Source organism: Streptomyces sp. NPDC092952 (genome assembly GCF_044754785.1).
Taxonomy (GTDB): domain Bacteria; phylum Actinomycetota; class Actinomycetes; order Streptomycetales; family Streptomycetaceae; genus Streptomyces.
In genome coordinates this window covers 113,948-160,542 of record NZ_JBIVPT010000016.1, presented here as the reverse complement: position 1 = coordinate 160,542, position 46,595 = coordinate 113,948, and the positions used below count along the sequence as shown (strand labels likewise).

The following is a 46,595-nucleotide window of genomic DNA, read 5'->3' as shown; positions in this document are numbered from 1 at the left end:
ATCCACACCGAACCGGAAGGCCCTCACCTGCTTCAAGATCCCTCAGCCGAGACCTCGCTCACCCGTCCACAACCTCCCGGGACAGAACACCTAGAAGTCGTCGTCGAAGGAGACCGAGCCCTCCACCGCCACCTGGTAGGCGGACGGGCGGCGCTCGAAGAAGTTCGTCAGTTCCTGCACGCCCTGCAGCTCCATGAACGAGAACGGGTTCTCGGAGCCGTAGACCGCCGGGAAGCCCAGCCGGGTCAGGCGCTGGTCGGCGACGCACTCCAGGTACTGCCGCATCGAGTCGGTGTTCATGCCCGGCAGCCCGTCGCCGCACAGGTCGCGGCCGAACTGGAGCTCCGCCGCCACGGCCTCCTTCAGCATGTCGGTGACCTGCTGCTGGAGCTCGTCGTCGAAGAGGTCGGGCTCCTCCTTGCGGACGGTGTCCACCACCTCGAACGCGAAGTTCATGTGCATCGTCTCGTCCCGGAACACCCAGTTGGTGCCGGTGGCCAGACCGTGCAGCAGACCCCGCGAGCGGAACCAGTAGACGTACGCGAACGCGCCGTAGAAGAACAGCCCCTCGATGCACGCCGCGAAGCAGATCAGGTTGAGCAGGAAGCGGCGGCGGTCGGCCTTCGTCTCCAGCCGGTCGATCTTCTCGACCGAGTCCATCCACTTGAAGCAGAACTGGGCCTTCTCGCGGATCGAGGGGATCTCCTCGACCGCGTCGAACGCCGCCGCCCGGTCCTCCGGATCGGGCAGATAGGTGTCCAGCAGCGTCAGATAGAACTGGACGTGCACGGCCTCCTCGAAGAGCTGCCGCGACAGGTACAGCCGCGCCTCGGGGGAGTTGATGTGCTTGTACAGCGTCAGCACGAGGTTGTTGGAGACGATCGAGTCACCGGTCGCGAAGAACGCGACGAGCCGCCCGATCATGTGCTGCTCGCCCGGCGACAGCTTGGCAAGGTCGGCCACGTCGGAGTGGAGGTCGACCTCCTCCACCGTCCAGGTGTTCTTGATCGCGTCCCGGTAGCGCTCGTAGAAGTCCGGGTAGCGCATGGGACGCAGGGTCAGCTCGAAACCCGGGTCCAGCAGGTTCTTCTCGGCGTGGGTGGAGCTCATTACTGGCAGGCCTCGCAGGACTCGGGGTTTTCGAGGGAGCAGGCGATCGCGTCCGCGTCGGGTGCCGACGCCTGCTGTACGGGAATGGGGGCGGCGGCCGCGGCCTGGCCGGAGGCCGCGCGGGCGATCCGGGTCGCCGGGCGCGAACGCAGGTAGTACGTCGTCTTCAGCCCCTGCTTCCAGGCGTACGCGTACATCGAGGAGAGCTTGCCGATCGTCGGCGTCTCCAGGAACAGGTTCAGCGACTGGCTCTGGTCCAGGAACGGGGTACGGGCCGCCGCCATGTCGATCAGGCCGCGCTGCGGGATCTCCCACGCGGTGCGGTACAGCGCCCGCACGTCCTCGGGGATCCAGGCGAAGCCCTGCACCGAGCCGCTCGCCTCGCGCAGCGCCTCACGGGTCCGCGCGTCCCACACGCCGAGCTGCTTCAACTCCTCCACCAGGTACGCGTTGACCTGGAGGAACTCACCGCTGAGCGTCTCGCGCTTGAAGAGGTTGGAGACCTGCGGCTCGATGCACTCGTACACCCCGGCGATCGAGGCGATGGTCGCGGTCGGCGCGATGGCCAGCAGCAGCGAGTTGCGCATGCCGGACTTCGCGACCCGGGCGCGCAGCGCCTCCCAGCGCTCCGGCCAGTTCAGCCCGGTGTCGTAGTGGTCGGGGTGCAGCACCCCGCGCGCCGCGCGCGTCCGCTCCCAGGCGGGCAGCGGGCCCGAGCGCTCGGCGAGCTCGCAGGACGCCTCGTAGGCGGCGAGCATGATCCGCTCGGAGATCCGGGTGGAGAGCGCGCGGGCCTCCGGCGAGTCGAACGGCAGCCGCAGCTGGAAGAAGACGTCCTGGAGCCCCATGGCGCCCAGGCCCACCGGGCGCCACTGGGCGTTGGAGCGGCCCGCCTGCTCGGTCGGGTAGAAGTTGATGTCGACGACCCGGTCCAGGAAGGTCACCGCGGTGCGGACGGTGGCGTCCAGCCGCTCCCAGTCGATGGAGCCGCCGGTGACGAACGCGCCGAGGTTGACCGAGCCCAGGTTGCAGACGGCGGTCTCGCCGTCGTCGGTGACCTCCAGGATCTCGGTGCACAGGTTCGAGGAGTGGACGACGCTGCCCGGCTCGGCGGTCTGGTTCGCGGTCCGGTTGGAGGCGTCCTTGAAGGTCATCCAGCCCTGGCCGGTCTGGGCGAGGGTGCGCATCATCCGGCCGTACAGCTCGCGGGCCGGGAGCGTCCGGCGGGCCAGGCCCTTCGCCTCGGCGGCCCGGTACGCGGCGTCGAACGCGTCGCCCCACAGGTCGACCAGGTCGGGCACGTCGGCCGGGGAGAACAGCGACCACTCGCCGTCCGCCTCGACCCGGCGCATGAACTCGTCCGGCACCCAGTGCGCCAGGTTCAGGTTGTGCGTGCGCCGCTGGTCCTCGCCCGTGTTGTCGCGGAGCTCCAGGAACTCCTCGATGTCCGCGTGCCAGGTCTCCAGGTAGACGGCGGCGGCGCCCTTGCGGCGGCCCCCCTGGTTGACGGCGGCGACCGAGGCGTCCAGCGTCTTGAGGAACGGCACGATGCCGTTGGAGTGCCCGTTGGTGCCGCGGATCAGCGAACCGCGCGAGCGGATGCGGGAGTACGAGAGGCCGATGCCGCCCGCGTGCTTCGAGAGCCGGGCCACCTGGTGGTAGCGGTCGTAGATCGAGTCCAGCTCGTCCAGCGGCGAGTCCAGCAGATAGCAGGAGGACATCTGCGGGTGCCGGGTACCGGAGTTGAACAGGGTGGGGGAGGAGGGCAGGTAGTCGAGCCGGCTCATCAGCCCGTACAGCGCCGCCACCTCGTCCAGGGCGCGCTGCGACTCGTCCTCGGCGAGCCCGGACGCCACCCGGAGCATGAAGTGCTGCGGGGTCTCGACGACCTGGCGGGTGTGCGGGTGGCGCAGCAGGTAGCGGCTGTGCAGGGTACGCAGCCCGAAGTAGCCGAAGCGGTCGTCCGCGCCGTCGGCGAGCGACTGCCCCACCAGCGCGTCCAGCGCCTCCGCGTGCCGGGCGACGAAGGCGGCGGTGCGGTCCGCGATCAGGCCCTCGCGGTGCCCCACGGCGACCGAGGCGGAGAAGGAGACCGCGCCCTGGCCCGCCGCCTCGTCCGCGATGGCGAGGGTCAGCAGCCGGGCGGCCAGCCGGGAGTACGCGGGGTCCTCGGAGATCAGGCCCGCGGCCGCCTCGGTGGCCAGCGAACGCAGCTCCGCCTCGTCCGCCCGCGCGCTGCGGCCGCGCAGGGCGGCGGCGGCGACCCGGCCGGGGTCGGTGTCGGGCAGATCGGCGGTGAGGGCGGTCAGGGTCCGCAGCAGCGCCGCTCCGGGACCGTCCTGTGCGGCTGCCTCGGACTCGACGGACGCGGCGACTGAAGCCGGATCGGCTGGCGCGATGGTCACGTGTTGCTCTCCCACGCTCGGCTCGGGGCCGGCGGGGGCACGGGGGAAGCCCGCGAAGGACGCACCCGGGCCGGGGCAGCACTCCGCGCGGCGTCCACCGGCCCAACCGCGAGGCCCGGACGTCTGGGCATCCGGTTCGGTCGAGCCGGATGCGCTGTCGGCAGGTCGTCGGACTGGCTCGGAGTGCGCAAAAGCGCACCGGATACACCGTTGCGGGACAGTTCCGGATTCGCACCGGATTCCCCTGCGACGACAGCGAGGACGAGCATACATGTGGGGGCCGCCCGATGAGGCAGCCCCCACATGTTGTGTCGTACGACGCAGGATCGGATCGCTCCCGGAACGGCGGACGGCCCGCCCCCACCCCTCGGGAAGGGGCGGGAGCGGGCCGTGGAAGCCCGGGAACGGGCCCTGCCGGAGGTGTTCCCGGGGCGCCGGGAAGCGGCCCGTCAGTGGCCGCCCGGAGCCCCCGCGGTGGCCGGCGGGAGCTTCGCCCGCACGCCCGGGTCGCCCGCGTCGGCCGTGTAGTCGGCCGGCGAGGTCTCGTCCGTACCGGCGGGCGCCTTCATGGCGTTCAGGACGAAGGTCAGCACCACCGTCACGACCACGTTCAGCACGAACGCGGTGAGGCCGATGTAGCCGATCTCGCCGATGCCGGGGATCTCCGCCGACGAACCGCCGAAGTGCTTCTGGGTCGGCGAGGCGACCCCGTACGCGGCGACCGTCCCGTACACCATGCCGACCGCCCAGCCCGCGAGCAGCGCCCAGCGGTGGAACCAGCGGGTGAACAGCCCGCCGACCAGGGCCGGCATCGTCTGGAGGATCCAGATCCCGCCGAGCAGCTGGAAGTTGATCGCGACGGTCTTGTCCATGGTGAGGACGAAGGCCAGCGCGCCGACCTTGACCAGCAGCGACACCAGCTTGGAGACCTTGGTCTCCTGCTCCGGGGTGGCGTCGGGTTTCAGGAAGTCCTTGTAGATGTTGCGGGTGAAGAGGTTCGCCGCGGCGATCGACATGATCGCGGCGGGCACCAGCGCGCCGATGCCGATCGCGGCGAAGGCCACCCCCGCGAACCAGTCCGGGAACATGTTCTCGAACAGCTGCGGGATGGCCAGCTGCCCGTTGTCCACCTTGATCCCGGCGGCGATCGCCATGAAGCCGAGCAGCGCCAGCAGGCCCAGCATCAGCGAGTACAGCGGCAGGATCGTGGTGTTGCGCCGGATCACGTTGCGGCTGCGGCTGGAGAGCGTCGCCGTGATGGAGTGCGGATACATGAACAGTGCCAGCGCCGAGCCCAGCGCCAGGGTCGCGTACCCCCACTGACCCGCCTCGCCCGGGGCGAGCGCGCCGCGCGGTTTGCCGGTGGCCGGATTGGTCTCGGAGAACGCCTCGCCGGCCTTGGCGAAGATGTCGTGGAAGCCGCCCAGCTTGATCGGGATGTAGATGATCGCCACGGCGATGACCAGGTAGATCAGCCCGTCCTTGACGAACGCGATCAGCGCGGGCGCGCGCAGCCCGGACGAGTAGGTGTACGCGGCGAGCACCGCGAACGCGAGCAGGAGCGGCAGGTCCTTGACGAACCAGTGCGTGTTCTCGCCGCCGCCGACGCCCATCACGTCCAGCACCGCCTGGATGCCGACGAGTTGGAGCGCGATGTACGGCATGGTGGCGAGGATGCCGGTGACGGCGACCGCCAGCGACAGCCCCTTCGAGCCGAACCGCCCGCGGACGAAGTCCGAGGTGGTGACATAGCCGTGCTTGTGCGAGACCGACCACAGCCGGGGCAGGAAGGTGAAGATCAGCGGGTACACCAGGATCGTGTACGGAACGGCGAAGAAGCCCGCCGCGCCCGCCGCGTAGATGGCCGCCGGCACGGCGACGAAGGTGTACGCCGTGTAGAGGTCGCCGCCGAGCAGGAACCAGGTCACCCAGGTGCCGAACGACCGTCCGCCCAGGCCCCATTCGTCGAGGCTGGCCTCGTTCTCGGCCCTGCGCCAGCGGGCGGCCAGGAAGCCCATGACCGTGACGGCCACGAAGAAGAAGATGAAGACGCCGAGCGCGACGCCGTTCACACCGTCCTTCATGCCTGCTCACCCCCCTTGCGGGCGCGCTGGTCGCGCTGCCACAGCTTGTACGCGATCATCGTGAGCGCGGTGGAGATCAGCACCCAGAGCATCTGGTACCAGTAGAAGAACGGGATCCCGATGAAGGTGGGGTCCACCTTCGCGTACGAACCCACCCAGAGCATCGCCACGAACGGCGCGACCAGGCAGAGCGCGACGACCACTCTGACCGGTGTGATGGTGGGCGGTTTTTCCTCTGGTTCCACGGACATGCGGCGACTCCGTCCCCTCGCTGATCACCCTGTAATGCGCAGGAAATCTAGGGGAGGTTCCGGTCACCGTCACCCCCTGTCCGCATTGCGGTCCGACAACGGTCCGACCGGTTGGTACGTATGTGCGAGATCGCGTCATACGTACGGGAGTTGGTCCGTACCAGGGCAGCGGAAAGGCCCCTGCGGAGTGGTGTGCTCCACAGGGGCCCCGGGGGTGGTGGCGGGGGAAGAGGTGGCCGGAAATGGCCTCCCGTCCGCCGGGCTCAGTCGATGGGCCGCTTGAGCCGCGCCACGAACTTGTACCGGTCGCCGCGGTAGACCGAGCGCACCCACTCCACCGGCTCGCCCTGCCCGTCCAGCGAGTGCCGGGAGAGCATCAGCATCGGCAGGCCCACGTCGGTGCCGAGCAGTCCGGCCTCGCGCGGGGTCGCCAGTGAGGTCTCGATGGTCTCCTCGGCCTCGGCCAGCCGTACGTCGTAGACCTCGGCCAGCGCGGTGTAGAGAGAGGTGTACTTCACCAGGGAGCGGCGGAGCGCCGGGAAGCGCTTGGCCGAAAGGTGCGTGGTCTCGATCGCCATCGGCTCGCCGCTGGCCAGTCGGAGCCGCTCGATCCGCAGCACCCGGCCGCCGGCGGTGATGTCGAGCAGCCCGGCGAGGGTGTCGTCGGCCGTCACATAGCCGATGTCCAGCAGCTGGGACGTCGGTTCCAGCCCCTGGGCGCGCATGTCCTCGGTGTACGAGGTGAGCTGGAGGGCCTGCGAGACCTTCGGCTTGGCGACGAAGGTGCCCTTGCCCTGGATGCGCTCCAGCCGGCCCTCGACGACCAGCTCCTGGAGCGCCTGGCGCACGGTGGTGCGCGAGGTGTCGAACTCGGCGGCCAGGGTCCGCTCCGGGGGCACGGGGGTGCCCGGCGGCATGGTGTCCGTCATGTCCAGCAGATGTCGCTTCAGCCGGTAGTACTTCGGGACGCGTGCCGTGCGTGTGGCCGCGCCCGTCTCGTTCTCCGTACTGCCCCCGTCGGCACCCATGGTCCGCCTTCCCGACGCTTGCGTTGCTGCCGTCACCGGCTCCTCCGTCTGTCGCGGCTCACATGGTGGCACGGTCCGGTCACGGCTGGTCGCCCTCCCTTAGGTGTCGGTCCTATAACGGACGCGAGTGCACTTCTTATACACCCTTGACACCCCAAAAGGTCTAGGCCAAGCTCCCGGTACTGGTCTAAACCATTAAAGACCAGGTCCAGCCCCAGCAGTACTCGTCGAATGTCTTCGCGGTGGGCGGGGTTGCAGTATCCCTGAGGAGGGTTTGGCGTGAAGCGCAAGCTCATCGCGGCGATCGGCGTCGCGGGCATGATGATCGGCCTCGCTGCGTGTGGGTCCGACGACGGCGGAGACAGCGGCAAGAAGGCCGGTCCCGACGCCTACAAGGGCCAGACCCTGACCGTCTGGACGATGTCCGGCTCGAACCCCGACGGATGGACCAAGAAGGTCACCGAGGAGTTCGAGAAGAAGACCAAGGCCAAGCTGAAGATCGAAGTCCAGGACTGGAACGGCATCCAGCAGAAGGTCACCACCGCCCTCTCGGAGTCCAACCCGCCGGACGTCCTGGAGATCGGCAACACCCAGACCCCGGCCTACGCCAAGACCGGCGGCCTCGCCGACCTCGGCGACCTCAAGAAGGAGATCGGCTCCGCCTGGGCCGACGGCGTCAACCAGCCCTCCATCTACGACGGCAAGCAGTACGCCCTGCCGTGGTACGTGGGCAACCGCGTCGTCATGTACAACAAGAAGGTCTTCAAGGACGCCGGCATCACCGAGACGCCGAAGACCCGCGCCGACCTCTTCAAGGCCTTCGAGGCCATCGAGAAGAAGGGCGACGCCGAGCCGATCTACCTGCCCGGCCAGAACTGGTACTTCTTCGACGGCCTGCTCGTCGGCAAGGACGTCTCCCCGGTCAAGAAGGAAGGCGACAAGTACGTCTCCAACCTGGCCGACCCCAAGGTCGCCGAGGCCATGGACGTGTACAAGAAGTACCAGTCCTACTCCAAGGCCCCCAAGGACAAGGACGAGGCCACCCCGCAGCAGGCCGAGGTCTTCGCCAAGGGCAAGACCGGCGCCATCATCGCCATGGGCTACGAGGCCGGCACCGCCATCAAGGCCAACCCGAAGCTCAAGGACGACATCGGCTTCTTCACCATCCCCGGTGAGACCGCCGACAAGCCCGAGGGCGTCTTCCTCGGCGGCTCCAACCTCGCCGTGGCCGCGGGCAGCAAGAAGCAGGACCTGGCCAAGGAGTTCCTGAAGATCGCGCTCTCCGAGGAGAACGACGGCGCGCTCATCAAGGAGGCCGGCTGGTCCCCCAAGAACGACGCCATGCAGAAGTACACCGTCGGCCAGCCCGCCGCCGAGGCCGCCGGCCCCGCCGCCGCCAAGTCCGGTGGCACCACGCCGCTGATCCCGGAGTGGGCGCCGGTCGAGAACCCGCCGAACCCGATCAAGACCTACATGACGCTGGTCCTGCAGGGTAAGTCGCCCGCCGACGCCGCCAAGCAGGTCGAGGGCGAGCTCAACAAGCGCCTCAGCCAGCAGCAGTAGTTCGCAGCTAGCGCGTCCCGCGCCGGGGGCGGCGGGTTCCGACCCGCCGCCCCCGGCCGTACGCATCGTTCCGTGTAGGGCTTTGTTGGAAGAGATGGCGAGCATGGCAGTGCAGACCGATCCCTCGGACGTGGCCAAGACGGCCGCGGGCCGCGGCCGGGACGAGATACCACCCGTAGGGCAGCACGGGGGGAAGAAGCGGAGAGTGGGTATCGGCGCCGCGCCGTACCTGCTGATGGTTCCCGCGCTCGCGGTGACGGCGGTCTTCCTCGGGTATCCCCTGGTGAAGAACGCCATGCTGTCGTTCCAGAACCTCAACATGGGACAGCTGATCCAGCATGTCACCGAGTGGAACGGCTTCAAGAACTACCAGGAGATCCTCACCGGTGGGGACTTCTGGACCGTCACCCTCCGCACGATCGTGTTCACCGTCGCCAACGTCGCGCTGATCATGATCCTCGGCACCCTGATCGGCCTGCTCCTCGCCCGTCTGGGCAAGAAGATGCGCCTGGCCCTGATGCTCGGGCTGGTGCTCGCCTGGGCCATGCCGATCGTCGCCTCGTCGACGGTGTACCAGTGGCTGTTCGCCTCGCGCTTCGGGGTCGTCAACTACGTCCTGGACAAGCTCGGCTGGCACGCGATGGCCGACTACAACTGGACCGGATCGCAGTTCTCCACGTTCTTCGTGGTCACCCTGATGATCGTCTGGGGCTCGATCCCGTTCGTGGCGATCAACCTCTACGCCGCGACCACGACCATCCCCAAGGAGCTGTACGAGGCGGCCTCCCTCGACGGCGCCGGCAGCTGGAAGAGCTTCACCTCGGTGACCATGCCGTTCCTGCGGCCCTTCCTCTACGCCACGACCTTCCTCGAGGTCATCTGGGTCTTCAAGGCGTTCCCGCAGATCTACATCATCAACGGCGGCGGCCCCAACCGCCTCACCGAGACCCTGCCGATCTACGCATTCGTCGAAGGTGTCGGCAACCAGCACTACGGCATGGGCGCGGCGATCTCGCTGCTCACCATCCTGATCATGCTGGCGCTGACCGCGTACTACCTCCGCATCGTTCTCAAGCAAGAGGAGGACGAGCTGTGAAGCGCTCACTGTTCGGCCGCATCTGGCCCAACGCCCTCGCCGTCGTCCTCTTCGTCGGGCTGGTCTTCCCCGTCTACTGGATGTTCAGCACGGCCTTCAAGCCGACCGGCGACATCATCACCGAGACCCCGGTCTGGTTCCCCACCGAGATCACCTTCGAGCACTTCAAGACGGCGGTCCAGGCCGACAACTTCCTGACGATGGTCAGGAACTCGCTGGTCGTCACCCTGTGCTCCGTGGGGCTCTCGCTGATCATCGCGCTCTTCGCCTCGTTCGCCCTGGCGCGCATGCGGTTCAAGGGACGCAAGGGCCTGATCGTGACCTTCATGCTGGCGCAGATGGCGCCCTGGGAGGTCATGGTCATCGCGATCTACATCCTGGTCCGCGACGCGGACATGCTCAACAGCCTGGTCCCGCTGACGCTCTTCTACATGGTGATGGTGCTCCCCTTCACGATCCTCACGCTCCGCGGCTACGTTGCCGCGGTGCCCAAGGAACTGGAGGAGTCCGCCATGGTCGACGGCTGTACCCGCCCGCAGGCCTTCGTCAAGGTCATCCTGCCGCTGCTCGCCCCCGGCCTGATGGCCACCTCGCTCTTCGGCTTCATCACCGCGTGGAACGAGTTCCCGCTGGTCCTCATCCTCAACAAGGACCCCGAGGCCAAGACCCTGTCGCTGTGGATCTCCCAGTTCCAGAGCCAGTTCGGCGACGACTGGGGCGCCACCATGGCGGCCGCCTCGATCTTCGCCATCCCGATCCTGATCCTCTTCGTCTTCCTGCAGCGCAAGGCCGTCAGCGGCCTCACCGACGGCGCCGTGAAGGGATAACGCAGCCATGACCACCTCGATATCCGCCACGGACACCGTCACCCGCGACGCGCTCGCCGTCCTCCAGCCCGGATTCACCGGCATCACCGCCCCCGAGTGGGTGCTGCGCCGGGTCGACGAGGGCCTCGCCTCCGTCGCGCTCTTCGGCCGCAACATCCGGACGGCCGAGCAGGTCACCGCGCTCACCGCCCAGCTCAGGGCCGGGCGCGAGGACCTCCTCGTCGCGATCGACGAGGAGGGCGGCGACGTCACCCGCCTGGAGGTCCGCACCGGCTCCTCCTTCCCCGGCAACCTCGCCCTCGGCCACGTCGACGACCTCGGCCTGACCCGCGAGGTCGCCCGGGAGCTCGGCCGCCGGCTTGCCGAGTGCGGCGTCAACCTCAACTGGGCGCCCTCCGCCGACGTCAACTCCAACCCGGGCAACCCGATCATCGGCGTACGCGCCTTCGGCGCCGACACCGAGCTGGTCGCCCGGCACACCGCCGCGTACATCGAGGGCCTCCAGTCCTCCGGCGTCGCCGCCTGCACCAAGCACTTCCCGGGGCACGGCGACACCGCGATCGACTCGCACCACGCGATGCCGCGCATCGACGTCGACCTGGAGACCCTGCACGCCCGCGAGCTGGTGCCGTTCCGGGCGGCCATCGCGGCCGGCTCCAAGTGCGTGATGAGCGCGCACATCCTGCTGCCGGCGCTCGACCCGGACCGCCCCGCCACCGTCAGCCCGCAGATCCTCACCGGACTGCTCCGCCAGGAGCTGGGCTACGACGGCCTGATCGTCACCGACGCCGTGGAGATGCAGGCCATCGCCGCGACCTACGGCATCGAGCAGGGCTCCGTCCTCGCCATCGCGGCGGGTGCCGACGCGCTCTGCGTCGGCGGCGGCCTGGAGGACGAGGGCACCGTGGTGCGGCTGCGCGACGCGCTGGTCCGCGCGGTGCACAGCGGCGAACTCGCCGAGGAGCGGCTCGCGGACGCGGCCGCCCGGGTCCGCGCCCTGGCGTCCTGGACGCGGCAGGCCCGGCGCACCGGTACGGAATCGGGCGCGGCAGCGCAGGAGGGGACCGCGCCCGGCTCCGACATCGGCCTGGTCGCCGCCCGCCGGGCGGTCCTGGTGACCGGCTCGGCCGCCCCGCTGACCGAGCCCGCGTACGTCGCCGCCTTCACCTCCGCGTCGAACATCGCGGTCGGCGACGAGACCCCCTGGGGCGTCGCCGCCGAGCTGGCCCGGCTGGTGCCCGGCACGGAGACCGGCACGTACGGCGGCGAGACCGAGGACCCGGCCGGGGCCGTGCTCCGGGCCGCGGGGGAGCGGCCGCTGGTCGTCGTGGTCCGCGACGTCCACCGCCACGCCTGGATGGCCGAGACGCTCGACGCCCTGGTCGCGCGGCGCCCCGGCACCGTCGTCGTCGAGATGGGCGTGCCGCAGGCGGCCCCCAGGGGCGCCCTGCACATCGCCACCCACGGCGCGGCCCGCGTCTGCGGCCTGGCGGCGGCCGAGGTCATCGCCCGCGGCACCGGGGGCGGCGCGGCCTGAACCCGGGGTGTGGCGCGGGCACGGGGGGCCGCGCCACGCCCCGTACGACATGCGAAGGCCCGGGGCCGCCCGCATTGGGCGGCCCCGGGCCTTCGTGGTCGTCCGGAGGGCTACAGCCCCTGCCACGACGGCTTCGCCGCGTACGTGGCACGGAAGTAGTCCGCCAGCTTCAGCTTCGACGCGGCGGCCTCGTCGACCACCACCGTCGCGTGCGGGTGCAGCTGGAGCGCCGAGGCGGGCACGATCGAGGCGACGGGCCCCTCCACCGTCTGCGCCACGGCGTCCGCCTTGCCCTCGCCGGTGGCGAGCAGGATCGGGTGGCGGGCCTCCAGGATGGTGCCGATGCCCTGGGTGATCACGTGGTGCGGCACCTGCGTGATGTCGTTGTCGAAGAAGCGCGCGTTGTCGATCCGGGTCTGCTCGGTGAGCGTCTTGATCCGGGTGCGGGAGGCGAGCGAGGAGCACGGCTCGTTGAAGCCGATGTGCCCGTCGGTGCCGATCCCGAGGAGCTGGAGGTCCACCCCGCCGGCCTCGGCGAGCGCCTTGTCGTACGCGAGACAGGCCGCCTGGACGTCCTCGGCCGCGCCGTCCGGACCCATGAAGGACTCCTGGGACAGGCCGAGCGGCTCGACGACCTCGCGCAGCACCACCGAGCGGTAGGACTCGGGGTGGCCGGCCGGCAGGCCCACGTACTCGTCGAGCTGGCAGATACGGGCGCGCGAGGCGTCCACGGCACCGGAGCGGACCTTGGCCGCCAGCGCCTGGTAGATGGGCAGCGGGGTAGAGCCGGTGGCAACGCCGAGAAGGGCGTCGGGCTTGCGGCTCAGCAGGGCACCGATGGCCTCCGCGATGAGTTCGCCGCCTGCCTGGGCGTCCGGGACGATGACAACTTCCACGCGGGGCCTGCCGATCTGAAGAGTTGAGTCAGGTGGTATAGACCAATCGGTTCCAACTTAGCAGACCACGGCAAGGCGGGCGCGGTGGATGTGCCCGTTCCCGCGGCGGATTTCACGGAGTGGGACGGCCGGGAACGGCTCGTCGGCGGGCGGGGGCCGGAGGGCCGAACGGCCTCGGAACGGTCCCGGGAACACCCGCGGGCCACGGCGCCGGGACAGGACCCTCAGCCTGTCCGGCACCGCAGCCCGGAGTAGGGCCGTCCGTCACGGACGGTCCGGTTCGGCCGGCGGTGTGCGGTGCCCCCGGCCGGGGAGAGGCACCGACGCGGTCAGGGCAGAGAGCGCGGTACCTCGATCCACTCTCCTGTGCGGGGAGAGTGGAAGATCTGTCTTCAGCATTGTGGACTAGACCATTAGCTGTGTCCATCCGTCCGGGCCCCGTAATTTCGGCCTCTTCCCCGGCACGTACGGTGGAGTCGTCCGGTTCGGAATGATCGCTCCCGCGCGGGTACGCTCGCACATGTGCCCTCCATGAACGATCTCGTCCGCCAGCACACAGCCCTCGGTGACACCGACCTGGAGTGGCTGCACCTGCTGGTCTCGGAGTGGCAGCTGCTCTCCGACCTGTCCTTCGCCGACCTCGTGCTCTGGGTGCCCACCCGGGACGGCACCCGCTATGTGTCCGTGGCCCAGATGCGTCCCAACACCGGCCCGACCTCCTACCAGGACGACATGGTCGGCCACCTGGTGCCGCGCGGCCGCCGCCCGATGCTGGACGCGGCACTGGACGAGGGCCGGATCGTCCGCGAGGGCGACCCGGAGTGGCGCGAGGAGGTGCCGGTACGGGTCGAGTCGATCCCGGTGCGCAGGGAGGGCCGGGTGCTCGGGGTGATCGCCCGCAACACCAACCTCCTCACCGTCCGGACCCCCTCCCGGCTGGAGCTCACCTATCTCCAGTCGGCCTCCGACCTGGCCCAGATGATCGCGGCCGGCGCCTTCCCCTTCCCGGGCCAGCAGGTCGACATGGACGCCTCGCCGCGCGTCGGCGACGGACTGATCCGGCTCGACGCCGACGGGGTCGTCCAGTACGCCAGCCCCAACGGCCTCTCCGCGTACCACCGCCTCGGCCTCGCCTCCGACCTGGTCGGCCACCACCTGGGCTCGATCACCGCCGAACTCGCCCCCTCCCGGGGCCCGGTGGACGAGGCCCTGGTCAAGATGGCCAGCGGCTACGCGCCCCGGGAGTTCGAGGTCGAGTGCGAGGGTGGGGTGATCCAGCTGAGGACGATCCCGCTCAAGCCCAAGGGTGCCCGCATCGGCTCCCTGGTCCTGCTCCGCGACGTCACCGAACTGCGTCGCCGCGAGCGCGAGTTGATCACCAAGGACGCCACCATCCGGGAGATCCACCACCGGGTGAAGAACAACCTCCAGACCGTGGCCGCCCTCCTGCGCCTCCAGGCCCGCCGGATGGACTCCGTGCGCGGTCGCGAGGCGCTCAACGAGGCGGTACGGCGCGTCGGTTCGATCGCCATCGTCCATGAGACGCTGTCCCAGAATCTGGACGAGCGGGTGGAGTTCGACGACATCGCCGACCGGGTCATCGCGATGGTCGCCGAGATCTCCCCGGGCAAGGTCACCTGCCGCCGCACCGGGCGCTTCGGCATCCTGGACGCCGAAGTGGCCACCCCGCTGGCGATGGTGCTCACGGAGATCCTGCAGAACGCCCTGGAGCACGCCTTCACGCTCGCCGAGTCCGGCACGGTGGAGGTCTCCGCGGTGCGCGGCGGCTCCTCGGCCACCGGGGCGCGGCTGCTGATCACCGTCCAGGACGACGGCTGCGGACTGCCCGAGGGCTTCGACCCGCAGCGGGCCGGAAACCTCGGGCTCCAGATCGTCCGGACGCTGGTGGAGGGCGAGTTGGGCGGCACCTTCGGCATGGTCCCCGCCCCCGAGCGCGGCACCCAGGTCGTACTCGACATCCCGGTCCGCTCCGCCAAGTAGCCCGTTCCGTCCCCCCGTTCGCCCTTCCCCACGGGTGGGCGGGCACCAACACAGCAGTGAGCCCGGACCGTTGTGACGGTCCGGGCTCACTGGTCAAGCGTGCGTTTCGGGGGGTACTGCGCGCTGCGACTCGGGGGGCGGGGTGGTGCGTACGCGCTGTACGCGCCGCCTGGCTGAGGCTCGAAGCGGTGGCGTCGGTCAGGCGCTGGCGTTACGCGCCCGGTTGCGAGCGGCGCGGCGCTTCATCGCGCGGCGCTCGTCCTCGCTGAGGCCACCCCAGACGCCGGAGTCCTGGCCGGACTCGAGCGCCCACTGCAGGCACTGCTCCATGACGGGGCAGCGACGGCAGACGGCCTTGGCTTCCTCGATCTGCAGCAGCGCAGGACCGGTGTTGCCGATGGGGAAGAACAGCTCGGGGTCTTCCTCACGACAAACGGCGTTGTGACGCCAGTCCATGGCTGCTACCTCTCCTTGGTATTGCATACTCTTGCTTGTGAATGTGAACGCTTTCACGAATCCCCCCGCAGGTGACGGGCCGACGCCCAGATGAACTGGTTGTGGTCCTGTGCAGTAGAGGAGGGGTTCTGGCTCTCAGTGGAGGCCGGTGTTGCGGGCCGTCCCGATCGCCATGTAGAGATTCGCAAACCTCAGCGGCGGATACAACCCCTTCTGGAAAGTTTTTTTTGATTCCTCGGTGTCGACTAGGTCACAGCCGTACTTCTATGGGGTGGATCCCAGTCCAAACGTTCGAGTTAAAGGACTTTGGTCCCTTCCACTCACACAATCACACGCAGTGCACGGCGTACGCCTGTGAACGTCACACTTGTACGCACTCCCAGATGGTCACCGTCCATCTGGAAGGGGAGCGGAACCTTTGAATGCAAGGTGAAGTCCGTGAGGTCGTGAAGTGAAACGGCGTGCTTTCCGGACGGGCCCTTTTCCGGGCTCGACGTGAGCAGCTGGGTGCCGTACCGGGCGACCGCGGGAGTGGAGAGCCGCTTCAGTCCGAGCACGTCCAGGCCGGTGTCGAACGTGGCCTTGGGGGAGGCGTACAGCGGGCGATTTCCCAGGTAGGTCCAGGGAGCGGTGTTCGAGATTATCGAGAGTGCGAGATCCGTCACCGGTTCGTGGCCCGGGGCTTCCAGCGTCATCACGCCCTGCCGGCGGTGCGGCTCGTCGAAGAACTGCCGGAGGACCTGGCGCACGTAGAGCGCGTGCGTGGAACGCTTGCCGCGTTCCCGCTGCTGTTCGACCCGGCCGACGACGCCCGCGTCGAATCCCATTCCGGCGCAGAAAGTGAACCAGCGTTCCGGTACGGATTCGTCCTCCGTGCCGGGAGTACCGGAGGCCAGCCCGAGGCCGACCGTGCGTTCGGTCCGGTTGGCGAGGGCGTCCAGAATCGCTCCGGTCGCCTCCACCGCGTCATTGGGCAGCCCCAGGGCGCGCGCGAAGACATTGGTGGAACCCCCGGGCACCACCGCGAGGCGCGGCAGCCGGTCCAGCTCCGGGCCGTTGTGGAGGAGCCCGTTGACCACCTCGTTGACCGTGCCGTCGCCGCCCAGCGCCACCACCAGGTCGATGTCGTCGGCCTCCGCGGCCTGCCGGCCCAGGTCCCGGGCGTGCCCCCGGTACTCCGTGGTCACGGCCTCCAGCTTCATCTCGCTGGCCAGCGCGTGGATGAGTACGTCGCGGGTCCGCGCACTGGTGGTGGTAGCTGCCGGATTGACCACGAGAAGTGCGCGCATGACCGCCAGACTACCTACCGCGCGGTATCGCTCTGAAGTCCTTCCCCATGACGTTTACGCTCCGTGACGGCGTGGGTGCCACCGGGCGAACCGTTCACCGGTTTCCGTGTCGATCCCGACCCCGGCTTCGCCTCCGCGCCGCCGGGATGCCAACCTGCAAGGGTGAGTACTGAGCAGAACACGCCCGCCTCGACGCCTCTGCCGAGGCTCGAACCGGCGAAGCCGAGCAGGATCACTCTCGTCGCCGCGCTCACCGCCCTGGAAGGGGCGGCCCTCGCCATCGGCGGGATCTACATGCTGGTCATGGGGCTGCTCGGCCGCCCCGAGAGCCCCCAGCAGGCGGAGACCGGCGGGCTGACGCTGATCGCGCTCGCCGTGATCCCGCTGGCCGCCGCCCGGGGGCTGCTGCGGCGGCGCAGCTGGAGCCGGGGCCCGGCGCTCATCACGCAGATCATCGCGCTGCCGGTGGTCTGGACGCTGCTGCGCTCGCACGGCGTGCTGATCCCGGCCGGGATCGTCCTGGCCGTGGTGAGCCTGACCGCCCTCTTCCAGCTGGTCAGGCCCGCCACCATCGAGGCCCTCGGCATCCGCCGCCCGGGCTCGGCCCCGACGGACTGAACGCGGCGCCGCCCCGCCCCTGGCGGGACGGGGCGGCGCCGGACGTCGCGGACGGGGTCGCTCCGTCACTCCTCGACGAGCAGCCGCTCGCGCAGCTGCGCCAGCGTGCGCGCCAGCAGCCGCGAGACGTGCATCTGCGAGATGCCGACCTCCTGCGCGATCTGCGACTGGGTCATGTTGCCGAAGAAGCGCAGGAGCAGGATCCGCTTCTCGCGCGGCGGCAGGTCCTCCAGCAGCGGCTTGAGCGACTCCCGGTACTCGACCCCCTCCAGGGCCTCGTCCTCGGAGCCCAGTGTGTCCGCGACCGCGGGGGACTCGTCGTCCGTGTCCGGCACGTCCAGCGAGAGCGTGCTGTACGCGTTGGCCGACTCCAGGCCTTCCAGCACCTCCTCCTCGGAGATGCCCAGCCGCTCCGCCAGCTCGTGGACCGTGGGCGAGCGGCCGTGCAGCTGGGAGAGCTCGGCGGTGGCCGTGGTCAGCGAGAGCCGCAGCTCCTGGAGGCGGCGCGGCACCCGCACCGCCCAGCCCTTGTCGCGGAAGTGGCGCTTGATCTCGCCGACGACCGTGGGGGTCGCGTACGTGGAGAACTCCACGCCGCGGTCCGGGTCGAACCGGTCCACCGACTTGATCAGGCCGATCGTGGCGACCTGGGTCAGATCGTCCAGCGGCTCGCCCCGGTTGCGGAAGCGGCGGGCCAGGTGCTCGACGAGCGGCAGGTGCATCCGCACCAGCCGGTTGCGCAGTTCCGCCTTCTCGGGCGAGCCGTCGGGCAGTGCCCGCAGCTCGACGAAGAGCGCCCGCGCCGCGCTGCGGTCGTGTGGATCGTGGTGCCCGTGCTCGCTCATCTGGCCTGCCCGCTCCGCCTGCGACTGCTCCACCGCGACCGTACGGCCCACCGGCCCGTCCGCCCCGTCCTCCGGGTGCGGCAGGGCCTGTTGCTCCGGGATGCCTGCTGCTCGCACCACCCCTGGTCGCGTCGATTCGTCCCGCACAGGACCGTCCCCGTTCCCGTTGCTCACGCCGGCCCGGGGCCCGCGCCGCGCTGCTTGTAGAGGCTGATGCTGACCGTACGGTCGTCGGCGACCGAGGAGTCGACCTTCCCGGCCAGTGCGGAGAGCACCGTCCAGGCGAAGGTGTCGCGCTCCGGCGCCCGTCCGTCCGTGGTGGGGGCCGACACCGTGACTTCGAGGGAATCCTCGACGAGCCGGAAGACGCAGCTGAGGACGGACCCCGGCACGGCCTGCTGAAGCAGGATCGCGCAGGCCTCGTCGACCGCGATGCGAAGATCCTCGATCTCGTCGAGCGTGAAGTCCAAGCGCGCTGCCAGACCGGCCGTGGCCGTCCGCAGCACCGACAGGTAGGCACCCGCAGCGGGCAGCCGGACCTCCACGAAGTCCTGGTTCCCGGGCTCGCCTGCGATCTGGGACACCCTCACCTCCAAGGTGGCACAAACTCTTTCGAGGATCCGGGAAGGGTGCCCCGGAGCCGTGTGGTACGCCGTCGGATCTGGCCCGCGACGCTGTCGCGACCCATGATGCCGTGTCGCCAGAGCCTCAGCCCATGGCTGTCACTCATGGTAAACCCATGGGTACGCACAGTGGCTAGAGGTTCGTGGCGCTCAATTGCGAACAACCGGCGCCGGTTTGACGTACCCAGACGTCAGACGATCGAACCGTCCTCGAAGCACCAGCGCCAGCTCTCGCCGGGCTCGAAGCTCCGCATCACCGGGTGGCCGGTCTCCCTGAAGTGCGCCGTGGCGTGCTGGAGGGGCGAGGAGTCGCAGCAGCCGACATGGCCGCAGACCAGGCAGAGCCGCAGCTGCACGGGGTGGGTGCCCGCCGCGAGGCAGCCCGGGCAGGTCCTGCTCAGCGGGGCCGGCTCGGGGCGCGGCAGTGCGGACAGGTGAGAGCAGTCACTCATGATGTTCAGGTTACGTCGGAGACGTGGAAGGCGAGGGCCCGGAATGGACGCACTGCCGCTGGTGGGGCTGGTCGCGGCCAGCGCGGCGGTCGCGGGCGCGGCCCGCCGCACCCCGGTGCCGGCCCCGCTGCTGCTCGTCGCGGCGGGCCTGGTCGCCGCCTACCTGCCGGGGGTGCCCACGTACACCCTGGACGCGCACATCGTGCTGCCGCTGCTGCTGCCGCCCCTGCTCTACACGGCGGCCGTCGACAGCTCGTACCTGGACCTGCGGGCCAACCTCCGGCCCGTCGCGCTGCTCTCGGTCGGCTACGTCCTGTTCGCGACCGTCGCGGTCGGCTGGCTGGCGTACCGGCTGGTGCCCGATCTGCCGCTCACCGCGGCGCTGGTGCTCGGCGCGGTCGTCGCCCCGCCGGACGCGGTCACGGCCGCCGCGATCGCCCGCCGGGTCGGGCTGCCCGGGCGGCTCACGACCGTTCTCCAGGGCGAGTCCCTGGTGAACGACGCCACCGCGATCACCGCCTACAAGGTGGCGGTGGCCGCGGCCGTGGGCGAGGGCATGAGCTGGGGCGCCGGGGCCGCGGAGTTCTTCCTCGCCGCGGTCGGCGGCGTCGTGGTGGGCCTGGCGCTGATGGTGCCGCTGCACTGGCTCCGTACCCACCTCAAGGAGGCGCTGCTCCAGAACACCCTGTCGCTGCTGATCCCCTTCGTCGCCTACGCGGCGGCCGAGCGGGTCCACGCCTCCGGGGTGCTCGCCGTGGTCGTGGTGGCGCTCTACCTGGGGCACCACTCCTGGCAGGTCGATTTCGCGACCCGGCTCCAGGAGGAGGCCGTCTGGAAGATGGTCGCGTTCGTCCTGGAGTCCACGGTCTTCGCGCTGATCGGCCTCCAGCTGCCCTTCGTACTGAAGGACCTCGGCGGGTACACCGCGGGCGAGGCCGTGTGGTACGCGGTCGCCGTCTTCCTCGCCGTGGTCCTGGTCCGCTTCGTCTGGGTCTATCCGGCGACCTATCTGCCCCGTCTGCTGTCCCGGCGGATCAGGGAACGCGAGCCGGACACCGACTGGACCGCGCCGCTCATCGTCGGCTGGGCGGGGATGCGCGGGGTCGTCTCGCTCGCCGTCGCCTTCTCCGTCCCGTTCGTCATGCACGACGGGGCCCCGTTTCCGGCCCGCAACCTGGTGATGTTCCTGACCTTCACCACCGTCATCGGCACCCTGGTGGTCCAGGGGCTCACCCTGCCCGTGCTGGTGCGGGTCCTGAAGCTGCCGGGGCGCGACGCGAAGGCCGAGACGCTGGCCGAGGCACAGGCCCAGAGCCAGGCCTCCGCGGCCGCCGAGGAACGACTGGACGAGCTGCTCGCCGACCCCGGCAACCGCCTGCCCGGCCCGCTCGCCGACCGGCTCCGCACCGTCCTGGAGCGCCGCCGCAACGCCGTGTGGGAGCGGCTGGGCGCGGCCAACCCGGTGACCGGGGAGTCGGCGGACGACACCTACCGGCGCCTGTCGAGGGAGGCGATCGACGCCGAGCGCGAGGTCTTCGTCCGGCTGCGGGACGAGCGGCACATCGACGACGAGATGCTGCGCACCCTGCTCAGACGGCTCGACCTGGAGGAGGCGGCGGCCTACCGGGAGGCCTCGGACGCCTCCTGAGGGCCGCCCGTGACGACCGCGGCGACCGTGGTCCCCGGCGGGAACGCGCCCTCCCCGGCCAGCTCGGTCAGCGCGTACAGCAGCTTGGCCACGTACAGCCGCTCCACCGGCAGCCCGTGGCGCCGCTCGAAGTCGTCGGCGAAGGCGTGCAGTTCCGGAGTGGTGCGGGCGTAGCCGCCGAAGTGGAAGCGCTCGTCCAGGGACCAGTCGCCGGCCGGGGCGCCGAAGGCCGCCGTCTGGAGCTCCCGCACCGCCTCCCCGAGAAAGCCGCCGCGCAGGACGGGGACGCCGAGGGCGCGCTGCGACGGGGCGAGTCCGGCGGCCAGCCCGGCCAGGGTGCCCCCGGTCCCGCAGGCCACCGCGGCCACGTCGGCCACGCCGCGCAACTCCCGCCCCAGCTCTGTACAGCCCTGTGCGGCCAGGGCGTTGCTGCCGCCCTCCGGGACGACACGGCACTCCCCGTAGGCGCTCAGCAGCCCCGCCAGGACCGCGGGATCGCCCTTCGCGCGGTACGTCGAGCGGTCCACGAAGCGCAGGGTCATCCCGTCGGCGGCGCAGGCGGCGAGCGAGGGGTTCAGCGGACGGTGGGCCAGCTCCTCGCCCCGCACGATCCCGATGGTCCGGAACCCCAGGAGCCGCCCGGCGGCGGCGGTGGCCCGCAGATGGTTGGAGTACGCCCCGCCGAAGGTCAGCACGGCGCGTCCCCCGGCCGCCCGCAGGTTGGGGGCGAGCTTGCGCCACTTGTTGCCCGGCAGATCGGGGTGGATCAGGTCGTCGCGCTTGAGCACCAGCCGTACGCCGTGACGCGCGAAGCGCTCGTCCTCCACCGGCTCCAGGGGCGAGGGGAGCACCGGCCGCAGCCGGGAGAGGTCGAGCGCTTCGGAGGTCATGCCGTCATTGTCGCCGTGCCCGGCCGGCGGCTCAGTCCTGGGCCAGCCACATGTCCGGGCCGAACACCTCGTAGTGGATGTCGCTCGCCGGGACGCCCTCGGCCAGCAGCTGGGTGCGGACGGAGCGCATGAAGGGCAGCGGGCCGCAGAGGTAGGCACGGGTGCCGGGCGCGATGCCGAGGCCGCTCAGGTCGACCCGGCCGGTGCGGTCGGCCGGGTGGCCGGGTTCGGGGGTCTCGTACCAGAAGTGGGCGGCGGCGTCGGGGAGCTTGGCGGTGAGCCGGTCGTGGTCGACGCGCAGGGCGTGGTCGGCGGGGGAGCGGTCGCCGTGCACGACGGTGACGGGGGCGGCGTGGCCGGTCGCGGCGAGGTGCTCCAGCATCGAGAGCATCGGGGTGCAGCCGATGCCCGCCGAGGCGAGCAGGACCGGTGCGTCGGACGCGTCCAGCGCCAGGTCGCCGTAGGGGGCGGAGACGCGCAGCGTGTCACCGGCGGCCACCTCGGCGTGCAGGTGGTTGGAGACCTCGCCGTCGGGCGCCCCGGCCCCGCGCACCCGCTTCACGGTGACGGAGCGGACCTCCGAACCGGGGGCGCTGGAGAGGCTGTACTGGCGTATCTGGTGGGCCCCGTCGGCCAGCTCCACCTGTACGGAGACGTACTGGCCGGGCCGGAAGTCGGGCGCGGGCGCCCCGTCGGCCGGGCGGATCCGGAAGGTGGCGACGTCGTCGGTCTCCTCGACCCGGGAGACGACCTCCCAGTCGCGCCACACGTCGCCCGCGACGACGCCCTGCTGCGCGTAGAGCCGCTCCTCGATCGCTATGAGGGCGTTCGCCATCAGCCAGTAGACCTCGTCCCAGGCGGCGGCGACCTCGGGGGTCACCGCGTCGCCGAGCACCTCGGCGATGGCGGCGAACAGATGGGTGTGCACGATCTCGTACTGGGCGGCGGTGACGCCGAGCGAGGCGTGCTTGTGGGCGATCCGGCCGAGCATCACGTCGGGGCGGGTGTCCGGGTGCTCGACCAGATGGGTCGCGAAGGCGGCTATGGAGCCCGCGAGCGCCTGCCGCTGGGCGCCGGACGCCTGGTTGCCCCGGTTGAAGAGGTCCCGCAGCAGCTCGGGGTGGGCCTCGAAGAGCTTGCGGTAGAAGAGGTCGGCGATGTCCCCGATGGCCGCGCCCACGGCGGGCAGGGTGGCGCGGACGGTGGCGGTCGACGTCTCGGAGAGCATCGGGACTCCTTGCGTTTAATTGGTATATGAGATGCGTATTTTTGGGCGTGCCGGATCCGGGCGGCGTGGAGCGGGGGTCCGGTGGCTGCGGGGTCGTGGTGCGGATCGCGCTCGGGCTCAGCCGGTGTCCGGCCGGGAGCGGCTGATGCCGATCAGCAGTGGGCCGGTGGGCGCGGCGACGAGTTCGGTGACGGTGAGCGGGTCGAGCGCCTCGTAGAAGGCGTCCGTCGCACCGCGCAGGGCGGTGCGGAGCCGGCAGGCCGAGCGTACGGGGCAGGGTGTGCTGCCCTCGCAGTCGACGACGTCGCCGGGGCCTTCCAGCTCCCGGACCAGTCCGCCGATCGAGGCGGAGCGCCCTGCTCCGGTCAGGCTGAGCCCGCCGCCGCGGCCCCGTCGCGCCTCGATCAGGCCGAGGTGCTGGAGCTTGGCGACGACCTTCGCCGTGTGGGTGTACGGCACCTGCATGGTGGCCGCCACCTCCCGGGTGGTCGGCGTGTCCTCGTCCTCCGCCACGGCGAGGCGCATCAGCACGCGCAGCGCCACGTCGGTGAATCTCGTCAGCCGCATGGCCCTCACGCTAGATAAATTGCATATGAGATGCAAGTTAGTGAAAGGTGTGATGCGCGCCACCGCACACCTGCCCGCACCTGCCCAGTTCCAGGCAGATTAGTCACACTCTTTTGTGTAATGGCGCACGTACTCTCCGCGCTGAAAGGCTTCTTCGCGCAGGTCATCCGAAGAATGGAGAGAACGTCAGATGTCCGTTGGTGAAGAGGTTCAGGGCGCGGCGACGCTTCCGCAGCAGAGTCTGGGGACGGCGGCGGCGCGGAACCTCGCGACGACCACCAAGTCCGCCCCGCAGATGCAGGAGATCACCTCGCGGTGGCTGCTCAAGATGCTGCCGTGGGTCCAGGTGCAGGGCGGTACCTACCGGGTGAACCGCCGGTTGAGCTACGCGGTCGGGGACGGCCGGGTGACCTTCGTGCAGACCGGTGACCGGGTGGCGGTCATCCCCGCCGAGCTCGGTGAACTCCCCGCGCTGCGGGACTTCGAGGACGAGGAGGCGCTGAGCGAGCTGGCGCGGCGCTGCGAGCAGCGCGAGATCGCGGCGGGCCAGGTGCTGGGCGTGGCGGGGGACGCGACGGACACCGTCTACCTCCTGGCGCACGGCAAGGTCCAGAAGGTCGGCACCGGCCCCTACGGGGACGAGACGGTGCTCGGGGTCCACGCCGACGGGGCCTACTTCGGGGACGACTCCCTGGTCGACGGCGACGCGGTCTGGGAGTACACGGCCCGCGCCCTCACCGCCTGCACGGTGCTGACGCTGAGCCGTACCGACGTGCTGAACCTCGCCGAGCGCTCCGACGCGCTCCGCGCCCACCTCGCCGGCCTGCGCGCCATCCCGGAGCAGCGCACCAACAAGTACGGCGAGGCGGCCATCGACCTGTCCGCCGGCCACGTCGGCGAAGCCGTCGTCCCGCACACGTACGTCGACTACGAGGCGTCCCCGCGCGAGTACGAGCTGAGCGTCGCGCAGACCGTGCTGAAGGTCCACAGCCGGGTCGCCGACCTCTACAACCAGCCGATGAACCAGACCGAGCAGCAGTTGCGGCTCACGGTCGAGGCCCTGCGCGAGCGCCAGGAGCACGAGCTGGTCAACAACCGCGAGTTCGGGCTGCTCCACAACTGCGACTACTCCCAGCGCCTCCAGCCGCACGCGGGCGTGCCCGGCCCCGACGACATGGACGAGCTCCTCTCCCGTCGCCGCGGCTCGAAGCTCTTCCTCGCCCACCCCAAGGCCATCGCCGCCTTCGGCCGCGAGTGCAACAAGCGCGGCCTGGTGCCGGAGAGCGTGGACCTGGGCGGCCAGCACGTGCCGGCCTGGCGCGGCGTGCCGATCCTCCCCTGCAACAAGATCCCGGTCACCGAGGCCCGGACCAGCTCGATCATCTGCATGAGGACCGGCGAGTCCGACCAGGGCGTCATCGGGCTCCATCAGACCGGTCTCCCCGACGAGATCGAGCCCAGCCTCTCGGTCCGCTTCATGGGCATCGACGAGCAGGCGATCATCTCCTATCTGGTGACCGCCTACTACTCCGCGGCCATCCTCGTCCCGGACGCCCTGGGTGTCCTGGAGAACGTCGAAGTCAGTCGCTGGCGGTAGCCGATCGGGGTCCGGACGGGGGCGTCCGGACCCCGTCAACCTCCACCGCCGGGCAGCCGTGCCCGCGGTGGTCCCGGGAGGACGCCCCAGTGAAGACCCAGCATGTGACGCAGCAGACCTCGCATGTGATTCCGTCACCGACCGCCAGGACCGCGGGCGGCGCCGTGCCGGCCGGTGCGGCACCACCCGTTCCGGAGGTCCCGCCCGCCGCCGTGCTCCTCGGCGGAGCGCCGCCGCCGGGGCCCGTGAGCCGGGGCGAGGAGGCCGAGTCCCTCCTGGAGCGGACCCGCGCCCTGGTCGACCCCCGGCTGCGTGCGGCCGTCGAGTCGCTGCCCGGTTCGCTGCGCCGCGTCGCGATGTACCACTTCGGCTGGCAGGAGGCCGACGGCAGCCCGTCCTCGGGGCCCGCGGGCAAGGCGATCAGACCCGCGCTGGTCCTCGCTGCCGCCCGCGCGCTCGGCGGCGATCCGGAACGGGCGGTGCGGGCGGCCGTCGCCGTGGAGCTGGCCCACAACTTCACCCTGCTCCACGACGACATCATCGACGAGGACCGGACCCGCCGGCACCGCCCCACCGCCTGGGCGGTCTTCGGTGTCCCGGACGCCGTCATCGCGGGCGACGCGATGATGGTCCTGGCCCACCGGCTGCTCGCCGAGGACCCGTCACCGGCCGCCACCCAGGCCGCCGCACGGCTCTCGACCTGCATCATCGAGCTGTGCGCGGGCCAGCAGGCCGACTGCTCCTTCGAGGACCGGGGCCCCGAGGAGGTCACGCTGGACGAGTGCCTGACGATGGCCACCGCCAAGACCGGCGCCCTGCTCGGCTGCGCCTGCGCGCTGGGGGCGCTCTACGCCGGCGCGGGGGAGCGGGCGGTCGCCGCGATGGACGGGTTCGGCCGGGAGGCGGGCCTCGCCTTCCAGCTCATCGACGACCTGATCGGCATCTGGGGCGATACCGCCCGGACCGGGAAGCCGGTCGGGGCGGATCTCATGGCCCGCAAGAAGTCCCTGCCGGTCGTCGCGGCACTGACCTCCGGCACTCCGGCGGCGGGTGAACTCGCCGCGCTCTACCGGGGGGCGATGAGCACCCCCGAGGAGGTGGGCCGTGCCGCCGACGCGGTGGAGCGGGCCGGCGGGCGGGACTGGGCGCAGGCCGGGGCGGCGGACCGGATGTCCCGGGCGGTCCATCACCTGTCCCGCGCGGTGGACGACCTGGCCGGGGCGGGGGATCTCCTGACCCTGGCGGAGTTCGTCACCCGCCGGACGCACTGACACCCCCTTCCTCGCACCTTCCGCCGAAGGCCCGGCGGGCGCACCGGCCACCACCGGTGACCCGCTGCCGGTGGGAAGCGGAGGGTGACCGGGCGACTGTCATGGGCACGGGCTACAGTCCGTGCCCATGACAGACGAGTCATGGGCCGGGTGGTACCGGGACCGGCAGGGTTCCGACGCCGTCGTCCTCACCACCGACGGACAGCAACTACGCCTCCGGACACGGGGCACCGACTTCGAGGGCCCCAGCTTCGACGGCCTCACCCCCGTCGTCGGCACGCCACCGGCCGACGACCGGTTCGTCCTGGTGGACGGCGCGCTGAGCGACTGCGTGCTGGAGTGGGACCTGCCGTTCCCGGTCGGCTGGGACGGGGTGGTCCACCAGGCCACGCTCAGCTGCCTGTTGTCGCTGCGCAGGCCCGATTCGCACCTCAGCCTGGAGCTGCAGTTCGGCGGGGCCGCCTACGCGTCCCGCCGCGCCGAGAGCGACTTCGCCTCCGCGCTCGCCACGATCCAGCGTGCGCTGCCGCCCGGGGTGCGGCTGCGGACCTGTATCGCCTGCGCCTTCTCGGACTACCTCCCGGCCCCGGAGGCGGTCCGCGGCCTCTCCGGCGGCCTCGCCTGCTTCCGGGGCGCCAAGGACGCCTACCGGGGAGCGGCGGGCGAGGGTGACGTACGGGACCTGTGGGATCGGCGCACCGGGTTCGTCCAGGAGATCTGGAGCTGCCGCGAGTACGAGCCCCGCCCGGACTCCGGGGCGGGCACCGGCCATCGGGGCGCGTTCCCGCTCGAACACGCCTGAGAACCCGGCGCGCGGCCACCGTCCCCTTCTCCCGCATCGCATCCCGCCCCGTACCGGCGCAGTTCCGGTGCGGGGCGGGTTTGTCAGCCCCTCATTGTTCTACTAACATGCGAACAAGGGAGGTTTTGATGAATCGGAAGAACCTGGGTGGGGCCCTCTTCGCGGTCCTGCCGTTCGTGCTCGCCCTCGCTGTCGACCTGGTGCTCTTTCTCGTGTTCCGCGACCGGCTCCCGGAGCGCGTCGCCAGCCACTTCACGGGCGGCGGCCGGGCGGACCAGTACATGGGGCGGGACTGGTACGTGCTGATCTGCACGCTGACGCTCGTCGTGGTCGGCGGGTCGTGGCTGCTCATGGCGGCCCGTTGGCAGCTGCGGGGGCGGGCCCACCGGTGGCTCGTCTCCAGCGGCTTCGCCTTCGCCGGTTTCCTCGGCTGGCTGCTGGCCGCCGCGCTGCTCGTCAACGTGGACGCGACCGTGGGTCCCCGGGGGGAGGTGCCGGGAGTCTCGCTCCCGATGTGGCACTTCGCCGCGGCCCTGGGGGTCGCCGCGCTCACGGGCGGGCTCGGATGGGCGCTCGCCGCGCTCTTCCCCGCGCCGGAACCGCCGGCCGGGAGCGGTGCCGGGCGGGCCGACGGGGGTGCGCGGATCGCGCTGGCGGACGGGGAGGTCGCCGGGTGGACCCGCGGTGCCGGGAGCCGGTGGGCTCCGGCGGCGGTCCTGGTGCTGCTCGCCGCGGGGCTGGTGCTGACGCCGCTGTGGCGGTGGGAGGCCGGGCTGCCGCTGCTGGTCGTCGGCGTGGTGCTGGGCGGGTTCGCCCGGGCCCACGTGATGGTGGACCGGCGCGGCATCACCGTCTCCGGGACGCTGCCCTGGCCGCGCGTCAGGGTGTCGCTCGACCGGATAGAGTCCGCGTGCAGTCGCGACATCAGCCCTCTCGCCGAGTTCGGCGGCTGGGGCTACCGCGTCCGGCCCGGTGGCACCGGTGTGGTGCTCCGCTCCGGCGAGGGGATCGTGGCGACGCTGGTGGACGGCCGGAAGTTCGCGGTGACCGTCGACGACTCGAAGACCGGCGCCGCGCTCCTCAACACCCTGGTCGACCGACGCCGGGCGGGACACTGAGCATGCTGTTCCGTGTCGATCCCACCTCCACCGTGCCGCTCGGCGACCAGATCGCGGCATGTGTGCGCCGCTCGGTCGCCCGGGGCGAGGTGGCGCCCGGTGAACGGCTGCCCGCGGCCCGGGCGCTCGCGGACTCCCTCGGCGTCAACGTCCACACCGTGCTCCGCGGCTACCAGCAGCTGCGCGAGGAAGGGCTCATCGAACTGCGCCGGGGCCGCGGCGCGGTCGTCACCGGAGGCGTCCCGCCGCACCGGGCCAGGCTGCTGGAACGCGTACGGGAAGTGGCCGCCGACGCGCGCGAGCTGGGCATGACCGAGGAGGAGCTGCTGGAGCTGGTGCGCGGCGCGCTGCGCGCCGGCTGAGACGTCCGGCGCGGCACGCCGCGGGGTGGGGCCCCGGGGCGTGCCGCGTACGTGACGGGTGCGACCGTCAGGAGGCGTTCTTCACGAGGGAGGCCGCGAAGCCGTACTGCCACAGGTAGTTGACCTGGCTGACCTCGGACGCGTTCGGGTACGGGTTGGTGCAGGACGTGCCGGGGCCGCCGCCGGACATCAGCTCGCTGCACGGCCCGGAGTAGTGGTCCGGCAGGCCGAGCACGTGCCCGGTCTCGTGGGCGGTGACCCGCACCGAGCTGTACTGCTGGTTCTGCGCGTAGTCCAGGAAGACGTAGCCGTTGCCGTGCCCGTCGGTGCTCGCGTACGAACCGCGGGAGTCGTTGCCCTCGTAGTAGGCGAAGTCGGCGTTCGACCCCTCCTGGAGCCGGACGTTGGAGACCGAGCTGTTCCAGATCTGCGCGCTGCTGGCTATCTGGCTGCGGAAGCTCGGCGCGTTGGTGGCGCTGTAGACGATGGTGACGGACTTGAGGCCGGGGTTGGCCGCCCGCTTCTTCGCGACGGACTTGGCGACCGCCTCGAAGAACGCCTTGTTCCCGGCGGCGTTCTCCGCCGAACCGGCATACGCGGCGTAGCCCGCGGCGTTCTGGGCCGCCTGGCCGGCGGGGGCCGGGGAGGCGGCGATCGCGGGTGCGGTGCCCAGCGCGGCCGCGAGGCCGAAGCCGAGGCCGACCAAGGCCGAGATGACGGTCCTGGGGTGCTTCATGGGGGGTCTCCTGCCGTTACCGGTCCGATGGACCCGTCCGATGATCGGAACCGGACGGGGGCGGTACGCAGTGAGTGTCGGGGAGCGGAAGCCGCGGCGGATGATGTCAACCGGCGATAGCGCCGCACTATCACCGATCCCCGTACGGTCGTCGAAGACTCCGTCAACTCCCGGTGAATTAAAGGGCTTTGAGGTGATTGGGGAGTCTGGTGCGACCGTCTCCCGCCGCCCTACGCTCGCTCGTATGGAGCTTGAGGTGAGGCACCTCAGGGCGCTGTGCGCCATCGCGGACGCGGGCAGCCTGCACCGAGCCGCCCGCCGCCTGGGCGTCAGCCAGCCCGCCCTGACCACCCAGCTGCGCCGGATCGAGAACGCCCTGGGCGCCGAGCTGTTCTGGCGCGAACGGACCGGCTGCCGCCCGACCCAGCTCGGCCGCGCCGTCCTCAGCCGCGCCCGCCCCCTGGTCGACGGCATGACGGCCCTGGTCAGCGACGCCAGGGCGGAGGCCGACGCGGTCCGCGCCACCGGCCCCCGACTGCGCATCGGCTGCACCGCGAGCCGGGTCATCGGCGGCTGGCTGCGCAGGCTCCGGCTCCGGCTGCCCGGCACCGACATCTCGCTGCGGGTCGACGTGTCGGCCCGCTCCCTGCTCCGCGACGTCGCCACCGGCGCGCTGGACGTCGCCTTCGTGCACGAGGTCGAGGGGTGCCCGCTGGCCGTACCGGACGGTCTGGAGCAGCGCGTACTCCTGGACCGCGAGCCGCAGTTCATCTCCATGGCCAGGGACCACCCCGCCGCCGCCCGCCCGGTGGTCGACCTCGTCGACCTGGCCGCCGACCGGTGGATGGTCGACCCCACCGTGGACGGCGAGTGGGACGGGCTGCGGCGGGTCTTCGACGCGGCCGGCCTCGCCCCGACCGTCCTGCACGGGGACTACCTCACCGCCGCCTCGCTCATCGTGCTCGGCGAGGCGGTCGCCCCCTGCCAGCCGACCTCCGGGCCGCGCGACGACATGGCGATCCGCCCGCTGCGCGACGACCCCCTCGCCGTACGGCTGCTGCTGCTCTCCCGGCCGGGCGCCGACATGGACCCGGTCTACGCGGAGCTGGAGGCGGCCTACCGGGAGGCCGCCTCGCGCGCCTCCGGGTACCACCAGTGGCTGCTGCGCAACCGCAGCCCGCTCGCCCGCACCCCGTGACCGGGGAGTTCCCGGTTTCGCCGTCGGCGTGCCGATTCCGCCAGGAGCGAGGACCGGTTACCGGAACGGCTCCGGCCGGGCAGAGTCGGATCATGAGGCTACTGATCCTGGGCGGTACGGAGTTCGTGGGGCGCGCGGTGGCCGAGGAGGCGTCGGCGCGCGGCTGGGACGTCACGGTGTTCCACCGGGGCCGGCACGCCGCCCCGCCCGGCGTGGCGGAGCTCCTCGGCGACCGCACCGCACGGGACGGCCTCGCCGCGCTGGCCCGGGGCACCGCCGACGGGCCCGGCTGGGAGCTGGTCGTCGACACCTGGAGCGGCGCCCCCTCGGCCGTCCGGGACGCCGCCCGGCTGCTCACCGGCCGGGCCGGGCGGTACACGTACGTGTCGAGCCGCTCCGTGTACGCGTACCCGGCCCCGGCCGGGCTGCCCGAGGACGGCCCGCTGGTCGCCGGCGCCTCGCCGGACGCGGACGGGGACGTCCCGTACGCGCAGGCCAAGCGCGGCGGTGAGCTGGCGGCGCTCGACGCCTTCGGCGACCGGGCGCTGCTCGCCCGCGCCGGGCTGATCCTCGGCCCCGGGGAGAACATCGGCCGACTGCCCTGGTGGCTGGGGCGGATCGCCCGGGGCGGGCCCGTACTGGCCCCCGGCAGACCGGATCTGGCGCTCCAGTACATCGACGCCCGCGACCTCGCGCGCTGGCTGCTGGACGCGGCCCGCGCCGGGCTGCACGGCCCGTACAACCTGGTCAGCCGCCCCGGCCACACCACCATGGGGCGGCTGCTGGACGCCTGCGCGCACGTCACCGGCTCCGGCGCCGAGCTGCGCTGGATTCCCGAGGAGGCGATCCTCGCGGCGGGCGTGGAGCCGTGGAGCGACCTGCCGGTCTGGCTGCCGCCGGGCGAGCTGTACGACACGCTCCACCGCGGCGACGTCGAGCGGGCGCACGCGGCCGGGCTGCGCTGCCGCCCGGTCGAGGAGACGGTCGCCGACACCTGGACGTGGCTGGAGGAGCTGGGCGGACGGGCCCCGCAGCGGCCGGACCGGCCGGCCGTCGGCCTGGACCCGGAGGTGGAGGCCCGGCTCCTCGCGGGCGCCTGACACCGGCGCGCGGCGCCCCGGGCGCGGGCCCGGGGCGCGCGCTGATCCACCGGGGAACACGGCGCAGCCCGTAGTTTTGGCCCATGGCCGAACTGCTGCTGCACCTCACCGAAGGCCCGCTGTGGGAGGCGGCCCGCGGGATCGGGACGTTCGAGATGTCCACCCGCGGCCGCACCCTGCACGAAGAGGGCTTCATCCACTGCTCGCTGCCGCACCAGCTCGACGGTGTCGCCGAACTGCTCTACGGCGCCGGGAGCGGGGCCGGCGCCCACGACCAGGAACTCGTCGTCCTCGTCATCGACCCCGACCGGCTCACGGTGCCCGTCCGGTACGAGCCCGCCGTGCCCGGTGGCGAGGAGTTCCCGCACATCTACGGTCCCGTCCCGGTGGACGCGGTCGTCGAGGTGCGCCCCTGGCCGTGGAACTCGCCCGGGAAGGAGGGCGGTCCCGCATGAGCGACCCGTCCGCCACGAGCACGCCGGACCCGGGCGCCCCGATCATCGCCGTCACCGGCGCGGGCGGTGCCGTCGGCGGCCGGGTCGCCCGGCGGCTGGTCCGGGCCGCGGTGCCCGTACGGCTGCTCGGCCGCGATCCGTCCCGGCTGCCCGGACTGCCCGGAGCGGTGGCCGCCCCGCCCGCCCCGTACGGCGACGGGGAGGCGATGCGCCGCGCCCTGGCCGGGGCGCACACCCTGTTCCTGGTCTCGGCGCACGAGAGCCCGCACCGGGTGCGGGAGCACACGACCGCGGTGGACGCGGCGGTGGCCGTCGGCGTCGAACGCATCGTGTACGTCTCCTTCCTGGGCGCGGCGCCGGACGCCACGTTCACCTTCGCCCGGGACCACTGGCACACCGAGGCGCACATCCGGGCCGCCGACGTCCGCCACACCTTCCTCCGCGACAGCCTGTACCTCGCGGGCATCCCGGCCATGACCGGCGCCGACGGGGTGCTGCGCGGACCGGCGGGCGACGGGCGGGTGGCGGCGGTGGCCCACGACGACATCGCCGACGCCGCCACCACCGTCCTGCTGGCCGGTGCCGCACCGGGCGCCGAGGGCCCAGACACCCGGCACGACGGGCGGAGCTACGACCTCACCGGCCCGGAGGCGTTCACCCTCGCCGAGGCGGCGGAGGAGCTGAGCCGGGTCACCGGCCGGACCGTCACCTACGTACCGGAGACCCGCGAGGAGGCGTACGCCTCACGGGCGCACTACGGGGCCGAGGCGTGGGAGGTGGCCGGCTGGGTCACCTCGTACGAGGCCATCGCCACCGGCGAAATGGCCGCGGTCTCGGACGCCGTTCCCCGGCTCACCGGCCGCCCGGCGACGGGCCTGGCCGCCTTCCTGCGGCAGCACCCGGACAGCTACCGGCACCTGCTGGCACCGGACGGGCCGCCCCGGCCCTGAGCCCGCCCCGGCCCTGAGCCGTCCCGCGCCCGCCCGCTTCCCGCGGGCGGGCGCGGCCGCTCAGACGACGTACGCCCCCGACCGCGCCGCGGCCTCGGCGGCCCCGGCGGCCCGGTCCGCCGCCGCCGTGTCGAGCGCGTCCCCGCTGGTCAGCAGCCGGTAGTAGAGCGGTGCCGACACGGCGCGGACCACCTCGCCGGGGTCCGTGCCGGCGGGCAGCTCGCCGCGTTCGACGGCCTCGGTGACGCAGCCGGACCACTCCTCGACCCGGATCGCGTAGAAGCGGTGCAGCGCCTTCGCCGTGTGCGGGTCGCAGAGGGCCGCGGCGATCACGGCCCGGAAGAGCGCGCCCTGCCGCGGGTCGGTGAGGGTGTCCACCACCAGCCGGGCGTTGGCCCGGAGGTCCTCGGTGAGCGAGCCCGTGGCCGTACGGGGCGAGGACTGCTCGGCCATGTCGTCCAGCAGGTCCGCCATCAGCCCGGTCGGAGTGGACCAGCGCCGGTAGACGGTGGTCTTCCCCACCCCCGCCCGGCGCGCGACGTCGGCGAGGTCCAGCCGGCCGAAGCCGTGCTCGGCCAGGGCGTCGCCCGCCGCCCGCAGCACCGCTTCACGCACCCGGGCGGTGCGGCCCCCGGGGCGCACGCTGCCGGGTTCCACCGCCTCCCGGCCCGCACCCTCAGAAGTCATAACGGGTCTCCAGTTCCATTAGCGCCTCTCCCTCTGCTACGGTGACGCCCATCTTAACGGAACCGTAGTCCCGTTAGAGATTCGTCGCTGAGGAAGGCCTGCCATGTCCGCGCCCAGCCCCGCCCCGTCGGCCGCGACCGACCCCACCCCCTCCGGGGATCGCGTCCCCGCCGCTCCCGCCGTCCGGATGACCGGGCGGCAGAAGCTCGTCCTCACACTTCTCCTCGGCGCGCAGTTCATGATCGCCGTGGACTTCTCGATCCTGAACGTCGCGCTGCCGGCCGTCGGCCAGGGGCTCGGCTTCCCCCTCTCCCGGCTCCAGTGGATCGCCACCGCCTTCGCGCTTGCCGCCGCCGGGTTCACCCTGCTGTTCGGCCGGATCGCCGATCTGGTCGGCCGGAAGCGGATGTTCCTCGCCGGTATGGCCGTCCTCGGCCTCTCGTCCGTTCTCGGCGGGCTCGCCACCTCGCCCGGTGTGCTGCTCGCGGCCCGGGTGCTCCAGGGGCTCGCCACGGCGGCCGTCACACCCGCCGGGCTGGCGCTGCTGACCACCGCCTTCAAGGAGGGGCCGCTGCGCGAACGCGCCCTGGGCCTCAACGGCGCGCTGATGTCGGCGGGCTTCACGGCCGGGGCCGTCCTCGGCGGGCTGCTCACCGACCTGCTCTCCTGGCGCTGGGCGTTCTTCGTCAACGTGCCGGTCGCCGCCCTGGTCGTCGCCCTCGCCCCGTCCGTCGTCACCGACGCCCGGCCCGCCCGGCGGCCCCGGCTCGACGTTCCCGGCGCGGTGACCGTCACCGGCGGACTGCTGCTGCTCGTCTACGGTCTGACCCGGGCCGGCGAGTCCGGCTGGACCGGGCCCGTCACCCTGGCCGCCCTGCTCGCCGGGGCCGCGCTCCTCGTCGCCTTCCGGTTCGTCGAGGCGAGGGCCACGGCGCCGCTCGTCCCCGTACGCGTCCTGCGGCGGCGCAGCGTCGTCTGGGGCAACGCGGCGGGTCTGATCGCGTTCGTCACCGAGACCTCGCTGGTCTTCCTGCTCACCCTCTATCTCCAGGAGGTCCTCGGCTACTCGCCGCTCGCGACCGGGCTCGCCTTCGGTGTCCTCGGCGTCGGCACGGTGCTCGGCGGGGCGTTCGGCGGGCGGGCCGTCGGCCGGTTCGGGAGCCGGGCCACCATCGTCGGCGGCGGGATCGTCCAGGCGGTGGCGACCCTCTCCCTGGTCGCGCTGGGCAGCACGGGTGGCTGGATCGCGCTGTTGCTGGTGGCCACGTTCGTCGGCGGCATCGGCAACATGCTGATGATCGTCGGCTTCATGGTCACCGCGACCTCGGGGCTCCCCGACGAGGAACAGGGCCTGGCCACCGGGCTCGCCACCATGACCCAGCAGGTCGGCATCACCATGGGCATCCCGGTCATGAGCGCGATCGCCACCGCCCGGATGTCCGCCCTCGGCGGCGCCGGACCCGAGGCCGTCCTGTCCGGGGTCGCGGTCGCGATCCTGGTCAACGCGGCGCTGGTGCTCGCCGGGGCACTTCTCGCGGGGGCCTTCCTCGCGCCGCGCCGCCCGGACGGCGCGGCCCGCCCGTGACGGGACGCGTGCGGCACGGGCCGTCAGGGGGTGTCCCGGCGGCCCGGTCGTCAGGAAGCGCCCTGCCGGCCGGCGCCGTGCGCCTGCCGCAGCGCGGCGATGTCGAGCTTCTTCATCGTCATCATCGCCCGGGTGACCCGGGCGGCCCTCTCCCCGTCCGGGTCGCTCACCAGCTCGATCAGCCCGTCGGGCACGACCTGCCAGGAGATCCCGTACCGGTCCTTCAGCCAGCCGCAGGGGCCTTCCTCGCCGCCGTCGGTGAGGCCGGCCCAGTAGTGGTCCACCTCGGCCTGGTCCGCGCAGTCGATCCGGAACGAGATGGCCTCGTCGAAGGTGAACGCCGGTCCGCCGTTCACCCCGACGAACCGCTGGCCGTTGATCTCGAACTCCACCGTCATCACCGAACCGGCGGGCCCCGGTCCGGCCTCGTTGTATCGGGCGACCCTGCCGACACGGGAGTTCCGGAAGACGGACACGTAGTACTCCGCGGCCTCCTCGGCCTGCCCGTCGAACCACAGACATGTGGTGAAACCCTCGGTCGCCATAGCTGTCTCCCCTCGTGTACGCAGCCCCGTTTGATTGCTCGCGTATACCAGGAGGAGCGAAGCGACGGGGGACCGGAATCGGCCGACTCCATATGGTCCCCCGGAAGCGCGCAAACACCGCGCCGACACGGCCGTGTCGGGCGAAACGAGCGCGAATCGCTGCTCCGCGCCGTGGAGTTGCCGCTCCGATCCGCTCCGGTTCCCTGGGGGGGCGACGGTCAGGCGGAGGCCGTGGGCCAGGCGTCGCCGGCGCGGCGGCACAGGTAGACGCGGTCCGCGTGCACCGCGACGGCCGGATAGGCAGCGGCGATCGTGGCCCGGTACGCCTCGGCGGCGGCCCGTGCCGCGGCGTCCTCGTGCGGCTGCTGGGTGGGGGACGAGCTGAGCGGGAACTTGACGGTGGCACCTATCTCGACGCCGTCGTCGTAGGCCGTGAACGTGTACTCGACGGCGTAGGCGCCTTCCGGAACAGACATGTTCAATCTCCTGGCGAAGAGGGATCGCACGGTATGCGATGCCAAGTGATCTTAAAGTAAACGATGTTGGTCGCTTTGGGGCGTGGTCGGCGCGGAAGGTCGGAACGGGGCCGGACCGGTCCCGGGGCGCGCGGCGCCGACGGCGGTGCGGGCCGGTCAGGCGCGCGGTGCGAGGAGGCGGTCGACGGCGCGGCGGGCCCGGGCGGCGGCGCCGGGTCCGGATGCCCGGAGGAGGTGTCGGTCGGTTGTCTCTGCCGTTCGCAACCGTCCGCAGGCCGACGGGCGCCCGGTAGGACGAGCGCCGCCCCGTTCCGCCGCGCACCGTCCGGAGCGCGACCGTCGGGCTGACGAGAGTCTTACGGATCGGCGCGGGGGCCGCGCGGACGCGGACCCGGTCCGTAGCGTCGTCGCCATGCGAGTTCTCGTCACAGGAGGAGCCGGGTTCATCGGCTCACAGATCGTCGCCGCGCTGACGGAGGCCGGCCACGAGCCGGTCGTCCTCGACGCGCTGCTGCCCGGCGTGCACGGTGGCGCCCCCGTGCTGCCCGCCGCCGAGCTGATCCACGCGGACGTCCGGGACCCCGAACGCGTCCGGGCGGCGCTGGCCGGGGTCGACGCGGTCTGCCACCAGGCCGCCATGGTCGGCCTCGGCAAGGACTTCGCCGACGCGCCCGCGTACACGAGCTGCAACGACCTCGGCACCGCGGTGCTGCTCGCCGCGATGGCGGAGCGGGGCGTACGGCGGCTGACGCTGGCCGGCTCGATGGTCGTCTACGGGGAGGGCCGGTACGTCTGCCACCGGCACGGCGCGGTCCGGCCCGCGCCCCGCGCCGCCGACGACCTCGCGGACGGGCGGTTCGAGCCGCACTGCCCGTCCTGCGGCGCGGAGCTCGACGCCGGGCTGGTGGGCGAGGACGCCCCGGCCGATCCCCGGAACGTGTACGCGGCCACCAAGCTCGCCCAGGAGCACCTGGCCTCGGCCTGGGCCCGGGCCGTGGACGGGACCGCCGTGACCCTGCGCTACCACAACGTGTACGGGCCCGGCATGCCCAGGGACACTCCGTACGCGGGGGTCGCCTCGTTCTTCCGCTCCTCGCTCGCCCGGGGCGAGGCCCCGCGGGTCTTCGAGGACGGCCGCCAGCGAAGGGACTTCGTGCACGTCGGCGATGTGGCCGGGGCGAATCTGCGCGCCCTGGAAGCCACGGCCGCCCTGCCCGGCGGTGTGCTGACGCCGTACAACATCGGCAGCGGCGAGCCCCGTACGGTGGGTGAGATGGCGTCGGCGCTGGCCCGCGCGCACGGCGGCCCGGAGCCCGTGGTGACCGGGGAGTTCCGGCTCGGGGACGTCCGGCACATCACGGCGGACTCCTCCCGGGCCCGCCACGAGCTGGGCTGGTCGCCCCGGGTCGGGTTCGCCGACGGGGTGGCCGCGTTCGCCCTCGCGGAGCAGCGCGCCCCGGCGGCGGACCGGGCGGTCGGCTGAGCGGCCGGGCGGGCCGGGCGGCCCAGCGGCCTACGGGGCGGCGGTCAGTGGGCGGCGGCGGGCAGGGTCAGTTCGAACCGGCAGCCGCCCGGCACGTTGCGGACCTCCGCCCGGCCCGCGTGCGCCTCCACGATCCCCCGGACGATGGCCAGACCGAGCCCCGCGCCGGCGGGCGGGGTACGGGCCTCGACACCGCGCCACCCGGTGTCGAACACCCGGGGAAGGTCCGCGTCCGGAATCCCGCCGCAGCCGTCCGTGACGGACAGGACGACGGAGCCGCCGACCCGCCGCGCGGCGATCACCACGGTGCCGTCGACGGGGGTGTGCCGGATCGCGTTGACGAGGAGATTGGCCAGTACCCGGGTCATCTCCTTGCCGTCCACCTCCACGGGGACCGCCTCGACGTCCGCCCCCGCCAGCCGGACACCGCGCTCGCGGGCCAGCGGATCGGCCCCGCTCAGGGCGTCGCCGACCAGGTCGTACACGGAGACGCGGCTGGGGTTGAGCGTGAGCGCGCCGGCGTGGATGCGGGAGAGCTCGAAGAGGTCGGTGACCATGACGGTGAGCCGTTCGACCTCGGTACGGATCTGGCGGTGGTAGCGGGCGGGTTCGGCGGCGACACCGTCCTCCAGGGCCTCGGCCATCGCCCGCAGCCCCGCCAAGGGGGTCCGCAGATCGTGCGAGATCCAGGCCACGAGCTCGCGCCGGGACGCCTCCAGGGTCTTCTCGCGCCGTCGCGACGCCTGGAGCCGGGCGCTGGTGGACGCGAGTTCCTCGGTGAGCGCGGCGAGTTCGGCGGTGGTGGTCCCGCCGGGGGCCAGGAAGCTGCCGCCCTCGCCGAAGTCCCGTGCCGCGAGGGCGAGCGCCCGGCTGTGCGCCACGACCCGCCTCCCCAGGACGAGCGCCGTACCGAGCGAGACGAGCGCGGCCATGGCCGCGACCACGGTCACCACCCACAGATCGTGCTCGGACAGGAACATGGCCCGCGCGACGGCGAGCGTGCCCGCGAGCATCGCCGTCACCGCGACGGCGGCGACGACGGCGAGCGAGACGGCGACGGAGCGGTGGCGCACGAGACGGAGGACGACGGCCCCGGCGAGCCCGGCGCATCCGGCACCGGCCAGCGCGAACACGGCGATGAGCAGGACGTCCTTCACGGAGCCGGCTCCTGGGCCGGCTCGAAGCGGTAGCCCACACCCCATACCGTCCGGATCAGCACGGGCCGGGCGGGATCGCGCTCGATCTTGGCCCGCAGCCGCCGTACGTGGACGGTGACCGTGGACAGGTCGCCGAACTCCCAGCCCCATACCCGCCGCATCAGACTCTCCCGGGTGTGTGCCGTGCCGGGGTGCTCCAGGAAGTGGGCGAGGAGGTCGAACTCGCGCAGCGTGAGGGCGAGTTCCCGGCCCGACAGGGTCGCCCTGCGGGTGCGGGGGTCGGCCGTGAGCCCGCCGGCCCGCAGGACGGGACGGGCGGCGGGTGCGGGTGCGGGGGTCCGGGCCCGGCGCAGTACGGAATCGACGCGCAGGACCAGCTCGCGCGGGCTGAACGGCTTGGTGACGTAGTCGTCCGCCCCCGATTCGAGACCGAGGATCCGGTCCTCCTCCTCGCCCCGCGCGGTCAGCATGATCACCGGTACGGGGCCGGTCTCCCGCAGCCTGCGGCAGACCTCCAGCCCGTCGGGGCCCGGCAGCATGAGGTCCAGCAGGACCAGGTCCGGCCGGTTCGCCGCGGCCCGGAGCAGCGCCTCGTCGCCGTCGGCCGCGTGCTCCACGGTGCGCCCCGCCCGCTCCAGGTAGCGCGTCACGACCTCCGCCACGGTCGGGTCGTCGTCCACGACGAGGATCCGCGCGGCGGCGTCCGGAGTGCTGGACTCGTTCATGGCCCTCAGCATGGCACCCGCGCGAACACCCCGGCCCGGCCGAACGGGTGGGTGCGGCCGGTGTCCGCGTTTCGTAAGGAGTTCTTCGCCCCCGGCGCCTTTCCCGCTTCCTACGGTGAGGGCTGTGACAACCATGACCGTAGATGTCGTTCTCCCCTGTCTCGACGAGTCCGAGGCCCTGCCCTGGGTCCTGACGCGGATTCCGCCCGGGTGGCGGGCCGTCGTCGTCGACAACGGGTCCACCGACGGGTCGGCCGAGGTGGCGGCCGCGTACGGCGCCACCGTCGTCCCCGAGCCCAGACGCGGGTTCGGCGCCGCCTGTCACGCCGGACTGCTCGCCTCGGACGCCGAGTTCGTCTGCTTCTGCGACTGCGACGCCTCCCTCGACCCCGGCCTGCTGCCCGGTCTCGTCGCCCAGGTGGCCGGCGGCGCCGCGGACCTGGTGCTGGGGCGCCGCCGTCCCTCGGGGCGCGGGGCCTGGCCGGTCCACGCCCGCGCGGCCAACCTCGCGCTCTCCGTGCTCGTGCACCGCCGCACCGGTCTGCGCCTGCGCGACCTGGGGCCGATGCGGGCCGCGCGGCGGGAGGCGCTCCTCGGCCTGGACCTGACGGACCGGCGCAGCGGCTACCCCCTGCAGATGGTCGTCCGGGCCGCCGATTCCGGCTGGCGGGTCCGCGAGAGCGATGTGCCGTACCTGCCCCGCGCGGGCCGCTCCAAGGTGACCGGGACGTGGAAGGGCACCTGGCAGGCCGTACGGGACATGCGCCGGGTGCTCGACGAGCCGGTGCGCCCGGCACCCGGTGCGGGCGCCGCGGCGGCCGCACCCGGGGTACGGCCGTGACCACCGTCCTCGTCATCGCGAAGGAGCCGGTGCCGGGCCGGGTGAAGACCCGGCTCACCCCGCCCTTCACCCCGGCGGAGGCGGCCCGGCTGGCCGAGGCGGCGCTCGCCGACACTCTCGACGTGGTGGCGCGCGTCCCGGCCCGCCGCCGCGTCCTCGTCCTGGCCGGCCGTCCGGGCCCCTGGCTGCCGCCGGGCTTCGAAGTGACCGCCCAGGCCGGGGGCGGGCTGGACGCACGGATCGCCGCGGCGTTCGCCGCCTGCACCGGTCCCGCGCTGCTGATCGGGATGGACACGCCCCAGGTGACCCCCGGCCTCCTCGAACCGGCCCTGCGGCAGGGGGAGGAGCACGACGCCTGGTTCGGGCCCGCCGCCGACGGGGGGTTCTGGGCGCTCGGCCTCCGTGCCCCGGACCCGGCCCTGGTGCTCGGCGTCCCGATGTCCACACCGGACACCGGGGCGGCGCAGTACGCGAGGCTGCGCGCGGCGGGCCTGCGCGTCGGTGAACTGCCCGTCCTGCGCGACGTCGACACCGCCGAGGACGCCGGGCACGTGGCGGCCCTGGCCCGGGGAACGCGGTTCGCCTCCGTGCACGCGGAACTGACGGCAGTTCGGATGGCGGCGCAGGTGGCCGCCACCGGAGCGGCCGTCGTTGCCGGAAGGCCCCGTCCCGGAGCGGCCGTTCCCGGAGTGTCCGTCCCCGGAGCGGCCGGATGACGGCGGCGACCTGGCTCTCCGACCCGTACACCGACGCCCTGCGGACCGGCCGGGGCCCGTTGTTCCTGCGCCGCAGCGACGGCTGGCTGCTGCCCCTGGACGTCGAACGCTGGTGCGCGGCGCCGGACGCGGCGGACCGGTCCGTGCTGGAGCGCTGCCGGGGCGCCGTGCTGGACATCGGCTGCGGCCCCGGCCGGCTCGTCGGCGCTCTCGCCGCCGAGGGACGGCGTGCCCTCGGGATCGACATCAGCCCCACCGCCGTGTCGCGCACCGAGCGGTCGGGCGGCCCCGCGCTGTGCCGCTCGGTCTTCGACCCCCTTCCGGCGGAGGGCCGTTGGGGCACGGCGCTGGTGATCGACGGGAACGTGGGCATCGGCGGCGATCCGGCGGCGCTGCTGCGGCGGCTGCGCCGGATCGTGGCGCGTACCGGGCGCGTCATCGCCGAATGCGCGCCGGTGGACGTCGACGAACGGTGCGAGGTCTCGGTCGACGACGGCCGGGGCGGGCGGGGAACCCCCTTCGCCTGGGCCCGGGTGGGCCCCCGGGCCCTGGCCGCCGCCGCGGTCGGAACGGGCTGGCGGGTGTCCGAGAAGTGGCAGGTGGACGGGCGGCCCTTCCTGGCCCTGGCGCCCACGCCGCCACCGGGCACCGGCCACCCCGTCCGTCAGCGACCGCACCCCGCGTGAGTCCGGGGCCGCCGTACGGGGTGAGGACGGGTGGCCCGCCCGGAGCCGCCCGACGTCACTTCGCCGGCTTCGGGCGGACCTGCGTCTTCCCCCGGAGCGGGCCCGGCCCCGGCCGTCGCGACCGGGCCCTCCGCCGCCGTACGAACGCGACGGCTCCCGCCACGGCGGCCACGGCCGCGACGACGAGCAGGAGGTTCCGCCCGTACGGCAGGGGCAGCGCCGACGAGGTGAGCGGCCGGCCGGGGCGCAGGAGCGCCGGGAGCGTCACCAGGGTCACGCAGCCGGCCACCACGAAGGCACCGCGCCACAGGCCGCGCTGCCGCCACCCCGCGATCAGCAGCCCGCAGGCCAGCACCAGCGGGGCGATGATGCCGTCGTGCAGGACCACGGCACCGGCCAGCCAGGCGAGGACCCCGAGCGGAGCCGAACCGGTCGCCAGCAGCCCCACCCCCAGCCCGATCGACGCCACGCCGATCCCCCCGGTCACGTAACGCAGCACGGTCGCGGTGGTCACAGCACCTCCAGCCGGTGGACCCACTTGGTCTGCAGCACGCCGGGCCGGTTCGGGGCGATGATCCGCGCCGGGTAGCCGTGGTCCAGCGAGAGCGGCTCCCCGTTGAGGGTCAGCGCGAGGAGGGTGAGCGGGTCGGCGAGGTACTCCGCGCCCATGTGCATCACCCGGTAGTTGCCGTGCGCCTCCAGCGAGACGACCCGGGCGGCGGCCCGCCCGGGATGCCCGCCGGCCCGCTCGACCAGATCGCGTACCCGCACGCCCTCCCACCGGGCGTCCATGCTCCACCCCTCGACACAGGCGATGGGCAGCCGCGCCGACGTCCGGGCCAGGGCGCGGAGTTCGTCCAGGGTCAGCGTGTAAGGGCGGGGCCCCTCGACCTCCAGCCGCCACCCCGCCACGCTGCGGGCCGTGATGCCCGCGGCGGCCGCGCTCCGGTTGACCGGCAGCCCCTGCGGCCCGTGGTCGGGGCTCCGGGGCGCGAGAAGGTCCGTGGCCCCGAGCGGGGTGAACGACTGCCCCACCGTGGTCAGGGTGACGACACCGACCGCCCCGCCGGTGGCCAGGAGCAGCGAACGGCGGTCGACGGCGTCCCGGGCGGGGAGCGCGACCGTACCCGCGGAGCGCCGGGACCAGTGCGCCCTGATCTCCGGCGCCTTGACCGCCACATGCAGCAGGACCGAACCGAAGGCGATCCAGGCGACGGCGAAGTGGGCCTGGATGAAGCCGAACGGCCAGGGGTACCACTGGACGTTGTTGATCAGACCGGTGAACACCTCGAAGACCGCGGCGGCCACCAGCACCGCCACCGAGAGCCGCTCCAGCGCATGACGTACGGAACGGGCCGGCGGCCAGACGAACAGCCTCGGGTACACGGTCCAGAGCTTGACCAGGAGCAGCACGATCGCCGCGAGGCCGGTGGCGACGTGCAGCCCCTGGGTGAGCCGGTAGCCCCAGACCGGACGGGCCGGCAGGGTGTCGGCGAGCCAGTGCGGCGGGTGCTGGAGATAGTGGCTGATCAGCCCGGTGACGAAGCAGACGGCGAAGGCCGCGCCGAGCCAGCGGCCGACGGCGGTCGCCGTACGGGCGTCGTGCAGACGGCCCCGGAAGACGGGCGGCCTCGGCGGAGGAATGCGGGTTCTCATGACGTCCATGACACGCGCAGCGGGGTGTTCACGGGCGGTCCGACACCTTACGAAACCCGAACGCCGCGCCATGTCGCGCGCCGGAGGACGCGGCGCGCTGCCAGGCTGCGCCCATGCCACGCACCCGCCCCGTCCTCCTCACCGGCTCCCTGCTCGCCTGTCTCGCGGCCGCCTCGGTGGCGCTGCTCCACAGCGGCGCGACGGGCTCCGGATTCCTGTACGGGTACGCCGGGACCTGGGCCCTGTTCGCGGCGGCGGTAGTGGCCCTGCGTACCGTCCCGGCCCGGTCGGTCGCCCCGCTCGTCCTCGCCGGGGCGATCGTCGTCACCGCCACCGGGCTGGTCGCGCAGCCCCGGACGAGCACGGACTCCTACCGCTACGCGTGGGACGGCCGGGTCCAGGCCGCCGGGACCTCCCCGTACGACCACGCCCCCGCCGACCGGGCCGTCGAAGGGCTCCGGGACGGCTGGCTCTTTCCCGGGCCGGAGGTGTGCGCGACGAAGGACCACGACCTGGCCCCGCTCGCCGACGGCGGCTGCACCCGGATCAACCGGCCCACGGTCCACACCATCTACCCGCCGGTCGCCGAGGGCTGGTTCCTCCTCGTCCACGCCGTCTCCCCCGACCAGGTACGCCACAAGGCGCTCCAGGCCGGTGGCGCCCTGCTGTCCCTGGCCGTCACCGGGCTGCTGACCGGTGTGTCGCGCCGCCGGGGCGATCCCCGGCGGGCGGCCTGGTGGGGGTGGTGCCCGGCCGTCCCCGTCGAGGCGGTGAACAACGCCCACATCGACACGCTGGCCGTCCTGCTGTCGGTCGCCGTGGTGGTCGTCGTCGCCCGGCACCGGATCGTGGGCGGACTGCTGCTCGGGGCGGCGGTGGCGGCGAAACTGCTGCCGCTGCTGCTGGTGCCGGGCACCCTGTCCGGGATCCGGCGCCCGCGCCCGGCCCTCGCGACCCTGACGGCCGTGGCCGTGTCGGTGGGCGCGCTGTACCTCCCCTACGTCCTGGTCTCCCGGCAACCCGTGCTCGGCTACCTGACCGGCTACGCCCAGGAGGAGGGGTACGAGGACGCGGCGGCCGGCCGCCGCTACGCCCTGCTCCGGCTGCTCCTCCCCGACGCCTGGGCGCTCCCGGCGGCCGCGCTGGTGCTGCTGGCCGTGGCGGTGGCGGTCTGGCGGCACCAGGACCCCGAACGGCCCTGGTCCGGAGCCCTGGTGACGGTGGGGGCGGCATTCCTGGTCCTGACCCCCGGCTACTCCTGGTACGCGCTCCTGCTCATCGCCCTGGTGGTCCTCGACGGCCGGTGGGAATGGCTGGCCATCGCCGGCGCGGGCGCGGTGGCGTACCTCGCCGGACCGGCGACGGCCCCGGCCTACGGCTGCGCGGCGCTCGCGGTGGGCATCGGCTGGTGGCTCCGGAGAACCCGCGCCCCGGGCCCGGCTCCGGAGAACCCCCGCCTCCGGGCGGAGCCACACCCGTCCGAGGACCCCGGCCTCCCCGCCGCCCGCTGAGCACCGGCCTGCGGGGCCTCAGGGTCAAGCGCCGGACCCCCTCCGGGGCCGGACCGGGCCGGAGCAGCGCCCGTGGCCGGCGCGCAGTTCTAGCCGCTCGGCCCCGAAGCACGCCCGGAAGTCCCGGTCGTGCGAGACCGCGACCACCGCCCCCGGGTACGCCGCGAGCGCTGCCTGGAGGTCCTCGACCAGGTCGAGTGCGATGTGGTTGGTCGGTTCGTCGAGGACGAGGAGGTCCGCGGGCCGGGTCACCAGCGTCGCGATCTGCAACCGCCGCTGCTGGCCCACGGACAGGGCGGCGACCGGGACGTGCAGATCCTGTTCGCGGAACAGGCCCAGGGACAGCAGCTGTTCGGCGTGTTCGTCCGGCGGCCCGGGGCGCCCGGCGGCGAACGCGGCGAGCAGCGGCAGCCGCGTCGCGCGGGCGGGCAGCTCCTGGGCGAGATAGCCGACGCGGGCGGGGCGGCGCACCGTGCCCGCGTCCGGTCGGAGCTCACCCGCCAGGACGCGGAGCAGCGTCGTCTTGCCCGCCCCGTTCCCGCCCATGACAAGCAGGCGGCCCCCCGGCCCGATCGTCAGGAGCCCGTCCAGACTCAGCCGTTCCCCGACCCGTACGCCGTCGAGTTCGGCGAGTACCTCCTGGACCGGACCGGCGTCCGCGGACGGCGGCAGCGTCGTGAACCGGAGCGGTTCCGGCGGCTTCGCCACCGGCTCGCGCCGCAGCCGCTCCAGCCGCTCCCGCGCCGAGCGCACCTGCCCGCCGAGCTTCGCCTCGCTGGAGCGGCGGTGCTTGCCGAAACCCTGCTTCGGGTCGCGTCCGGTGACGGCCAGCCGCCGGCCGGCGGCCTCCAGCAGCTCCTCCGTCCGGGCCACCTCCTCGACCCAGTCCGCGTACCGCTGCTCCGCCCCGTGCCGGGCGGCGGCCTTCGCGGCGCGGTAACCGGCCCAGCCGTCCCCGTACCGGCGCACGGTGCGCTCGTCCCGGTCGACCTCAAGGATCGTGGTCGCGATGCGCTCCAGGAAACCGCGGTCGTGGGTGACCGCGACGACGGTGCCGCGGTGGGCGCGCAGGTGTTCCTCCAGCCAGCGCACGGCCGCCGCGTCGAGATGGTTCGTCGGCTCGTCCAGGAGCAGCAGTTCGGGGGCGGCGGCCAGGCAGCAGGCGAGCGCGAGCCGCGACTGTTCGCCGCCGGACAACGAGCCGAGCAGCCGCTCCCGGCCGATCCGGGCCAGCCCGAGCCCGTGCATGGCGGCATCGACGCGGGCGTCCGCCTCGTATCCACCGCGTTCCTGATAGGCGATCAACAGATCCCCGTACGCGGCGAGTTCCGCTTCCGACGCGTCGGCGAGGGCCTCCTCCGCGACACGGATCCTCCGCTCCATGTCGCGCAGTTCGGCCAGGGCGAGGTCGACGGCGTCCTGCACGGTGCGGCCCGCGTCGAGGCCGAGGGTCTGGGCGAGATGACCGGTCCCGCCGGGAAAACGGACGGTGACCTCCCCGGCGTCCGGCTCCTCGACCGTGGC

The 46,595-nt window shown here is 72.6% G+C and carries 45 protein-coding genes and 1 riboswitch (1 of these 46 cut by a window edge); of the genes, 22 read left to right on the top strand and 23 right to left on the bottom strand.

Translation table 11 applies throughout. The features are described 5' to 3' along the window. Positions 1–90: 90 nt before the first annotated feature. The 5 genes from ACIQGQ_RS29625 to ACIQGQ_RS29605 all read right to left on the bottom strand — a co-directional run bounded on the left by ACIQGQ_RS29625 (position 91) and on the right by ACIQGQ_RS29605 (position 6,878). Positions 91–1,110, bottom strand: a complete 1,020-nt coding sequence (locus ACIQGQ_RS29625) for a ribonucleotide-diphosphate reductase subunit beta (protein ID WP_402401265.1) — start codon at positions 1,108–1,110, stop codon at positions 91–93. After that, complete coding sequence (locus ACIQGQ_RS29620) at positions 1,110–3,515, bottom strand: ribonucleoside-diphosphate reductase subunit alpha (RefSeq protein ID WP_402401262.1); 2,406 nt, start codon at positions 3,513–3,515, stop codon at positions 1,110–1,112. Before ACIQGQ_RS29620 ends, ACIQGQ_RS29625 begins: the two co-directional genes overlap by 1 nt. A 141-nt stretch (positions 3,516–3,656) precedes the next feature. After that, positions 3,657–3,801: riboswitch (cobalamin riboswitch) on the bottom strand. A gap of 163 nt (positions 3,802–3,964) precedes the next feature. Then, on the bottom strand, positions 3,965–5,599 hold the full coding sequence (gene mctP / locus ACIQGQ_RS29615; RefSeq protein ID WP_402401260.1) for a monocarboxylate uptake permease MctP: 1,635 nt from the start codon (positions 5,597–5,599) through the stop codon (positions 3,965–3,967). Continuing rightward, complete coding sequence (locus ACIQGQ_RS29610; RefSeq protein WP_402401257.1) at positions 5,596–5,850, bottom strand: DUF3311 domain-containing protein; 255 nt, start codon at positions 5,848–5,850, stop codon at positions 5,596–5,598. Before ACIQGQ_RS29610 ends, mctP begins: the two co-directional genes overlap by 4 nt. Positions 5,851–6,113: 263 nt before the next feature. Then, complete coding sequence (locus ACIQGQ_RS29605; RefSeq protein WP_402401254.1) at positions 6,114–6,878, bottom strand: GntR family transcriptional regulator; 765 nt, start codon at positions 6,876–6,878, stop codon at positions 6,114–6,116. 279 nt (positions 6,879–7,157) lie between these two features. Between ACIQGQ_RS29605 and ACIQGQ_RS29600 the strand changes: the two genes are divergently transcribed. The 4 genes from ACIQGQ_RS29600 (at position 7,158) to ACIQGQ_RS29585 (ending at position 11,901) form a co-directional block, all read left to right on the top strand. Then, complete coding sequence (locus tag ACIQGQ_RS29600; protein ID WP_352278398.1) at positions 7,158–8,441, top strand: extracellular solute-binding protein; 1,284 nt, start codon at positions 7,158–7,160, stop codon at positions 8,439–8,441. Positions 8,442–8,544: 103 nt separating this feature from the next. Beyond that, positions 8,545–9,537, top strand: coding sequence for a carbohydrate ABC transporter permease (locus tag ACIQGQ_RS29595; RefSeq protein ID WP_402401250.1), 993 nt, complete (start codon positions 8,545–8,547; stop codon positions 9,535–9,537). Further along, entirely contained in the window at positions 9,534–10,364 is an 831-nt protein-coding gene (locus tag ACIQGQ_RS29590) for a carbohydrate ABC transporter permease (RefSeq protein ID WP_402401248.1), read from the top strand. The genes ACIQGQ_RS29595 and ACIQGQ_RS29590 overlap by 4 nt, the downstream gene beginning before the upstream one ends. Positions 10,365–10,371: 7 nt before the next feature. Then, complete coding sequence (locus ACIQGQ_RS29585; RefSeq protein WP_402401246.1) at positions 10,372–11,901, top strand: glycoside hydrolase family 3 protein; 1,530 nt, start codon at positions 10,372–10,374, stop codon at positions 11,899–11,901. A gap of 110 nt (positions 11,902–12,011) precedes the next feature. On the opposite strand, the gene nagB is transcribed toward ACIQGQ_RS29585, so the two are convergent. Beyond that, entirely contained in the window at positions 12,012–12,797 is a 786-nt protein-coding gene (gene nagB / locus ACIQGQ_RS29580) for a glucosamine-6-phosphate deaminase (protein ID WP_352278405.1), read from the bottom strand. Positions 12,798–13,328: 531 nt separating this feature from the next. Here nagB and ACIQGQ_RS29575 point away from each other — a divergent pair. Next, complete coding sequence (locus tag ACIQGQ_RS29575) at positions 13,329–14,798, top strand: histidine kinase N-terminal domain-containing protein (protein ID WP_402401291.1); 1,470 nt, start codon at positions 13,329–13,331, stop codon at positions 14,796–14,798. A 198-nt stretch (positions 14,799–14,996) separates the two neighbouring features. Here the strand turns inward: ACIQGQ_RS29575 and ACIQGQ_RS29570 are convergent, their stop codons facing one another. Continuing rightward, positions 14,997–15,254: a WhiB family transcriptional regulator gene (locus ACIQGQ_RS29570; protein ID WP_003953983.1), complete on the bottom strand. Its 258-nt coding sequence runs from the start codon at positions 15,252–15,254 to the stop codon at positions 14,997–14,999. A gap of 320 nt (positions 15,255–15,574) precedes the next feature. Then, positions 15,575–16,543 carry a diacylglycerol/lipid kinase family protein gene (locus tag ACIQGQ_RS29565; protein ID WP_402401243.1) on the bottom strand — a complete coding sequence of 323 codons (969 nt, stop codon included), beginning with the start codon at positions 16,541–16,543 and terminating at the stop codon, positions 15,575–15,577. A gap of 294 nt (positions 16,544–16,837) precedes the next feature. On the opposite strand from ACIQGQ_RS29565, the gene ACIQGQ_RS29560 reads away from it, so the two are divergent. Further along, positions 16,838–17,161 (top strand): hypothetical protein, encoded by a 324-nt coding sequence (locus ACIQGQ_RS29560; protein WP_402401288.1) that lies wholly within the window; start codon positions 16,838–16,840, stop codon positions 17,159–17,161. 65 nt (positions 17,162–17,226) lie between these two features. Here the strand turns inward: ACIQGQ_RS29560 and ACIQGQ_RS29555 are convergent, their stop codons facing one another. From ACIQGQ_RS29555 to ACIQGQ_RS29545, 3 genes are all read right to left on the bottom strand, one after another. Next, positions 17,227–18,180, bottom strand: a complete 954-nt coding sequence (locus ACIQGQ_RS29555; protein WP_402401240.1) for an RNA polymerase sigma factor SigF — start codon at positions 18,178–18,180, stop codon at positions 17,227–17,229. Continuing rightward, on the bottom strand, positions 18,177–18,590 hold the full coding sequence (locus ACIQGQ_RS29550) for an anti-sigma regulatory factor (RefSeq protein WP_148839137.1): 414 nt from the start codon (positions 18,588–18,590) through the stop codon (positions 18,177–18,179). The genes ACIQGQ_RS29555 and ACIQGQ_RS29550 overlap by 4 nt, the downstream gene beginning before the upstream one ends. 230 nt (positions 18,591–18,820) lie before the next feature. Next, positions 18,821–19,081: a UBP-type zinc finger domain-containing protein gene (locus ACIQGQ_RS29545; RefSeq protein ID WP_402401236.1), complete on the bottom strand. Its 261-nt coding sequence runs from the start codon at positions 19,079–19,081 to the stop codon at positions 18,821–18,823. A 43-nt stretch (positions 19,082–19,124) separates the two neighbouring features. On the opposite strand from ACIQGQ_RS29545, the gene ACIQGQ_RS29540 reads away from it, so the two are divergent. Beyond that, a complete protein-coding gene (locus tag ACIQGQ_RS29540; protein WP_402401233.1) occupies positions 19,125–20,729 on the top strand; it encodes a Na+/H+ antiporter in 1,605 nt (534 codons plus the stop codon). On the opposite strand, the gene ACIQGQ_RS29535 is transcribed toward ACIQGQ_RS29540, so the two are convergent. The 3 genes from ACIQGQ_RS29535 to ACIQGQ_RS29525 form a co-directional block, all read right to left on the bottom strand. Continuing rightward, positions 20,702–21,619, bottom strand: coding sequence for a 1-aminocyclopropane-1-carboxylate deaminase/D-cysteine desulfhydrase (locus ACIQGQ_RS29535; RefSeq protein WP_402401230.1), 918 nt, complete (start codon positions 21,617–21,619; stop codon positions 20,702–20,704). The genes ACIQGQ_RS29540 and ACIQGQ_RS29535 overlap by 28 nt on opposite strands. A 31-nt stretch (positions 21,620–21,650) precedes the next feature. Continuing rightward, positions 21,651–22,847, bottom strand: a complete 1,197-nt coding sequence (locus tag ACIQGQ_RS29530) for a globin domain-containing protein (RefSeq protein ID WP_402401227.1) — start codon at positions 22,845–22,847, stop codon at positions 21,651–21,653. 117 nt (positions 22,848–22,964) lie between these two features. Further along, positions 22,965–23,414: an RrF2 family transcriptional regulator gene (locus ACIQGQ_RS29525; RefSeq protein ID WP_402401224.1), complete on the bottom strand. Its 450-nt coding sequence runs from the start codon at positions 23,412–23,414 to the stop codon at positions 22,965–22,967. 190 nt (positions 23,415–23,604) lie between these two features. Here ACIQGQ_RS29525 and ACIQGQ_RS29520 point away from each other — a divergent pair, with 190 nt between their 5' ends. The 5 genes from ACIQGQ_RS29520 to ACIQGQ_RS29500 all read left to right on the top strand — a co-directional run bounded on the left by ACIQGQ_RS29520 (position 23,605) and on the right by ACIQGQ_RS29500 (position 28,564). After that, complete coding sequence (locus ACIQGQ_RS29520) at positions 23,605–25,011, top strand: family 2B encapsulin nanocompartment shell protein (RefSeq protein ID WP_402401222.1); 1,407 nt, start codon at positions 23,605–23,607, stop codon at positions 25,009–25,011. Between the two features lie 212 nt (positions 25,012–25,223). Further along, positions 25,224–26,282 carry a family 2 encapsulin nanocompartment cargo protein polyprenyl transferase gene (locus ACIQGQ_RS29515; protein ID WP_402401286.1) on the top strand — a complete coding sequence of 353 codons (1,059 nt, stop codon included), beginning with the start codon at positions 25,224–25,226 and terminating at the stop codon, positions 26,280–26,282. Between the two features lie 127 nt (positions 26,283–26,409). Then, complete coding sequence (locus ACIQGQ_RS29510; protein WP_402401219.1) at positions 26,410–27,084, top strand: DUF6304 family protein; 675 nt, start codon at positions 26,410–26,412, stop codon at positions 27,082–27,084. Between the two features lie 128 nt (positions 27,085–27,212). Continuing rightward, positions 27,213–28,202, top strand: coding sequence for a DUF1648 domain-containing protein (locus ACIQGQ_RS29505; protein WP_402401216.1), 990 nt, complete (start codon positions 27,213–27,215; stop codon positions 28,200–28,202). A gap of 2 nt (positions 28,203–28,204) precedes the next feature. Further along, a complete protein-coding gene (locus ACIQGQ_RS29500) occupies positions 28,205–28,564 on the top strand; it encodes a GntR family transcriptional regulator (protein ID WP_402401214.1) in 360 nt (119 codons plus the stop codon). 67 nt (positions 28,565–28,631) lie between these two features. Here the strand turns inward: ACIQGQ_RS29500 and snpA are convergent, their stop codons facing one another. Continuing rightward, positions 28,632–29,300, bottom strand: a complete 669-nt coding sequence (snpA, locus tag ACIQGQ_RS29495) for a snapalysin (RefSeq protein ID WP_402401211.1) — start codon at positions 29,298–29,300, stop codon at positions 28,632–28,634. 244 nt (positions 29,301–29,544) lie between these two features. Here snpA and ACIQGQ_RS29490 point away from each other — a divergent pair, with 244 nt between their 5' ends. The 4 genes from ACIQGQ_RS29490 (at position 29,545) to ACIQGQ_RS29475 (ending at position 33,003) form a co-directional block, all read left to right on the top strand. Then, on the top strand, positions 29,545–30,498 hold the full coding sequence (locus ACIQGQ_RS29490) for a LysR family transcriptional regulator (protein WP_402401208.1): 954 nt from the start codon (positions 29,545–29,547) through the stop codon (positions 30,496–30,498). A 104-nt stretch (positions 30,499–30,602) separates the two neighbouring features. Continuing rightward, positions 30,603–31,598 carry an NAD-dependent epimerase/dehydratase family protein gene (locus ACIQGQ_RS29485; RefSeq protein ID WP_402401283.1) on the top strand — a complete coding sequence of 332 codons (996 nt, stop codon included), beginning with the start codon at positions 30,603–30,605 and terminating at the stop codon, positions 31,596–31,598. An 83-nt stretch (positions 31,599–31,681) separates the two neighbouring features. Then, complete coding sequence (locus ACIQGQ_RS29480; protein ID WP_402401206.1) at positions 31,682–32,053, top strand: DUF952 domain-containing protein; 372 nt, start codon at positions 31,682–31,684, stop codon at positions 32,051–32,053. After that, the gene (locus ACIQGQ_RS29475; RefSeq protein WP_402401203.1) at positions 32,050–33,003 is read left to right on the top strand and encodes an NAD(P)H-binding protein; all 954 of its coding nucleotides are present in this window, start codon (positions 32,050–32,052) and stop codon (positions 33,001–33,003) included. The genes ACIQGQ_RS29480 and ACIQGQ_RS29475 overlap by 4 nt, the downstream gene beginning before the upstream one ends. A 60-nt stretch (positions 33,004–33,063) precedes the next feature. On the opposite strand, the gene ACIQGQ_RS29470 is transcribed toward ACIQGQ_RS29475, so the two are convergent. Next, positions 33,064–33,690, bottom strand: a complete 627-nt coding sequence (locus ACIQGQ_RS29470; RefSeq protein ID WP_402401201.1) for a TetR/AcrR family transcriptional regulator — start codon at positions 33,688–33,690, stop codon at positions 33,064–33,066. Positions 33,691–33,793: 103 nt separating this feature from the next. On the opposite strand from ACIQGQ_RS29470, the gene ACIQGQ_RS29465 reads away from it, so the two are divergent. Beyond that, positions 33,794–35,275: an MFS transporter gene (locus ACIQGQ_RS29465; protein ID WP_402401198.1), complete on the top strand. Its 1,482-nt coding sequence runs from the start codon at positions 33,794–33,796 to the stop codon at positions 35,273–35,275. A 50-nt stretch (positions 35,276–35,325) separates the two neighbouring features. Here the strand turns inward: ACIQGQ_RS29465 and ACIQGQ_RS29460 are convergent, their stop codons facing one another. Together ACIQGQ_RS29460 and ACIQGQ_RS29455 are read right to left on the bottom strand one after the other, a co-directional pair. Then, complete coding sequence (locus ACIQGQ_RS29460) at positions 35,326–35,820, bottom strand: VOC family protein (RefSeq protein WP_402401195.1); 495 nt, start codon at positions 35,818–35,820, stop codon at positions 35,326–35,328. 218 nt (positions 35,821–36,038) lie between these two features. Then, complete coding sequence (locus ACIQGQ_RS29455) at positions 36,039–36,296, bottom strand: hypothetical protein (protein ID WP_402401192.1); 258 nt, start codon at positions 36,294–36,296, stop codon at positions 36,039–36,041. Positions 36,297–36,708: 412 nt separating this feature from the next. Here ACIQGQ_RS29455 and ACIQGQ_RS29450 point away from each other — a divergent pair, with 412 nt between their 5' ends. Next, entirely contained in the window at positions 36,709–37,779 is a 1,071-nt protein-coding gene (locus tag ACIQGQ_RS29450) for an NAD-dependent epimerase/dehydratase family protein (RefSeq protein WP_402401189.1), read from the top strand. Positions 37,780–37,823: 44 nt separating this feature from the next. On the opposite strand, the gene ACIQGQ_RS29445 is transcribed toward ACIQGQ_RS29450, so the two are convergent. Both ACIQGQ_RS29445 and ACIQGQ_RS29440 read right to left on the bottom strand, forming a co-directional pair. Further along, a complete protein-coding gene (locus ACIQGQ_RS29445; protein ID WP_402401187.1) occupies positions 37,824–38,936 on the bottom strand; it encodes a sensor histidine kinase in 1,113 nt (370 codons plus the stop codon). Next, on the bottom strand, positions 38,933–39,661 hold the full coding sequence (locus ACIQGQ_RS29440; protein WP_402401184.1) for a response regulator transcription factor: 729 nt from the start codon (positions 39,659–39,661) through the stop codon (positions 38,933–38,935). The genes ACIQGQ_RS29445 and ACIQGQ_RS29440 overlap by 4 nt, the downstream gene beginning before the upstream one ends. A gap of 133 nt (positions 39,662–39,794) precedes the next feature. On the opposite strand from ACIQGQ_RS29440, the gene ACIQGQ_RS29435 reads away from it, so the two are divergent. Genes ACIQGQ_RS29435 through ACIQGQ_RS29425 form a run of 3 tightly spaced genes read left to right on the top strand, consistent with a single transcriptional unit; the run spans position 39,795 to position 41,904 of the window. After that, entirely contained in the window at positions 39,795–40,502 is a 708-nt protein-coding gene (locus ACIQGQ_RS29435) for a glycosyltransferase family 2 protein (RefSeq protein WP_402401281.1), read from the top strand. Beyond that, on the top strand, positions 40,499–41,218 hold the full coding sequence (locus tag ACIQGQ_RS29430) for a DUF2064 domain-containing protein (RefSeq protein ID WP_402401182.1): 720 nt from the start codon (positions 40,499–40,501) through the stop codon (positions 41,216–41,218). The genes ACIQGQ_RS29435 and ACIQGQ_RS29430 overlap by 4 nt, the downstream gene beginning before the upstream one ends. Continuing rightward, entirely contained in the window at positions 41,215–41,904 is a 690-nt protein-coding gene (locus ACIQGQ_RS29425; RefSeq protein WP_402401180.1) for a class I SAM-dependent methyltransferase, read from the top strand. The genes ACIQGQ_RS29430 and ACIQGQ_RS29425 overlap by 4 nt, the downstream gene beginning before the upstream one ends. Positions 41,905–41,959: 55 nt before the next feature. Here ACIQGQ_RS29425 and ACIQGQ_RS29420 read toward each other — a convergent pair whose 3' ends face one another. Beyond that, positions 41,960–42,418: a hypothetical protein gene (locus ACIQGQ_RS29420; protein WP_402401177.1), complete on the bottom strand. Its 459-nt coding sequence runs from the start codon at positions 42,416–42,418 to the stop codon at positions 41,960–41,962. Then, the gene (locus ACIQGQ_RS29415; protein ID WP_402401174.1) at positions 42,415–43,560 is read right to left on the bottom strand and encodes a molybdopterin-dependent oxidoreductase; all 1,146 of its coding nucleotides are present in this window, start codon (positions 43,558–43,560) and stop codon (positions 42,415–42,417) included. The genes ACIQGQ_RS29420 and ACIQGQ_RS29415 overlap by 4 nt, the downstream gene beginning before the upstream one ends. Before the next feature lie 113 nt (positions 43,561–43,673). Here ACIQGQ_RS29415 and ACIQGQ_RS29410 point away from each other — a divergent pair, with 113 nt between their 5' ends. Next, complete coding sequence (locus ACIQGQ_RS29410) at positions 43,674–45,071, top strand: glycosyltransferase 87 family protein (RefSeq protein ID WP_402401171.1); 1,398 nt, start codon at positions 43,674–43,676, stop codon at positions 45,069–45,071. A gap of 24 nt (positions 45,072–45,095) precedes the next feature. Here the strand turns inward: ACIQGQ_RS29410 and abc-f are convergent, their stop codons facing one another. Next, positions 45,096–46,595 carry the 3' portion of a ribosomal protection-like ABC-F family protein gene (gene abc-f, locus ACIQGQ_RS29405; protein WP_402401168.1) on the bottom strand. 168 nt of this gene lie beyond the right edge of the window, so only the last 1,500 of its 1,668 coding nucleotides appear in the window; its start codon lies beyond the right edge, outside the window; it ends in the stop codon at positions 45,096–45,098.

What these genes read in the sequence shown, in the direction of transcription:
- ACIQGQ_RS29470 (WP_402401201.1), bottom strand. Translation starts at nt 33,690, where the DNA reads ATGACTTCTGAGGGTGCGGGCCGGGAGGCGGTGGAACCCGGCAGCGTG.
- ACIQGQ_RS29585 (WP_402401246.1), top strand. Translation starts at nt 10,372, where the DNA reads ATGACCACCTCGATATCCGCCACGGACACCGTCACCCGCGACGCGCTC.
- mctP (WP_402401260.1), bottom strand. Translation starts at nt 5,599, where the DNA reads ATGAAGGACGGTGTGAACGGCGTCGCGCTCGGCGTCTTCATCTTCTTC.
- ACIQGQ_RS29415 (WP_402401174.1), bottom strand. Translation starts at nt 43,560, where the DNA reads ATGAGAACCCGCATTCCTCCGCCGAGGCCGCCCGTCTTCCGGGGCCGT.
- ACIQGQ_RS29595 (WP_402401250.1), top strand. Translation starts at nt 8,545, where the DNA reads ATGGCAGTGCAGACCGATCCCTCGGACGTGGCCAAGACGGCCGCGGGC.
- ACIQGQ_RS29525 (WP_402401224.1), bottom strand. Translation starts at nt 23,414, where the DNA reads ATGCGGCTGACGAGATTCACCGACGTGGCGCTGCGCGTGCTGATGCGC.
- ACIQGQ_RS29560 (WP_402401288.1), top strand. Translation starts at nt 16,838, where the DNA reads ATGCTGGTCATGGGGCTGCTCGGCCGCCCCGAGAGCCCCCAGCAGGCG.
- ACIQGQ_RS29575 (WP_402401291.1), top strand. Translation starts at nt 13,329, where the DNA reads ATGAACGATCTCGTCCGCCAGCACACAGCCCTCGGTGACACCGACCTG.
- ACIQGQ_RS29570 (WP_003953983.1), bottom strand. Translation starts at nt 15,254, where the DNA reads ATGGACTGGCGTCACAACGCCGTTTGTCGTGAGGAAGACCCCGAGCTG.
- ACIQGQ_RS29535 (WP_402401230.1), bottom strand. Translation starts at nt 21,619, where the DNA reads ATGACCTCCGAAGCGCTCGACCTCTCCCGGCTGCGGCCGGTGCTCCCC.
- ACIQGQ_RS29410 (WP_402401171.1), top strand. Translation starts at nt 43,674, where the DNA reads ATGCCACGCACCCGCCCCGTCCTCCTCACCGGCTCCCTGCTCGCCTGT.
- ACIQGQ_RS29490 (WP_402401208.1), top strand. Translation starts at nt 29,545, where the DNA reads ATGGAGCTTGAGGTGAGGCACCTCAGGGCGCTGTGCGCCATCGCGGAC.
- ACIQGQ_RS29530 (WP_402401227.1), bottom strand. Translation starts at nt 22,847, where the DNA reads ATGCTCTCCGAGACGTCGACCGCCACCGTCCGCGCCACCCTGCCCGCC.
- ACIQGQ_RS29605 (WP_402401254.1), bottom strand. Translation starts at nt 6,878, where the DNA reads ATGGGTGCCGACGGGGGCAGTACGGAGAACGAGACGGGCGCGGCCACA.
- ACIQGQ_RS29545 (WP_402401236.1), bottom strand. Translation starts at nt 19,081, where the DNA reads ATGAGTGACTGCTCTCACCTGTCCGCACTGCCGCGCCCCGAGCCGGCC.
- ACIQGQ_RS29510 (WP_402401219.1), top strand. Translation starts at nt 26,410, where the DNA reads ATGACAGACGAGTCATGGGCCGGGTGGTACCGGGACCGGCAGGGTTCC.
- ACIQGQ_RS29625 (WP_402401265.1), bottom strand. Translation starts at nt 1,110, where the DNA reads ATGAGCTCCACCCACGCCGAGAAGAACCTGCTGGACCCGGGTTTCGAG.
- ACIQGQ_RS29465 (WP_402401198.1), top strand. Translation starts at nt 33,794, where the DNA reads ATGTCCGCGCCCAGCCCCGCCCCGTCGGCCGCGACCGACCCCACCCCC.
- ACIQGQ_RS29520 (WP_402401222.1), top strand. Translation starts at nt 23,605, where the DNA reads ATGTCCGTTGGTGAAGAGGTTCAGGGCGCGGCGACGCTTCCGCAGCAG.
- snpA (WP_402401211.1), bottom strand. Translation starts at nt 29,300, where the DNA reads ATGAAGCACCCCAGGACCGTCATCTCGGCCTTGGTCGGCCTCGGCTTC.
- ACIQGQ_RS29450 (WP_402401189.1), top strand. Translation starts at nt 36,709, where the DNA reads ATGCGAGTTCTCGTCACAGGAGGAGCCGGGTTCATCGGCTCACAGATC.
- ACIQGQ_RS29480 (WP_402401206.1), top strand. Translation starts at nt 31,682, where the DNA reads ATGGCCGAACTGCTGCTGCACCTCACCGAAGGCCCGCTGTGGGAGGCG.
- ACIQGQ_RS29475 (WP_402401203.1), top strand. Translation starts at nt 32,050, where the DNA reads ATGAGCGACCCGTCCGCCACGAGCACGCCGGACCCGGGCGCCCCGATC.
- ACIQGQ_RS29425 (WP_402401180.1), top strand. Translation starts at nt 41,215, where the DNA reads ATGACGGCGGCGACCTGGCTCTCCGACCCGTACACCGACGCCCTGCGG.
- ACIQGQ_RS29540 (WP_402401233.1), top strand. Translation starts at nt 19,125, where the DNA reads ATGGACGCACTGCCGCTGGTGGGGCTGGTCGCGGCCAGCGCGGCGGTC.
- ACIQGQ_RS29440 (WP_402401184.1), bottom strand. Translation starts at nt 39,661, where the DNA reads ATGAACGAGTCCAGCACTCCGGACGCCGCCGCGCGGATCCTCGTCGTG.
- ACIQGQ_RS29505 (WP_402401216.1), top strand. Translation starts at nt 27,213, where the DNA reads ATGAATCGGAAGAACCTGGGTGGGGCCCTCTTCGCGGTCCTGCCGTTC.
- ACIQGQ_RS29610 (WP_402401257.1), bottom strand. Translation starts at nt 5,850, where the DNA reads ATGTCCGTGGAACCAGAGGAAAAACCGCCCACCATCACACCGGTCAGA.
- ACIQGQ_RS29500 (WP_402401214.1), top strand. Translation starts at nt 28,205, where the DNA reads ATGCTGTTCCGTGTCGATCCCACCTCCACCGTGCCGCTCGGCGACCAG.
- ACIQGQ_RS29565 (WP_402401243.1), bottom strand. Translation starts at nt 16,543, where the DNA reads ATGCGCGCACTTCTCGTGGTCAATCCGGCAGCTACCACCACCAGTGCG.
- ACIQGQ_RS29460 (WP_402401195.1), bottom strand. Translation starts at nt 35,820, where the DNA reads ATGGCGACCGAGGGTTTCACCACATGTCTGTGGTTCGACGGGCAGGCC.
- ACIQGQ_RS29435 (WP_402401281.1), top strand. Translation starts at nt 39,795, where the DNA reads ATGACCGTAGATGTCGTTCTCCCCTGTCTCGACGAGTCCGAGGCCCTG.
- ACIQGQ_RS29455 (WP_402401192.1), bottom strand. Translation starts at nt 36,296, where the DNA reads ATGTCTGTTCCGGAAGGCGCCTACGCCGTCGAGTACACGTTCACGGCC.